Source organism: Vibrio profundum, assembly GCF_050337555.1.
Classification (GTDB): Bacteria; Pseudomonadota; Gammaproteobacteria; order Enterobacterales; family Vibrionaceae; genus Vibrio; species Vibrio profundum.
Window position 1 is genome coordinate 115,160 of the sequence record NZ_JAKJTA010000010.1, and the last position, 57,671, is coordinate 172,830.

Annotated in this window: 51 protein-coding genes, 1 tRNA gene and 1 pseudogene (1 of these 53 cut by a window edge); 36 read left to right on the forward strand and 17 right to left on the reverse strand. The window is 45.3% G+C overall.

Translation table 11 applies throughout. The features are described 5' to 3' along the window. From L4C34_RS11265 to L4C34_RS11275, 3 genes are all read left to right on the forward strand, one after another. A protein-coding gene (locus tag L4C34_RS11265) for an AsmA family protein (RefSeq protein ID WP_428789435.1) crosses the window boundary here: on the forward strand, window positions 1–1,046 show its end. 1,141 nt of this gene lie to the left of the window's left edge; the window shows 1,046 of its 2,187 coding nt (coding positions 1,142–2,187); its start codon lies beyond the left edge, outside the window; the stop codon is at window positions 1,044–1,046. A 253-nt stretch (window positions 1,047–1,299) separates the two neighbouring features. Further along, window positions 1,300–2,904, forward strand: coding sequence for an ABC-F family ATPase (locus L4C34_RS11270; RefSeq protein ID WP_428789513.1), 1,605 nt, complete (start codon window positions 1,300–1,302; stop codon window positions 2,902–2,904). 242 nt (window positions 2,905–3,146) lie between these two features. Beyond that, complete coding sequence (locus L4C34_RS11275; protein ID WP_428789436.1) at window positions 3,147–3,545, forward strand: hypothetical protein; 399 nt, start codon at window positions 3,147–3,149, stop codon at window positions 3,543–3,545. 29 nt (window positions 3,546–3,574) lie between these two features. Here L4C34_RS11275 and cobO read toward each other — a convergent pair whose 3' ends face one another. Beyond that, a complete protein-coding gene (gene cobO / locus L4C34_RS11280) occupies window positions 3,575–4,180 on the reverse strand; it encodes a cob(I)yrinic acid a,c-diamide adenosyltransferase (protein ID WP_428789437.1) in 606 nt (201 codons plus the stop codon). Between the two features lie 111 nt (window positions 4,181–4,291). Between cobO and L4C34_RS11285 the strand changes: the two genes are divergently transcribed. Next, the gene (locus tag L4C34_RS11285) at window positions 4,292–4,759 is read left to right on the forward strand and encodes a low molecular weight protein-tyrosine-phosphatase (RefSeq protein ID WP_428789438.1); all 468 of its coding nucleotides are present in this window, start codon (window positions 4,292–4,294) and stop codon (window positions 4,757–4,759) included. Window positions 4,760–4,764: 5 nt separating this feature from the next. Here the strand turns inward: L4C34_RS11285 and L4C34_RS11290 are convergent, their stop codons facing one another. From L4C34_RS11290 to sodB, 5 genes are all read right to left on the reverse strand, one after another. After that, window positions 4,765–6,315: a methyl-accepting chemotaxis protein gene (locus L4C34_RS11290; protein ID WP_428789439.1), complete on the reverse strand. Its 1,551-nt coding sequence runs from the start codon at window positions 6,313–6,315 to the stop codon at window positions 4,765–4,767. Between the two features lie 24 nt (window positions 6,316–6,339). Further along, complete coding sequence (locus L4C34_RS11295; RefSeq protein ID WP_428789440.1) at window positions 6,340–6,906, reverse strand: hypothetical protein; 567 nt, start codon at window positions 6,904–6,906, stop codon at window positions 6,340–6,342. 284 nt (window positions 6,907–7,190) lie between these two features. Beyond that, window positions 7,191–7,871 carry an SDR family oxidoreductase gene (locus L4C34_RS11300; protein WP_428789441.1) on the reverse strand — a complete coding sequence of 227 codons (681 nt, stop codon included), beginning with the start codon at window positions 7,869–7,871 and terminating at the stop codon, window positions 7,191–7,193. Between the two features lie 188 nt (window positions 7,872–8,059). Further along, window positions 8,060–8,563, reverse strand: a complete 504-nt coding sequence (locus L4C34_RS11305; protein WP_428789442.1) for a VC2046/SO_2500 family protein — start codon at window positions 8,561–8,563, stop codon at window positions 8,060–8,062. 106 nt (window positions 8,564–8,669) lie between these two features. After that, window positions 8,670–9,254: a superoxide dismutase [Fe] gene (gene sodB / locus L4C34_RS11310; RefSeq protein ID WP_428789443.1), complete on the reverse strand. Its 585-nt coding sequence runs from the start codon at window positions 9,252–9,254 to the stop codon at window positions 8,670–8,672. Between the two features lie 271 nt (window positions 9,255–9,525). On the opposite strand from sodB, the gene L4C34_RS11315 reads away from it, so the two are divergent. From L4C34_RS11315 to L4C34_RS11370, 12 genes and pseudogenes are all read left to right on the forward strand, one after another. Continuing rightward, entirely contained in the window at window positions 9,526–9,861 is a 336-nt protein-coding gene (locus L4C34_RS11315; protein ID WP_428789444.1) for a Grx4 family monothiol glutaredoxin, read from the forward strand. An 84-nt stretch (window positions 9,862–9,945) separates the two neighbouring features. Then, window positions 9,946–11,889: a DNA topoisomerase III gene (locus L4C34_RS11320; protein ID WP_428789445.1), complete on the forward strand. Its 1,944-nt coding sequence runs from the start codon at window positions 9,946–9,948 to the stop codon at window positions 11,887–11,889. 57 nt (window positions 11,890–11,946) lie between these two features. Beyond that, window positions 11,947–12,861: a histone deacetylase family protein gene (locus tag L4C34_RS11325; RefSeq protein WP_428789446.1), complete on the forward strand. Its 915-nt coding sequence runs from the start codon at window positions 11,947–11,949 to the stop codon at window positions 12,859–12,861. A 95-nt stretch (window positions 12,862–12,956) separates the two neighbouring features. Continuing rightward, the gene (locus L4C34_RS11330; protein ID WP_428789447.1) at window positions 12,957–13,535 is read left to right on the forward strand and encodes an outer membrane beta-barrel protein; all 579 of its coding nucleotides are present in this window, start codon (window positions 12,957–12,959) and stop codon (window positions 13,533–13,535) included. Window positions 13,536–13,777: 242 nt separating this feature from the next. After that, window positions 13,778–14,392 carry a thermostable hemolysin gene (locus L4C34_RS11335; RefSeq protein WP_428789448.1) on the forward strand — a complete coding sequence of 205 codons (615 nt, stop codon included), beginning with the start codon at window positions 13,778–13,780 and terminating at the stop codon, window positions 14,390–14,392. A gap of 1 nt (window position 14,393) precedes the next feature. Beyond that, window positions 14,394–15,419 (forward strand): annotated as a pseudogene (locus L4C34_RS11340) (AMP-binding protein); the annotation flags it as partial. A gap of 492 nt (window positions 15,420–15,911) precedes the next feature. Next, window positions 15,912–16,610 (forward strand): iron-containing redox enzyme family protein, encoded by a 699-nt coding sequence (locus L4C34_RS11345; protein WP_428789514.1) that lies wholly within the window; start codon window positions 15,912–15,914, stop codon window positions 16,608–16,610. Window positions 16,611–16,614: 4 nt separating this feature from the next. Continuing rightward, window positions 16,615–17,421 carry an SDR family oxidoreductase gene (locus L4C34_RS11350; protein WP_428789449.1) on the forward strand — a complete coding sequence of 269 codons (807 nt, stop codon included), beginning with the start codon at window positions 16,615–16,617 and terminating at the stop codon, window positions 17,419–17,421. A 27-nt stretch (window positions 17,422–17,448) separates the two neighbouring features. Next, window positions 17,449–18,084 (forward strand): tetratricopeptide repeat protein, encoded by a 636-nt coding sequence (locus tag L4C34_RS11355; protein WP_428789450.1) that lies wholly within the window; start codon window positions 17,449–17,451, stop codon window positions 18,082–18,084. A gap of 3 nt (window positions 18,085–18,087) precedes the next feature. After that, window positions 18,088–18,744 (forward strand): response regulator, encoded by a 657-nt coding sequence (locus L4C34_RS11360; protein ID WP_428789451.1) that lies wholly within the window; start codon window positions 18,088–18,090, stop codon window positions 18,742–18,744. After that, entirely contained in the window at window positions 18,734–20,143 is a 1,410-nt protein-coding gene (locus tag L4C34_RS11365; protein WP_428789452.1) for an ATP-binding protein, read from the forward strand. The genes L4C34_RS11360 and L4C34_RS11365 overlap by 11 nt, the downstream gene beginning before the upstream one ends. 206 nt (window positions 20,144–20,349) lie before the next feature. Beyond that, a complete protein-coding gene (locus L4C34_RS11370) occupies window positions 20,350–21,486 on the forward strand; it encodes a hypothetical protein (protein WP_428789453.1) in 1,137 nt (378 codons plus the stop codon). A gap of 88 nt (window positions 21,487–21,574) precedes the next feature. Here the strand turns inward: L4C34_RS11370 and L4C34_RS11375 are convergent, their stop codons facing one another. The 4 genes from L4C34_RS11375 to L4C34_RS11390 form a co-directional block, all read right to left on the reverse strand. After that, complete coding sequence (locus L4C34_RS11375) at window positions 21,575–22,483, reverse strand: LysR family transcriptional regulator (protein WP_428789454.1); 909 nt, start codon at window positions 22,481–22,483, stop codon at window positions 21,575–21,577. Between the two features lie 164 nt (window positions 22,484–22,647). Then, a tRNA-Ser gene (locus tag L4C34_RS11380) sits at window positions 22,648–22,738 on the reverse strand. Window positions 22,739–23,044: 306 nt separating this feature from the next. Beyond that, window positions 23,045–24,838, reverse strand: a complete 1,794-nt coding sequence (locus L4C34_RS11385; protein ID WP_428789455.1) for a DUF3413 domain-containing protein — start codon at window positions 24,836–24,838, stop codon at window positions 23,045–23,047. Between the two features lie 24 nt (window positions 24,839–24,862). Beyond that, complete coding sequence (locus L4C34_RS11390) at window positions 24,863–25,087, reverse strand: YejL family protein (protein WP_428789456.1); 225 nt, start codon at window positions 25,085–25,087, stop codon at window positions 24,863–24,865. Between the two features lie 85 nt (window positions 25,088–25,172). Between L4C34_RS11390 and yejK the strand changes: the two genes are divergently transcribed. From yejK to L4C34_RS11405, 3 genes are all read left to right on the forward strand, one after another. Next, window positions 25,173–26,174, forward strand: coding sequence for a nucleoid-associated protein YejK (gene yejK, locus L4C34_RS11395; protein WP_428789457.1), 1,002 nt, complete (start codon window positions 25,173–25,175; stop codon window positions 26,172–26,174). A gap of 121 nt (window positions 26,175–26,295) precedes the next feature. Then, window positions 26,296–27,654: an Hpt domain-containing protein gene (locus tag L4C34_RS11400; RefSeq protein WP_428789458.1), complete on the forward strand. Its 1,359-nt coding sequence runs from the start codon at window positions 26,296–26,298 to the stop codon at window positions 27,652–27,654. Between the two features lie 100 nt (window positions 27,655–27,754). Then, a complete protein-coding gene (locus L4C34_RS11405; RefSeq protein ID WP_428789459.1) occupies window positions 27,755–28,294 on the forward strand; it encodes a hypothetical protein in 540 nt (179 codons plus the stop codon). A 79-nt stretch (window positions 28,295–28,373) separates the two neighbouring features. On the opposite strand, the gene nhaC is transcribed toward L4C34_RS11405, so the two are convergent. Continuing rightward, window positions 28,374–29,813, reverse strand: a complete 1,440-nt coding sequence (gene nhaC / locus L4C34_RS11410) for a Na+/H+ antiporter NhaC (RefSeq protein ID WP_428789460.1) — start codon at window positions 29,811–29,813, stop codon at window positions 28,374–28,376. Between the two features lie 414 nt (window positions 29,814–30,227). On the opposite strand from nhaC, the gene asd reads away from it, so the two are divergent. Next, complete coding sequence (asd, locus tag L4C34_RS11415) at window positions 30,228–31,340, forward strand: aspartate-semialdehyde dehydrogenase (protein ID WP_428789461.1); 1,113 nt, start codon at window positions 30,228–30,230, stop codon at window positions 31,338–31,340. Between the two features lie 159 nt (window positions 31,341–31,499). Here the strand turns inward: asd and L4C34_RS11420 are convergent, their stop codons facing one another. From L4C34_RS11420 to L4C34_RS11430, 3 genes are all read right to left on the reverse strand, one after another. Further along, a complete protein-coding gene (locus L4C34_RS11420) occupies window positions 31,500–32,138 on the reverse strand; it encodes a YchE family NAAT transporter (RefSeq protein WP_428789462.1) in 639 nt (212 codons plus the stop codon). A gap of 92 nt (window positions 32,139–32,230) precedes the next feature. Beyond that, on the reverse strand, window positions 32,231–32,953 hold the full coding sequence (locus tag L4C34_RS11425; RefSeq protein ID WP_428789463.1) for a response regulator: 723 nt from the start codon (window positions 32,951–32,953) through the stop codon (window positions 32,231–32,233). A 14-nt stretch (window positions 32,954–32,967) separates the two neighbouring features. Beyond that, window positions 32,968–36,276, reverse strand: a complete 3,309-nt coding sequence (locus L4C34_RS11430) for an ATP-binding protein (protein ID WP_428789464.1) — start codon at window positions 36,274–36,276, stop codon at window positions 32,968–32,970. Window positions 36,277–36,537: 261 nt separating this feature from the next. Between L4C34_RS11430 and adhE the strand changes: the two genes are divergently transcribed. Beyond that, entirely contained in the window at window positions 36,538–39,255 is a 2,718-nt protein-coding gene (gene adhE, locus L4C34_RS11435) for a bifunctional acetaldehyde-CoA/alcohol dehydrogenase (RefSeq protein WP_428789465.1), read from the forward strand. Between the two features lie 190 nt (window positions 39,256–39,445). Here adhE and L4C34_RS11440 read toward each other — a convergent pair whose 3' ends face one another. Together L4C34_RS11440 and rne are read right to left on the reverse strand one after the other, a co-directional pair. Next, window positions 39,446–41,005 (reverse strand): SulP family inorganic anion transporter, encoded by a 1,560-nt coding sequence (locus tag L4C34_RS11440; RefSeq protein ID WP_428789466.1) that lies wholly within the window; start codon window positions 41,003–41,005, stop codon window positions 39,446–39,448. Between the two features lie 195 nt (window positions 41,006–41,200). After that, complete coding sequence (rne, locus tag L4C34_RS11445) at window positions 41,201–44,221, reverse strand: ribonuclease E (protein ID WP_428789467.1); 3,021 nt, start codon at window positions 44,219–44,221, stop codon at window positions 41,201–41,203. A gap of 77 nt (window positions 44,222–44,298) precedes the next feature. On the opposite strand from rne, the gene L4C34_RS11450 reads away from it, so the two are divergent. Then, window positions 44,299–44,427, forward strand: a complete 129-nt coding sequence (locus L4C34_RS11450; RefSeq protein WP_428789468.1) for a hypothetical protein — start codon at window positions 44,299–44,301, stop codon at window positions 44,425–44,427. Between the two features lie 510 nt (window positions 44,428–44,937). Then, a complete protein-coding gene (gene rluC / locus L4C34_RS11455) occupies window positions 44,938–45,891 on the forward strand; it encodes a 23S rRNA pseudouridine(955/2504/2580) synthase RluC (protein ID WP_428789469.1) in 954 nt (317 codons plus the stop codon). A 75-nt stretch (window positions 45,892–45,966) separates the two neighbouring features. Here rluC and L4C34_RS11460 read toward each other — a convergent pair whose 3' ends face one another. Beyond that, window positions 45,967–46,548 (reverse strand): Maf family protein, encoded by a 582-nt coding sequence (locus L4C34_RS11460; RefSeq protein ID WP_428789470.1) that lies wholly within the window; start codon window positions 46,546–46,548, stop codon window positions 45,967–45,969. 145 nt (window positions 46,549–46,693) lie between these two features. Between L4C34_RS11460 and yceD the strand changes: the two genes are divergently transcribed. From yceD to L4C34_RS11525, 13 genes are all read left to right on the forward strand, one after another. Next, the gene (gene yceD, locus L4C34_RS11465) at window positions 46,694–47,218 is read left to right on the forward strand and encodes a 23S rRNA accumulation protein YceD (RefSeq protein WP_428789471.1); all 525 of its coding nucleotides are present in this window, start codon (window positions 46,694–46,696) and stop codon (window positions 47,216–47,218) included. A 32-nt stretch (window positions 47,219–47,250) separates the two neighbouring features. After that, a complete protein-coding gene (rpmF, locus tag L4C34_RS11470; RefSeq protein WP_021707869.1) occupies window positions 47,251–47,421 on the forward strand; it encodes a 50S ribosomal protein L32 in 171 nt (56 codons plus the stop codon). 12 nt (window positions 47,422–47,433) lie between these two features. Then, window positions 47,434–48,480, forward strand: a complete 1,047-nt coding sequence (plsX, locus tag L4C34_RS11475) for a phosphate acyltransferase PlsX (protein ID WP_428789472.1) — start codon at window positions 47,434–47,436, stop codon at window positions 48,478–48,480. 9 nt (window positions 48,481–48,489) lie between these two features. Then, complete coding sequence (locus L4C34_RS11480) at window positions 48,490–49,440, forward strand: beta-ketoacyl-ACP synthase III (RefSeq protein ID WP_428789473.1); 951 nt, start codon at window positions 48,490–48,492, stop codon at window positions 49,438–49,440. Window positions 49,441–49,507: 67 nt separating this feature from the next. Further along, window positions 49,508–50,434 carry an ACP S-malonyltransferase gene (gene fabD, locus L4C34_RS11485; RefSeq protein ID WP_428789474.1) on the forward strand — a complete coding sequence of 309 codons (927 nt, stop codon included), beginning with the start codon at window positions 49,508–49,510 and terminating at the stop codon, window positions 50,432–50,434. A gap of 29 nt (window positions 50,435–50,463) precedes the next feature. Next, complete coding sequence (fabG, locus tag L4C34_RS11490) at window positions 50,464–51,198, forward strand: 3-oxoacyl-ACP reductase FabG (RefSeq protein WP_428789515.1); 735 nt, start codon at window positions 50,464–50,466, stop codon at window positions 51,196–51,198. Window positions 51,199–51,431: 233 nt separating this feature from the next. Next, window positions 51,432–51,665 carry an acyl carrier protein gene (gene acpP / locus L4C34_RS11495; protein WP_428789475.1) on the forward strand — a complete coding sequence of 78 codons (234 nt, stop codon included), beginning with the start codon at window positions 51,432–51,434 and terminating at the stop codon, window positions 51,663–51,665. A 97-nt stretch (window positions 51,666–51,762) separates the two neighbouring features. After that, window positions 51,763–53,004, forward strand: a complete 1,242-nt coding sequence (fabF, locus tag L4C34_RS11500) for a beta-ketoacyl-ACP synthase II (protein WP_428789476.1) — start codon at window positions 51,763–51,765, stop codon at window positions 53,002–53,004. Window positions 53,005–53,086: 82 nt separating this feature from the next. Continuing rightward, window positions 53,087–53,890, forward strand: a complete 804-nt coding sequence (gene pabC / locus L4C34_RS11505; protein WP_428789477.1) for an aminodeoxychorismate lyase — start codon at window positions 53,087–53,089, stop codon at window positions 53,888–53,890. Next, window positions 53,887–54,900, forward strand: coding sequence for an endolytic transglycosylase MltG (gene mltG, locus L4C34_RS11510; protein ID WP_428789478.1), 1,014 nt, complete (start codon window positions 53,887–53,889; stop codon window positions 54,898–54,900). The genes pabC and mltG overlap by 4 nt, the downstream gene beginning before the upstream one ends. Continuing rightward, the gene (tmk, locus tag L4C34_RS11515) at window positions 54,900–55,538 is read left to right on the forward strand and encodes a dTMP kinase (RefSeq protein WP_428789479.1); all 639 of its coding nucleotides are present in this window, start codon (window positions 54,900–54,902) and stop codon (window positions 55,536–55,538) included. Before mltG ends, tmk begins: the two co-directional genes overlap by 1 nt. Next, window positions 55,535–56,494 carry a DNA polymerase III subunit delta' C-terminal domain-containing protein gene (locus tag L4C34_RS11520; protein WP_428789480.1) on the forward strand — a complete coding sequence of 320 codons (960 nt, stop codon included), beginning with the start codon at window positions 55,535–55,537 and terminating at the stop codon, window positions 56,492–56,494. Before tmk ends, L4C34_RS11520 begins: the two co-directional genes overlap by 4 nt. Next, the gene (locus tag L4C34_RS11525; protein WP_428789481.1) at window positions 56,485–57,264 is read left to right on the forward strand and encodes a TatD family hydrolase; all 780 of its coding nucleotides are present in this window, start codon (window positions 56,485–56,487) and stop codon (window positions 57,262–57,264) included. Before L4C34_RS11520 ends, L4C34_RS11525 begins: the two co-directional genes overlap by 10 nt. The last annotated feature ends 407 nt before the right edge of the window (window positions 57,265–57,671 follow it).

A 57,671-nucleotide genomic window follows, 5' to 3' on the forward strand; every position in this document is an offset into this window, starting at 1 on the left:
TTAAGTTGCATAGCCCAGAAGTCAATCTTGATAAGTTCTTGGCATCTAAAGTAGCACAAGCTAATACAAGCGCTGGTGGAAAGTCTGCTGGTACGGAAGCTGAAACGTCTAAGCCGTTAGTATCGGCTGACAATTCAGTGCCTGCTGCTGTGACTAAAGAGCCTGATCTGAGTGCGTTGAAGACAGTGGATGTAAAAGGCAGCGTCGGCATCGATAAATTCCAAGCTAATAATGCAAAAATGCAAAATGTACTAGCTAAGATTTCCGTGAATCATGGTGTGGCTAAGCTGGATGCATTTTCTGCCAACTTGTATTCTGGTTCGATTGCTGCAAACGCGACGCTGGATGGCCGTCAGACGCCAGCGCATTACTCTTCTAAAGGAAAGATTACTGGGGTGCAAGTACAGCCTCTTCTAAAAGACGTCGCCAATAACAATATGCTTGAAGGGACAGGAAATATTGATTTCGATATTCACGGTAAAGGCCTAACCCCGACAGCAATCAAACGGAACGTAGCTGGCCCTGTGGTAATCAAATTCAGTGATGGTGCGTTTAATGGCATTAATGTCGCGCAACTTATTCGCGTGAATTACGCGAAGCTGAAAGGCCAGCCAGTTGACCAGGCTGATACAGCGCAAAAAACGGACTTTAGTGCGTTAACAGCGACCATAAAGCTTGCAAAAGGCGTTGCGACAACGGATGACTTCACCATGCAGTCGCCGCTGCTGCGTATTCACGGTCAAGGTTGGGCAAATTATATTAATGAAACCACGGACTTTACGGTACGAACCTCAATTGTCGGTAGCTTAAAAGGACAAGGTGGTAAAACGATCAATGATCTAAAAGACGTAACCATCCCGGTTAAAATTACGGGCAGTTGGTATGCACCTAAATATAAGGTCGTATTAGATGATGTGATGAAGCAGAAGGCGAAAAAAGAGCTTAATCGTGGGCTTGATAAATTAAACAAAAAACTGGGTGACAAAATCAGTGATGAAAAGACCCAGAAAGCCGTCGACAAGTTGCTCAATCGCTTCTTAAATTAGTCTTTGTAGCCAAGTTTCAGTTAAGTTTCAGCTAATAAGTTGTAGCCCGGTTTTAGCCGGGCTTTTTTCCTCGATAGATTCCCGGCCATATTCTCCCAGCATGAGTTTTTTTGAAGAAGTTAGTGTGATTTGTATCACCTTTGGAGCGAATCCGTTAGAATAGCGCCTTCGTAATATTTGCGCTTTTTTGACAGTACCTCTATTCGACATAAGGTGTTGTTGTTAAAGGAATCCCACTTCCGAGGACACCACTATCTTAAGTACAGCTAACATCACCATGCAATTCGGCGCCGAGCCTTTATTTGAAAACATCTCTGCTAAGTTTGGTAACGGTAATCGTTACGGCTTGATCGGAGCCAATGGCTGTGGAAAATCGACATTCATGAAAATTCTCAGCGGCGCATTGACTCCGAGTGCGGGTAATATCTCGATTACTCCCGGGTTAAAGCTTGGCGTACTAAGTCAAGATCAGTTTGCTTTTGAGCAATACAATGTGATCGATGCCGTCATTATGGGTGACCGTAAACTGTGGGAAATCAAACAAGAGCGTGAGCGCATTTACTCGTTGCCAGAAATGAGTGAAGAAGATGGCATGGCAGTGGCCGAGCTGGAAAGCACATTCGCTGAAATGGATGGCTATACTGCAGAAAGTCGGGCGGGTGACATCTTGATTCAAGCGGGTATTGAAGAGGAGCTTCACTTCGGTTCAATGCAAAATGTCGCGCCGGGTTGGAAGCTGCGCGTTTTGCTTGCGCAGGCCCTATTTTCTAACCCTGATATTTTATTGTTAGATGAACCTACCAACAACTTGGATATTCACACGATTAACTGGCTAGCGGATGAGCTGAATCAACGTAAATGTACGATGATCATCATTTCTCACGATCGCCACTTCTTGAATTCAGTGTGTACTCACATGGCGGATATTGATTACGGCGAGCTACGTATTTATCCGGGCAATTATGAGTACTTTCTAGAAGCGTCAGGCTTAATTCGCGATCAGCTTCTTGCGAATAATGCCAAAAAAGCCGCTGAAATTAGTGAACTGCAAGATTTTGTGAATCGATTTGGTGCCAACGCTTCGAAAGCCAAGCAGGCGAGTTCTCGCGCTAAGAAAATGGACAAAATTAAGCTTGATGAAGTCAAATCATCGAGTCGATTAAGCCCATCAATTGACTTTGGTGAAGGAAAGAAACTGCACCGTCAGGCACTTGAGTTACAAGAGTTAGGGCATGAGTTTGATGGGGAGTTGCTATTCGAAAAAGGCAACTTACTACTGGAAGCCGGCACTCGTTTGGCAGTTATTGGTGAGAATGGTGTAGGCAAAACCACATTGTTACGCTGCCTAGTCGATGATTTAGAGCAAAGCCAAGGTGTCGTGAAGTGGTCTGAGAATGCCTCAATTGGCTATTGCCCACAAGATAGTACAGCGGACTTCGATAATGATCTGACTATCTTTGATTGGATTTCTCAATGGCGCACCACCAAACATGATGATTTGATGGTGCGTGGCATTTTAGGACGTTTGCTCTTCACCGCCGATGATGCCAACAAGAAAGCGAAAAATTGTTCAGGTGGCGAAAAGAACCGCTTATTGTTTGGTAAGCTGATGATGCAAGACGTCAACGTGTTGATTATGGATGAGCCTACCAACCACATGGATATGGAAGCGATTGAAGCGCTGAATGCTGCGCTTAAAAATTATCAAGGTACGCTTATTTTTGTAAGCCATGACCGCGAGTTTGTCTCATCGCTTGCAACGTCAATTATTGATGTTACAGACAAAAAGCTCGTCAACTTTCAAGGCACATACGATGAATACCTAGATCATCAGAAAAAAGTGCTGGCTGCGGCGTAACCGTTCTGCTCCAAGTATTGAACTGAGAAAAGCCCTCGCTGTGACTCCGTATATGGAGCTGTAGTGAGGGCTTTTTAGTTTGGCTGACTGTTGAGGTTAAGACTATTTTTCAGCTTCAATACGTTAACTTCAATACTCTCTGAGCCCATCATAGCACTTTGGCTAGTTTTCTTTTTGTCCCTCTTTTTGTGGTCGTTGCTTCTATAATTACCCATAGATTTGATTATTGTGAATGTCGCGGAATGAAAGATAAAAATAGACATGGTAGGTATGAGCTGTCTCATCAGGGGCAAATTATTGTTTGGTACGGATTTGGTTCGTGGAATGAAGAAACTCTCACTGACTTACATAGAGCGGTGTTGTCTATTGTCGCCAATTTTGATGCTAGGCCGTGGGCATTTGTGGCCAACGCCACTCAATGGGAGTTGATGTCTCCAGAATCAATTATTTTTTGGCAACATATACAAAAAAGCTTAGTTGAGCATGGGTGTATTTGTGGCGCAACGGTTGTTGGCGAAAACACGCTAAAACAAAGTGTTGCAAAAAAGGCCACTCGCGATCAAGGAATTGAAATTAATACTTTTCTTGACCACGATGAGGCGGTTCGATGGTGTGAGCGATTTCTGGCTGATCAGCCGTGAATCTTTTTTACCTGCCTTTCTAAATATGATTACCAATCAATGCCTTTCAGCGCTTTTACTCCTGAATCGAAGGCATGTTTTACGTTGCGAACTTCTGATACGGTATCAGCCAGTTCGAGGAGAGATCGATGGGCTGCGCGACCAGTGATGATCACTGATTGCATTTTTGGGCGATTGCTTAATGCCTCCAATACTTCTTCGAGATCAATATAGCCGTAGGTCACCATATAAGTCAGCTCATCGAATAGGACGGCATCGAGTGATTCATCTTTGAGCATGCGCTTACATTCTTGCCAGACTTCTTGCGCAGCAAGGGTGTCGGTTTGCTTATTTTGTGTTTCCCACGTGAACCCGGTTGCCATTACTTGAAATTCTACACCGAGCTTTTCTAGAAGGTTCCGCTCACCATTATCCCAAGTGCCCTTAATGAATTGAGCAACGGCGCAGTTTAATCCGTGCCCTAGCGCGCGCGCGATGGTGCCAAAGCCGGAGGTCGACTTACCTTTACCATTCCCGGTGATGACTAGCAACAAGCCTTTCTCTTCTTGAGCGGCGGCAATTTTGGCGTCGACTTCTTGCTTTACTTTCTGTTGGCGGGCCTTGTGGCGAGATTCTGGTTGATTTTGTTCAGACATGAGGTGTCCATTAATGCAGTCAGTGAAGCGTGCATGATAACCTAATCTTAATGCGTCAAACATACGTGTCTCAGCCTCTTGAGGCATGTGAAGTTAAGATAGGAGTGATTAATGAAAAAGCTATTGGTTGTATGTATGGGAAATATCTGTCGTTCGCCTACCGGTGAAGCGGTTTTGAGGAAAAAGGCTCAGCAGCAGGGAATACGGATAGAAGTAGACTCAGCAGGTACCATTGCATATCACCAAGGAAATCCTCCGGATTCAAGAGCACAACAGGCGGCCCAGCGAAGGGGATATTCGTTTCAAGGCATGAGTGCGCGTCCAGTATGCCTTCAAGATTTTGCTGATTTTGATCTGATTCTTGCCGCAGATGAACATAATATGTCTGATTTACTCAAGATATGCCCAGTTGAATACCAAGATAAGTTGTCGCTATTTTTAGCCTATGGTGATTTGGGCTACGATGAAATCCCAGATCCATATTACAGTGGAGACGCTGGATTCGAATTGGTATTAGATTTGATTGAGGATGCCTCTGACGCTTTGCTGACTGAACTTAAATCCAGCCAGCAAGGTTAGAGGAATTATTGGATATTATAGGCAGATAAGTTTTCATTGGTTTCCACTGATCGTGCCCGTAGTTCGGTGCTGCTTTTGGATATTTTTTTGGACTCGTGAGCTAAGCTGTCGATTTGCTCGTCGATTCTTGAGAGCTGGTCAATCAATGTTGTCATGGAGTCACTTTGAGAAACCGAAGAGGTGACAATGCCCTGATTGACTTGTTCGGCTTGTGATACGTCGTCTAATGATGTTTTGATGTCGTCTACAGTTTGTTCGATTGATTCTAAGCAGTCTTGGCTGGCGCTCAATCCCTCGTCGGTAAAACTAATTAGCTGACTTGATACACTGCTGAGCTCGGAGAGAATGCTTTCCACTTGGTCGGTAGACGTCGATGTTTTTTCTGCCAAGTTCCGCACTTCATCGGCAACGACCGCAAAGCCACGGCCATTTTCACCTGCGCGAGCTGCCTCTATCGCGGCATTTAACGCTAATAGATTAGTTTGTTCCGCAATTGTGCGGATAATCCCTAGTATTTCGCTTACTCGTTGCACTTGATTGCTTAGCTCAGTCGCGGACTCTGAGGTAGATGTACTTTTTTCTGCCAAGCGGCGAATATCTTTCAAAGCCTTCATCAAACGTTGCTGTCCTTGCTGGGCACTGCTGACGGCTTGAGTTAAGGAGCCTGAGGATTCGTGAGTATCGTCTTTGACGGATTCTACTGAAACTTTAGTCTCTTCGCCGATGGCGACTGCTTGCTTAATATCCGAGCGTTGCTGGGAGACTTTTTTCCTCAGGGCTTCTAAGTGACTCTCTACGTCCTGAGCGACGTCAGTAACCGCTAAGGAACTTTGGTGAATCGGAGTGAGAGTGTGCTCAATTTTTTCAATAAAGGAGTTAACGTGGCTGGCTAAATCTCCCAATTCATCTCTGCGCTTAAAAGTAATCCGTTTCTTTAAATCACAGTCGCCAGACCCCAGCTCTTCGCACAAATCTGAAAGGTATTTCAACGGCTGAACGAAAACTTTACGTAGGACTATTAGCAACACTGCAATGGTAATTAAGATGCAGATAGCACCATAAAATAGGGATTGCATACCTAGTGAACGGCTCAGTTTGTTGATCTCATTAAAATGCCAATGCGCTAGCATATACCCGACCAATTTCTTTTTCTTACCAGATACGAGGGGAACGACCAACTCGAAATGCTGAGTGTTATTACGGACTGTTTGTTCCCCGTCCCAGTTAAAGTTACTCATTGATTGAGCCGTTTCACCGCCTTTACTGGAATAAAGTAAGGACTTGTCGAGTAGATATATGTCTATTCGGTCGAGACTGCCTTGGTTTGCTTTGAGGGCAAGATCAATGCGTTCCGCAATGTTGTTTTTTTTCTTAAACCGAACAGGTGTGCCTAGTTGCTCGGACAGAGAACGAGTGATTTGTGTATAGGAACTCTTACTAAGCCCATAGATAGCATCGGTACTACTGACCCAGGAGGTATAGGAAATCACTACGATCGCAATTAAAGTCAGAATCGCAGAGCTGAGAATAACAAGTTTATTAATCGTTAATCGCATACGGCACGCCTTGTTTAGGTATAGTTATAGCTCTTCTACATTTACACCTACTGTAATGGCGCCGATCACTTTGCCAGAAGCTGGGTCGGTTATGGCATAGCTTACCTGTGACTGGAACATCTGAGTGGACTCGTCTTCTTCTACGTCACCGATGTGATAAGCATTTGGCCCAGCTTGAAACGTTTTTTGCCATTTTGCTTCATCGCCTTGCCAATAATCTGAGGTCACCGAGCTTTGGGCAACATTTAATCCTTTGTCATCCATAACAAAAATTTCAGTAATGGCTCCGCTGCTGCCTTGCTGCATATCTTGCAATTTCTTTGATGTAGGGCTGGCTAATGTCTGCTCAATCATAGGGGCACTACTTTGGCCAACTTCCGCGCGCCATTTTTTGTCTAGCGAGATAATTTGATCTTGGGTTAGATCTTTATTCTCAACATTTTGCTTTTTGACCGCCGCGATAATTTCTGGGTCAGCGGCAATTGCTTTCACTTGGTTAGTTGCATAGCTGGTCAGCACTTCTTGATATTCATTTGCCGATAGGCTGAACGCGGTTACTAACATGCTAATCAATAACATCACATTTTTCATAGAAATTTCCCTTTCTAGGATGATTAAAAATGTATAAGTTTAGCGTAGGCAACAATGATATATATGTGAAATGAATGAGTGTTTTTTCTTTATCAAAATTGAGAATCAATTAAGGAATGCATTATATCGAATCAACTCTTCGCTCTGTAGACCTGTTTTAGCTAATTTGCTATGTACCAGATTTCGATGAACAAGATTTCGATGTGCCAGATTTTGACGTGCGATTGCTACAACCGTGGAATCAGAAGGGGAACGATTTTTCGCAGATATGTGGCTCAGGCGAGTTAAATTTTCGCAGACATAATACGGCCGCTAAAGTAGTCGTTACTGACGATGTATTCGGTGTTACGAATCAGTTCATCTTGGATATAAGCCCAATGCAATGGGTCGCTGCCTGAGGTTGGGCTAACGGATGGCACGACCCCCCCAACACGGATATTAAATGGTGTCAGCTCTTTGGCCCAACTTTGGGTGAAGCCAGACACTAAGGAAACCACATTATCGAGTCCTGAGAGATCTTGGCAAGCTTCTAATGAGATCACATTGACGATGACGCCTTTCTTATTGTCCTGCCTCATACGTTCCGCGGTCGCGTGGCCAAAATTAAACAGTGTTGAAGCCATAAGGGTCATCGTTTGAGTCAAAATATCTGGCGAATAGTCGTCTAATAAGCTTGGCATAGAGTAGACGGGCCAATTATTGACAAGCACATTGGGAGAGGTGTGATGTTTGTTGTGCATAAAGTCGAATAGCTGCTCAATGGCGGCTTGATTGTAATTCGGAAGATGAAAAGAACTGACGTGCTCCGAGATATTACAGCAGCGTTGGTAGGCATAGGCTAGCTTACTTTTATTTTGGTCACACAAGACCACTGTAGCACCGAGTGAGCAGAAATGTGCGGCAAGGGTTTCCCCTAAATTTGAACCCGCGGAGGTAACTAAAACCACTGCGCTTTGTATATCCATTGAAGCTCCTGACTCCAGCTACTTTTAGCGCGGCTAGAGGTGAAAATGTCCACAAAGGATGGCTTAAACGAGCGTTAGCTGATGTGAATCGGCTCAAAGTTATGGTCGATATTCAAGAGGAAGAGTTGATTTGTTGATGTCAGTTCACAATAAATGTTTGTTTGTATCTGTGCGACCGAACGGAAAGATTAGGCCTGGAAGCTTATTTGGTCCTGGCGTCTCGCGCTAGTGAGTTGATCGTAAAGTTCATGGCTCAACTGAGTTTTTTCTTGCCTATTCCCCAACTCTCTGCGCTGGTGAGCGGATAAATTATGATAGGTTTCTTCTGGAAGATTGCCTGTGTCTTCTGGTCGGTAACTCAAGACTTCAGGTATTAGGTAGTGACTTAATTTGGCGCTTGGCAAGCCACCTGATTGAAACAATTCAGCGTGTTTGGCTGATACTGCGTAGCTTGATTGATCGTTAGTTAAGGGTTGCGGGGTGGGCAAGCCAAATCGCGTTCTTAACGTCGCTTCAGTTACGCTAAGCTCTTTAAGTGCGGTGGTTGGGATGCTATCACGAACATCATCCGAGAACAGGGCAAGAAGTAGAGAAAAATCAGCGCGACGACCACTTTGCACAGCGTGGCTTATACCTACACCGACGTTTAGCTCATTGATGATATTTGCTTTGTCTAAAGTGTTAATCTGCATGATGTTCTCCGTTGACTAATTCGTTAACGGCGGGGCATCAAACAACTTTAGGGAAAATAAAAAAGCCTGCGTGAGCAGGCTTAAAATCGATAAACAGAAAGAGCGATTATTTCGCTAGGTTTTCTGCTACGAATGTCCAGTTAACGAGTGCCCAGAAGCCATTCATGTAATCTGGACGAACATTACGGTAATCGATGTAGTAAGCATGTTCCCATAGATCAACAGTTAGAAGGGGAGTTGTGCCTTCTTCTGTTAGAGGAGTCGCAGCGTTAGATGTGTTAACGATGTCTAGAGAACCGTCTGCTTTCTTCACTAACCAAGTCCAAGAAGAACCAAAGTTGTTGATAGCAGAGTCAGTGAACTTAGCTTTAAATGCTTCGAAAGAACCGAATGCAGCGTTGATTGCATCAGCAACCGCGCCAGTTGGTTCGCCGCCAGCTTTAGGAGCAAGACAGTGCCAGTAGAAAGTGTGGTTCCAGATTTGTGCTGCGTTGTTGAACACTCCGCCAGTAGAAGTTTTGATGATCTCTTCTAGCGTTTTGCCTTCAAACTCAGTACCAGGGATAAGGCCGTTTAGTTTTACAACGTAAGTGTTGTGGTGCTTACCGTGGTGGAAATCTAGAGTTTCTGCTGAGATGTGTGGTTCTAGCGCGTTTTTCGCGAAAGGAAGAGCGGGTAGTTCAAATGCCATTGCTCGATTCTCCATTTAAGATGAGAGTATTCTCGATTGCTTCCAAAAATTATTTTTATTTCGTCGATGTGCCTGACTGCGGTACAGTTTAGCAAGTTTCAACTTTATTAAAAGAGTCTGTTAGGCAAATTATTATTGTCTTTTAGACGCATAAAATGTAGGGAGATTACGCCTTGGAAGTTAATCCCTCACAGAATCTATGCTTTTTATTCTTGGCTAATGGTTTAGAATAACCTCATTATGTGCCATCCATTCAGAAGTTGAGGAAGCAATGGAAACTATTGACAAGATTAAACAGCAAATTTCGGAAAACCCAATTCTACTTTTCATGAAGGGCTCTCCTAAATTGCCTAGCTGCGGTTTTTCATCGCAAGCATCTCAAGCCCTGATGTCTTGTGGCGAAAAATTTGCTTACGTAGACATTCTGCAAAACCCAGACATTCGTGCTGAGTTGCCAGTTTACGCACAATGGCCAACTTTCCCTCAGCTTTGGATTGAAGGTGAGTTGATTGGTGGCTGTGACATCATTTTGGAAATGTTCCAAAAAGGTGAATTGCAACCGCTAGTGAAAGAAGCTGCTGCACGAATGGAAGAAGATTCGCAGTAATACTGTACAAAATAACAGTCTTTCTTGCTTTAGGGCCACAATTTCAATATTGTGGCCCTATTTAGTTCCGCTGACCGAAATCCGATGACTCGATTATTTATTGCTGAAAAACCCAGTTTGGGCCGAGCTATTGCCGCGGCATTACCTTCACCACAGAAGAAAGACCAAGGGTTTATCCGATGTGGCAATGGGGACATAGTGACTTGGTGTATTGGTCACCTATTAGAGCAAGTTGAGCCGGATGCCTATGATGAGCGGTATAAGAAGTGGAATATTAACGACCTGCCTATTATTCCTCAGCAATGGCAACTAAAACCCAGAAAAACAGCCAGTAAGCAGCTCACGGTTGTCCGGAAGCTGCTCAAAGAGGCAAGCCAAATTGTTCACGCAGGTGATCCAGATCGCGAAGGGCAGCTGTTGGTGGATGAAGTGATTGATTACTGCAAAGTCAGCAAGACTAAAAAAGCCAGTATGCAGCGCTTGTTGGTCAACGATCTCAACTTGCCCGCAGTGAAACGCGCACTGACTCAAATGCGCAGCAACGGTGAATTTATTCCGTTGTCTATATCAGCGCTGGCTCGCTCTCGCGCCGACTGGCTTTATGGTATGAACATGTCGCGCGCCTTTACCTTACTGGGTCAGCGTGCGGGTTATCAGGGTGTACTGTCGGTTGGCAGAGTGCAGACCCCCGTGCTCGGTTTAGTGGCGCGCAGAGATGAAACCATCGAAAATTTTTTGCCTAAAGACTATTTCACGTTGCATGCCTTGATTCCTTATCAAGACAATCAAGGTGAGTTTGATATCCGCGCAAAATGGCAGCCAAGTGAAGCGTGTCGTTCTTGGCAAGACGAAGAAGGGCGAGTTTTAAGCCGAAAACTGGTGGAGAATGTGGCCAGTCGCATTGCCAACCAGCCCGCAACAGTGACGGAATCGGAGCATAAACAAACCAAGCAAAATGCACCGTTACCATACTCTTTATCTGCACTACAGATTGATGCCGCGAAACGTTTTGGTATGAGCGCGCAAATGGTGTTGGATACTTGCCAGTCGTTATACGAAAAGTATCAGTTGATTACCTATCCCCGTTCAGATTGTCGTTATCTACCGGTTGAACATTTCTCTCAAGCGAATGCGGTGACCTCGGCGATATTTAACAACTCGCAAGCTTTGGCGAATACAGGGCGAGAGGCCGACATCAGCAGAAAGTCGAAAGCTTGGAATGACAAAAAAGTCGATGCTCACCATGCCATTATTCCCACACCTAAAAAGCAAGCGACAGGCTCATTAAATAGTAACGAAAGCAAAGTGTATGAATTGATTGCGCGTCAGTATTTAATGCAGTTCTTCCCACCGGCGACATATTCAGAGAGCAAACTAGTGTTTGATATTGCTGGAGGGGTGTTTATCTCTCGCGGCAAACAGCTTCTTAAACCAGGCTGGAAAGCATTGCTAGGCAAACAGGTCGAAGAAAAAGAGGACGCGGCTGACAAGGTGCCAGCATTAGAGAAAGGCGAAGTATTGCAATGCCGAGAAGGGCAAATTAAAGATTGTAAAACTGAGCCACCTAAGCACTTTACTGAAGCCACCTTGTTACAAGCGATGACGGGGATCGGTCGTTACGTCGAAGATAAAGAGCTGAAAAAAATCTTAAAGGAAACGGATGGGCTTGGCACTGAAGCCACCCGTGCGGGGATTTTGGATACTTTATTTAAAAGGCAGCTTCTTACTCGGCAAGGCAAATCGATTCATGCCTCAGAAGCAGGACGAGGATTAATTAATGCCTTACCGAAAGAGTCGACCTTACCTGACTTAACAGCTCATTGGGAGCACCAGCTGCAAGCGATGACTGAGCGAACCCAGCCGTACCAGCCCTTTATGGATAAATTGACAGAGCGGGTGACTGAATTAATGACTCAGGCTAAATCCGGCCCAGTCCCTGAGTCTTTACGCTCATTACCTGCGGTGAAACGGCCAGCGTTTAAGAAAAAGCGAGCAGCTAGCCGGACGCGCCGCGCCAAGGCCAAGTAATGATGAGTTGTTAATTCGTTTCCACGTTTTTTTGATTTAGATACTAAAGATTGATTTATGATTCCACTGGTTTATCACCCTATTTACTCCGACCTACCTTTGCCGGAAGGGCATCGTTACCCGATCAATAAATATCGCCTATTGCATCAAGCGCTAGAGAAGCAGGCTTTGCTAGGTGATGCTGAACAATTATGGCAAGTGCATCAACCATGGCCATTGACCGTTGATCAGGTTTGTCATGTCCATGACTCAGAGTATGTCGGCCAGCTCTCGCAAGGCACTCTTGCGGCGGCTAAAATGCGCCGTATCGGATTTCCATGGAGTGAGCAACTAATTGAGCGTACGTTAACCTCAGCGGGGGGAACTTGTCTGACCGCTGAGCTGGCGATTGAATCTGGACTGGCTATTCATCTCAGTGGGGGTTATCACCATGCTCACTATGACTTTGGTAGTGGCTTCTGTTTGTTTAACGATTTGGTGTTGGCAGCGAATCAAGTTTTGCAGCATGAGTCGGTTGATAAAGTATTGATTATCGATAGTGACGTTCATCATGGTGATGGCACGGCGACCTTGTGCGCCGCACGCGATGATATCGTGACTGTCTCATTTCATTGCGAGAAAAACTTTCCCGCTCGCAAGCCAGACTCTGATTTGGATATCGCTCTACCTAAAAACATTCAAGATGCTGAGTTTCTCGACCACTTCACGTGCGTAGTGGAAATGGCCATTCGTTTGCATCAACCGGATCTGATTATTTATGACGCCGGCGTTGATATCCATTGTGATGATGAACTTGGCTATTTTGATGTTTCAACGCAGGCGATATATCAACGTGACTGCTTTATGCTGCGTACGGCAAAGGAACACCAGTTACCGATCGCTTGTGTCGTGGGTGGAGGTTATCGTTCTCAGCATTCAGATTTAGTCCCTATCCATATGCAGTTGATTCAGGCGGCGCTGGATGTGAAATGATGGCAGATTTTCACTCCATTAAGAGAAAAAAGCTGGAATAAAAAACACCGTTCAATATAATGCAGCACCTTCCTATTGATATCGATTGCAACACTATGAACACAAATAGACTGATCAAAACCGTAACTCTGCTAGCTTTACTAAGCTCAGCCCCTTCTGCTTACGCGAACGTAGACCTTACTTCAGATAATCAAAATGCGATTGGTGTTGCGGCGGGTTATGGCAGCATGACAGCCAAAACTGAGGCGCAATCCACGGAAGATGACGATGCTTTGGTTAGTGATATCTACTATAGGCGCATGCTTTCTTCATCCTTTGGTGTTGAATTAGGTTATAAAAGTGCATCGGAAGGCTTTACCTCGGTCTTTAGCTCTATTTCTGAAGTCAGGGATATTGAGTTTAGCGGACCAAGAATGAGTGGTTATGCTCGTTACCCGTTAGGTGGTGGTTTTGAGATTTATGGTAAAGCGGGTGTCACTTACTACACCACGGACTACACCTTGGTCGAAAATAATACTTCGCGAGACATCAGTGATTCTAGCATTGGTGGTGAGGTAGCTGGCGGGCTAGGTTGGCGCTACGAGCACCTTGGCTTAAACCTTGAGTACAACTATGCAAAAGACCGTAATATAGAGTCACCAGTGGTGATGTTGGGTGCCAGCATTCTCTTCTAAATTGGCTTTTTATTGAATGCACAATATCTCTATGGTTCTTCCGTGCCAAACCGACCTCTCTTTATTTTCCCCTTGTTTGAGATAGGTTTGGCTCTAACACTCGTTCTTTTTTGGTTCGCGGTTCCTATCTAACATACTGAAAATAAAAGTCATAATCTTTCTGTTGTGATTGTTTTTTTTCCTTAAGTTTCTCTTAAGTTTGCTCCCGTATCTTGTATATAAACCAAATACGAGGGTTTTCTATGACCAACAACATGATTAAGCGCAAACCAGTTTTGCAAGTAGTGGATATCAACCACCCACTATGGGATGAAGTGACTCAGCAAGTTTCACGTCGTTATCAGCATGCTTTTGGCGCCGTCCTGCAGACCTACATGCCAACATTCTTAGTGATGATGTCGGGTGAGAGAATCATTTCTATTTGCGGCTATCGCTCAGCCAAACGAGATGGTTTGTTCCTAGAGCAATATCTTACAGGCAAAGTGGAAGTGGTGTTGTCCAACGTGTTTGAGCACCCGATCAGCCGTAGCAAATTGGTGGAGTTTGGCCAACTGTCTGTGTTTACTCGCGGTACTTCTCCTGCTCATTTCTTGATGATCGCTGAGTTTTTGGTGAGCCAAGGCTTCGAATGGGGCGTGTGTACGGCCACTGATCCGCTTTATGCCCTGATGTCTCGTTTGGGGTTACAGCCAACGTTAATCACTGATGCTGACAAAGACCGTGTTCCCGGTGCGAACCAGACTTGGGGGACCTACTATCAAACTCAGCCGAGGGTTCTGGCGGGAAACTTGAAAATGGGTCTAGAACACCTTCGCTCACTCTATTTTGACACTCAGACGTTATCGACAGGAAGCTAATATGAATAAGATATTGCAGGCGCTAGAAATTCACGCTCAAACCAGAGCAAATGATGTAGCTTTCGTCGGACAGACCGATGACGGTGACGAACGATCTTTAACCTACTTGCAGCTCAGTCAGCGAGTTGAACAGGCCGCACAATCGCTAAAAGAGTTAAATGTTTCGTGTATTGCACTACGCGCAGAAAATAGTCTTGATTGGTTAGTCGTCGATTTGGCCGCTATGAAAGCCAATGTCGTTCTAGTACCAGTACCAACATTTTTCTCCGATCAGCAAGTAGCACACACGTTAGCGAAAGCCAACGTCGAACTGCTGGTCGGTGACTGGCAGCGCGATCACAATGGCGCTCAATTGGAGTCTGTTGCCCGAGTTAGTGCTCTGCCAATATATCGCCATTCAGTGGCAATGAGCGAGAGTAGCGTTCTGCCAACAACCGTAAAAATTACCTTTACCTCGGGGTCGACAGGGTCACCAAAAGGTGTGTGTTTAAGTCAGGAAAACCTTGATCTCGTTGCTCACGCACTGGCAGAGAGCATGACATCTGAAGGGCAACCTCACCTAGTATTGCTTCCACTATCAACCTTGCTTGAGAACATTACCGGTATTTACGTACCACTGATATTAGGGGTGACGTCTTCAATCTATCACGGTTCAACGCTTGGCCTGATGGGCTCAAGCCAATTTGAACCACAAGTGTTTGCTCAGGCATTGGCTAAGTACCAGCCAAGCAGTCTAGTGTTAACCCCAGCTATTTTAATGGCACTTTTACATCTTGCTCAAATTAGCCCAGCGCTGGTGCGCTCATTGAAATTTGTCGCCGTTGGCGGCGCGAAAGTCGCGCCTGAGTTAATTGCAAAGGCGCACCAATTGGGTATCCCCGCCTTTGAAGGTTACGGTTTGTCTGAGTGCGGGTCCGTGGTGAGTTTGAATACAGATAAACACGCGAAACCGGGTACGTGCGGCCAATTGTTATCACACGTGGAAGGCAAGATTTCAGATGATGGTGAGTTGCTGGTCAAAGGCAATATTGCTTTGGGCTATTTGGGTGAACCGTTTGAGCAGCAATGGCTGGCGACAGGCGATTTAGCCTCGATGGACGAAGACGGTTTTGTCACCATTGTCGGGCGTAAGAAAAACCAAATTATCACCGGTTTTGGCCGCAATGTCTCACCAGAGTGGATTGAATCCCAAGCGCAGTTGTTTGCGCCTGCTTGTCCTATCGTTGTCACGGGGGAAGCTCAAATGGCATTGAGTGCAGTGGTGGCTAAACGTGATGATATCGCCAGTAGTATCGATAAATTGAACCGCACATTGCCCGATTACGCCCGTATTAAAAACGTACTTGTGGTGGAAGATTTCAGCTCTCGAACCACTTGGTTTACCGACAATGGTCGTCCAAGACGAGCAGTAATGGAAGCTTGGGCCCGTGCACAACTTAAAGAAAAAGGTTCGGATCGTTACGTGACTATCTTGACGTTAGATACTCAATTTGAACATCAAAAAATGCAGGGAAAAACGATGACTAATACAACTGATTTCTTCCAAACACTTACTGAGAAAACCGCTCAAGCTCGCCATGAAATGTTGCAGGCACCTGTGTTCGAATCCTGCTTGCGTGGTGAGATTGATAAAGACTTGTATATCGACTTTTTGACACAGGCTTATCACCACGTCAAACATACCGTACCGCTTTTGATGGCCTGTGGCGGACGTCTACCAGAGAAGCATGAGTGGCTAAGAGAAGCGATTGCTGAATATATTGAAGAAGAAACCGGTCACCAAAAGTGGATTCTCAACGATATTGAAGCGTGCGGCGGAAACCGTGAACAAGTTCGATTAAATCAAGGGCGCGGCCAAGCCAGTCAAGCTATCGAGCTCATGCTTGCTTATCTTTATCACAACATCGATCGCCACAACCCGCTAGCTCTATTTGGCATGGTGTGGGTACTTGAAGGGACGAGCGTTGGCATTGGTGGTCAAATTGCACAAATGGTGAAAACGACATTAAACCTGCCTGAGAAGGCGATGACGTATCTCACTTCTCATAGTGTGCTCGATCAAGACCATATCCAATTCTTTGAGTCACTCATGAACCAAATTACGGATGAAAACGATCAGCAAGTCATCATCGATTCCGCCAATATGGTGTTTTCACTGTATGGCCAAATGTTGCGCGGTTTAGAGCTAAGTTCTGCGAGCGCGTTGGTGACGGAGTAATAGTATGAACCTAAGCAACAAACGTATTTTACTTACGGGGGCTTCGGGTGGCATTGGGCAAGAAATTGCGTTGAGCCTTGAAGCGCAAGGTGCCAAAGTCACTTTGGTGGCCCGCGATGAAACAAAGCTACTGGCAATTCGAGATTCACTGAATCGCCCAAATGAACACGAAATTCTGTCGGCGGATTTAGTCACCAATATAGGTCAAGAAAAGGTGAAAGCCTACGCCAAGCAGCAGGCAGAAAATGGTCAGGCGTTTAGCGTGGTAATCAATAACGCAGGCGTCAATCAATTTCAGTTCTTGTCTCAGCGTTCACCAGATTCGATTGAGCGAGAAGTGCAGATTAATCTTATCACTCCAATTACTCTGAGTCAGTCGGCACTGACTTGGTTAGAGAGGCCGGGGATTATTTTAAATATTGGTTCGACCTTTGGATCTATTGGTTATCCGGGATACGCCACTTACTGTGCGTCGAAAGGCGGCCTGCATCGCTTTAGTGAAGCTCTAGATAGGGAGTTGGATGGTTCTGGTATTCGAGTGCTGTATCTCGCCCCGCGTGCAACTAAAACGGAGCTGAACAACGATCAAGTGGTCGCGTTGAATCAGAAGTTGGGTAACAAAAGTGACTGCCCAGCAGTGGTCGCAGAGTATGTCAGTAAAATACTGCAAAGCGAAAAAAGCATGCAATGGATTGGTTGGCCTGAAAAAGTCTTTGCCCGCTTAAACCAAGTGTTTCCAAAATTAGTCAGTGGTTCGATTCGCAAACAGCAAGAAACTATCCACTACTTTATTAACCAAATTAGCAAATAGCCAAATCAGAAAATAGAGAGAAGGTTTATGAAACTTATTACTTACCCACGTGTATTAGCCTGCGCGATCGCGTTATTGAGTACGACGGCCTACGCCCAGCAACATTCATTACTCAAAGTACAAAAGGATTGGGCAGTGTGCCAGTATCAAACAAAGGGTAGCGACAAGCAAACCAAGTGCTTTGAACAAGTTATCACCCTTAATAAGCAAGATTTAAGCGCTAGAAAAGACAGTCCAGAGTTAATGGTTTGGCTAGCCATCAACAAAGCCTCCCTAGCTGGAGCAGAAGGCGGGCTTAGCGGTTTATCGCAGGCTAAGCAAGCGAAAAAAATCTTAGAGCAAGTTATTGAAAAATCACCGGAAACGTTACAAGGCTCTGCGTATACCAGTTTGGGTTCGCTATACTATAAAGTACCAGGTTGGCCAATTGGTTTCGGTGATGATAAAAAAGCGGAGCAACTGCTTAAAAAAGCGTTAAAAATCAATCCAAATGGCATCGATTCGAACTACTTCTACGGTGACTTTCTTGCGGAACAAGGTAAGAAGCAACAAGCCATCAAATATTTGACTCGCGCTAAGAACGCTGCAGCACGGCCAGATCGCCCACTGGCAGACCAAGGACGACAGCAAGATATTTCTAAAGTGTTAGAGAGCTTAAAATAACCTATGAGACTACTGTTGGTTGAAGATGATGCGCTGTTAGGTCAGTCGATGTTGGAATCTCTGACTCGTCGCGGTTATACCGTGGATTGGTTGGAGAAAGGCGGAGGAGTCACTAGTGCGCTAAAGGTAGAGCAATTTACTGCGGTGATCTTAGACTTAACGTTACCCGATATTGACGGCTTAGAAGTGTTAAAACGAATTCGTCAGGCGGGCTATGAGCTGCCAGTGATGATTTTGACTGCTCGTGATGACATCAATGACCGAGTTACTGGACTTGATTTAGGGGCCGATGAGTACATTGGCAAGCCATTTGCGCTAGAAGAGTTATTAGCGCGCTTGCGGGTGTTAATTCGCCGCCAATCTGGTAGCGCAAATGAGACGATTAGTGTGGGTGTCTTGTCTCTTTCTCTGTCTGAACAGAGTGTGTGGGTTGACCAGCAGCCGCTAAAGCTGACCCGGAATGAATTCAAGATCTTGGCGCATTTAATGACCCATGCGGGGCGCGTCATCAGCAAAGATCAACTCCTGCAATCGCTACATGGCTGGGACTTATCCGGCAGTGATAACGCGATTGAAGTGCATATTCATAATTTACGTAAAAAACTGCCGAATAAAGCGATCAAAAATATTCGTGGTGTAGGGTATATCATTGAAAAATAGCAAACCGTTTTCGATTAAACATCGCCTTATCTTTTCAGTGATCTTAATGTCATTCCTATTGATTGCTACCTCACTGTATTTTAATTTCCGCTCAGCACAGCATGAGGTGGAAGAAGTTTATGATGCAAGGTTAGGACAATCGGCGAAGTTACTATTGATTACGATTGCTTTTGAGCCAAATGATAAAACCTTTGCTAAACATCAGAAGTTGTTTGATTCATGGATGAAAGATATCCACCATTTATCGCCCGGTAATGATGATGGCCCCAACTCTTACGGTCATCCTTATGAGCGCAATATGCTGTTTCAGTTTTATCGCGATGGGAAGCTGTTGTGGAGCTCAAATCCAGATATTGGCGCATTTGCCCACGACAAAAACTATTCGGGCTATGGCTATATTAAGGCGGAAGGGGTGAAATGGAGATTCTTCCAATTGCCAATGCCGAATAAGAAACGTTACCCCGAATATGTCGTGGTAGCCGAAAAACAAAGTATTCGTCAAGAGATGGTTGATGACATGGGCTTATCGACAGCCTTGCCGCAGCTGGTGATGATCCCTTGTTTGATATTGCTTGTTATCTTTTTAATCAATAAGAATTTTAAGCCGATCAATGATCTTAAATTAGCCATTGCGCAGCGCAGCGCAAACAAGCTAGACAGGATTTACGTAGCGAATCAGACGGTAGAGCTTTTCCCATTAGTGGACGCGCTCAATGAGCTTCTGAATCAATTAGAGCAAGCGTGGCAGCGGGAAAAACGTTTCACGCGAATGGCGGCTCATGAGTTAAAGACGCCACTTACCATCTTGCGGTTGAATGCCGAAAATGCGCTTGGCAGTGAAAGTGAAGCGCAGCTCCATCAAGACTTAGACAATATTTTGAAAGGTATTGATAGAACCGATAGGTTACTGCATCAACTGCTAACGCTTGCCAAAGTGGAAAGCATGACGGATCTTGTTCGAGAACGAATCTTGGTATCGGATGTGCTCAAACGCTGTATCGCCGATTTGGCGCCGCTCGCTTTGCGTAACCAACAAGAACTTGGTTTTGCTGGGGAGGGAGGGCAAGTCCAGGGCGATGCAATTCTATTGAGCATTTTGTTTAGCAATCTGATTGATAATGCCATTCGCTATTCTGGGCATCGAAGTAGTATTGACGTTGATAGCTGGCAAGAAGATCAGCATTGGGTGGTGACGGTTTCTGATGATGGTGAAGATTTGACTGATGAAGCCCGTAAAAAGCTGTTCGATAGTTTCTATCGCGCCAATACGGAAAAAGGGGATGGTGCAGGATTGGGTATGGCCATCACTCGCGATATTGCGGCTTTACACCAAGCAAGCGTATCACTTCTGCCAAGAAAAGAAGGCAAAAATATCTTTGAGGTGCGTTTTTCTCAATAGAGCTTCAGCAACGTTATAGACCTCTGTATCATTCTCGGTAGTGGGCGATGTGTTGGCGAGCTGTCAATTCTTTTAAGTTTCGTCAGCATTCGGTAAATCTATCTAATCTGCGTGTTTGTCACACGTATTTCATTATATTCTGTATGTCTTGACCCCAGCATCGCCTGCGAGCTGGGGCAGACGTTTGACACTCATAAAGGGTTAGCATGAAAAACTATAAACTTACTACGAGCGCTGTGCTCGTCGCATTAATGCTATCAGGTTGTGCGTCTGAGATGCATAAACAAGACAATCATCCTAGTTCTGAAAAAAGCACTGCGACGGTTAGCACTAAGACGAAGGAAAGTCATAACGTTATCTATGTTGATCTCGATGCCAAGCTAGGAACGCACAATGGTACCAGCTGGCAGAATGCTTATCAGAAATTACCCATCGCGCTCGCGAAGGCCAAAACGGGCGATCAGATTTGGGTCGCTAAAGGTACCTACTATCCGACGACGAGCGATGACCGCTCGCAAAGTTTTCAAGTTGCGCATGGCGTAACACTCTATGGCGGGTTTAAAGGCACAGAAACATCACTCAAACAGCGTCATTGGCGCTCTCACAAAACGATTTTGAGTGGCAATATTGGTGACAAGAAAACGGATAAAGATAATAGCTATCACGTGATTATTGCTGGTAAAGGCTCGGTGATTGATGGTGTGATAGTACAAGATGGTTACGCTGATGGTGGATCTCGTGATGGCTACGGCGGTGGAACCTTGGCGTGGGGAATCAGCGCAGCACCCAAATTAGAAAACATGGAATTTAAGAATAATTATGCCAAGAAAGGCGGTGGGGCGTATTTTTATCAAAATGGTGGTAACACCCTCAATAACGTCACCTTTATGGATAACTCAGCCGAGCTGGGTGGGGCGATTGTTGCGGAGCAAGGATCTACACTGTCGATCGATGGTTCCACATTTAAAGGGAATGAAAGTACCGGTAACGCCGGCGCTGTGTTAGTTGATAAAGGCGCTCAACTGCAACTAAGCAATTCGTTGTTTAGTAGCAATTACTCTCAGGGAGATGGTGGTGCAATATTGATCAGTGAACAGCAGCTTAGTAAAAATAATCAGTTGCCAAGCATCCATGGTACAGCCTTTGTAAATAATCACGCCAATGTGTCTGGCGGCGCTATTTACACTCAAAACAAAGGACCTCTACAGATAGACCAGTCGTTTTTCTCCGGTAACACCAGCAAAAAAGGGGCATCGATTGCCAATGTTGCGGGCGGAAAGCTGACTCTCAAAGACACGCAAGTACAACCCGCTAGTGTTTATCAGCCAAGCGTAGCCCAATAATCAAACTGTTATTAAATTTGCAGAGAATAGCGGCATCAGCTGAGGTTTCTATATTGAATTTGGAAACCTCAGCGTTTCGCTAGACCAACTAGACCAAGAAGCTATCAAGCACGAATTGTTCCTTGATAAAGTCGATAAAGGTTCTTAGCCTTTTCGGTTGGTAGCGATCTCGGTGGTAAATCGCTGAAAACGGTACGGATGGGATTTGCCATTCAGGAAGTAAACTGACCAACCGTTTTTCCTGTACCTCTTGAAAGCAATACATGAGGGGGACGCGAATAATGCCATTGCCCTGTAAAGCTCCAGTGACTAACGCTCGTCCGTTCTTACAAATCAGCTGCGCATTGATGTTCACATCTTGGTGTTGCTGTATATCGCTACGTAGCTGATAGCTCCAACGCCCAACGGAGCCACGTAGGGTACGATGGTCTAACAAATCTTTAGGGCTAGCTGGTGCCCCATAGCGTTTAATATATTCGGGGCTGGCTAAAGTCACCATTTGAATGTCAGTGAGGTGCTTAGCAATAAAGCCAGCGTCTTCCAGCTTACCCATTCGGAACGCCACATCAAATTGATCTTCAATAAGGTCGATACGGTGGCTACTAAAATCGAGCTCAACGGTTACCTTTGGGTAGCGTTGCATAAATAACGCAATGTAGTGGGCGACCACATCCTCTCCCAAATGTCCGCCAACACAATTGACTCGAACTAGTCCTCGCACTTGCTCAGTATCATCGACTGCTGCAATCAATGCTTGCTCGACTTGTTTGAGTGCTTGCTCGCACTGTTTGTAAAACTGCTCTCCGGCGTGCGTCAGCTTTAAAGTACGAGTCGTTCTGGTCAGTAAGGTCACGCCCATTTGTGCCTCAAGGGCACTGATTTGTCTCGATACGTGTGAGCGCGATACCGACAGCGCATCGGCCGCTTTCGTGAAGTTGCCCAGTTGCGCAATCAGAACGAAAGAGCGTATATCCGCAAGGTTAATTTGATTTAGCATGCCTGAAGTTATTTGGTCGTTGTCTACAGCGTGATCCTAGATGGATTCAGTAGGATAGACAAGCAGATGGAGAACAATTGATTGGTATTGGGTGAATGTACGCTGCAGGAGTTATGGTAGGTAGATAGCAAAAAAGCCGCTGATAATCAGCGGCTTTTTCAATGTGGCGGAGAGATAGGGATTTGAACCCTAGAACCGCTATTAACGGTTGCCGGTTTTCAAGACCGGTGCTTTCGACCACTCAGCCATCTCTCCTTAACGGGGCGAGATATTATAGAGGCTGAGGTGGCTTGTAAAGCCTATTTTGTCTAAGTGGTGGTTTTGTGTGCTGAAAATAGGAAAAAAGTTTGTTTTGTTGATTTTATGAACAGAATTATTGGTTTAACGAACAAGCTTACTGGCTGAGTTAGGAATATTCAGTCCGAGGCTATTTCATTGAAAGTCACTTGATTGATCGTTATTTATTGATCGTTATTTTGTAGGAGTGGTCAATATACGGCGTAAAAAAGGAGGCTTAGCCTCCTTTAAGTGTGTTCATATTTTCGCGTCGGCCAATACCAGCTAATTATTCTTGGTGTAGAAGCGTTGCAGCTCCGTTAAGCCTTTCATGAGTACAGGCAGCGGTGGGTTATCATCTATCGGTTTGTAGTGCTCATCATAGAGCTCGTAGTTACCAAATTTATCGATTACCGCAGTCCGGTCATTGGTTATAAGCGCTAATTCTCGTGAATCACCTGCGAGTAGCCATTTGCGTTTGCTTTCATCAAACAGGCTGCGGCCACTACTGTAATAATACGGGTTTGATGATAAGCCCAGCACCTCTTGCAGAATAGACACAGAAAAATCGAGATGACTCGATCTGTGTTTGAATTTAGCTGGCAGCATACCCGGCCAATGGATAATCATTGGCACGTGCAATTGGAAGGCACTGTAGTTGGAATTTGAGCCCCACTTGTTTGTCTGGGTGTCGTTCATCTCCATACCGTGGTTGGAGGTGATAACAATGATAGTATTTTGGTTCAAGCCCAGCTCATGAATCTTTGCGAGTAGCTGTCCGATTTCCTGATCCGCAGTATCAACTGATTTATGGTAATCAGCGCTCAGCTGTTGTTCGGTAATGGGTTTATTGCCGTTGTAGTTAGAGAAATCTTTAACCGCTGTTAGCTCGATAAAGCTAAACCAAGGCTTTTTCACTGCTTGAGCCCAATCTGACCACTCTTGAATGGTTTGGCTATCTTTGGTTTGATCTGGGTTGAATTTGATATTGTCCAGCTTCATACCAGTGAAAATGGTGCCAGAAAACAGGTCATCGTTGAAGTTATCGCTGCTGAACAGGCCAAAGTGGTAGCCTTGTTTTTTCATTGCACTTAGCATAACTGGCGGGCTGCCTTGCGCTTGGATACTACTTGCATAGCTGCTTGGTAGTCCATAAAACAGACCGAACATGCCGTACATGTCATTACTGGAGCTGTAATGGTTACTAAAATCTAAGTTTTTTTGTGCATATTGATAGGCATTCGGCATTTGCTCCGCTGTTAAAGCGTTAGCTCTCAAATTGTCGATAGAAACGACCAAAACATTGAGGTGGTTTGCTCGGCGGTCGAACTTCAAAGGCTCTAACGGGTAGTCAACGAGGTGAACCTTGCCTTCATTTTCTGCTTGGCGCTTCAGGTAATCAGCGCGGTCGAGCAGGCCATGTTTCTCCATAAATGATTTCGCGGTCATCGGATAGGAGAGAGGGAAATTAGATTTCTGTGATGTTACAGGGTTGTAGAAATAGGCATCAGACCAAACGTAGGTTAGGTGACTGATAACAAAACAAACGAAAAAGACCGCCGCTAATGGGCGACCGACTCGCTTATGAGTTAATCTTCTTTGTTTGCGCCACACCCATTCAGATAGCCCTAATTCCAGCATAAAAATCAAAGGCATGACGACAAACAGGTGCTGTAGATCGGTACTGATCGCGCTATTACCATCACTAAACAACACTTCCCAAACCACTCGGTTTAAGTGCAGATTAATGATCTGGTAGGCTTGGGTATCAATGAGAAGGAGAGTGAGGCCAATAGTGGAAAAGCACACTGCCACTAAACGGAACAGCTTGCGAGAGGGTATCAAAAACGTAAGTGGGAACAGGATCAGCAGGTATAGTGCGAAGACTAGAAAGCTAAAATGCCCTACCCAAGACGCAGCGAGATAAAATTGCCCGAGTAGGGTTTCTGGCCACGGCGAGTGAATGATGTAACGGGTGCCAATCAGCATCGCAGCGATAATGTTGAAGAAGGCAAACCAGTGCCCCCATCCAACTAAACGCGAAACTCGCTCTCCGTAAGTGTTTCCGTTATCTACCATGTGTCGTTTTGATACCCAGTCAAATTAATGAGTAGTGATTTCTAGAGATGACATCAAGGCTTGAGCAAACTTATCAGCAATTTCTTTACGCTGAGCGGCTGCAATGTTTTGATTGATGATGTTGGTTGCAATGTTACCAGCAATCATCAAGCTAAGTTCAGGAGATGCTTCATGTTTTTTTAGCACGGAAGCAACTTCAGCCAGAATTTGTTCGACTTGATTGTCGGTGTACTTGGATGTAATAGGCATAATATCTCTAAAGATGATAGTCAAAGCGGCTTATGATAACCTACTATGCCATACAACTTAAACCAAGTAAGACGATAATTTTACAATGAGTCTCTCTCTTTCTAATGTTATTCTACACCAGATTAAAAAAAATGATCATGAAGATCTTATAGTTAACTATCGATCAGAATCGCTGGAGCATAATTCTTCTAGTGAAAATTTGGTGGCGGAGCTACACCGAGTGTTTAACGCCAAGGCAGGTAAAGGGTTTGGTGTTTTCCGTGAAGACAGCGAATTCCAAAGTCAGTTGAATGAGTTGCGCGGAGGCGACACTGAATTTTATTCGTTTTCACAGTTTTGTGCGACTCACCTCAAACAAGAAATTGCTAAGTACCCGTTTGCTGACGAGGGCATTTTAGTGCTTGCTCATTATCAGTCTCTAGCAACCGATTACCTGTTTATCGGTTTGTTGCCTTCGAACAGTAGTTTAAAGGTGACTGAAGGGCTGGAAATCAGTGCAACCGATTACCTTGATATCTCTAAAATGGATATTGCGGCCCGCATTGATTTGTCTAGTTATGAGACAGCTCCTGAATCAAAGCGCTATCTTGCTTATATTAAAGGTCGAGTCGGACGTAAAGTATCGGACTTTTTCATGGATTTCCTGCAAGCGGAAACTGGGCTAGATACTAAGCAGCAAAGTTTAGTGATGATGCAGGCGGTGCAAGATTTTTGCAGCGATTCAAAACTGGAAAAAACGGAAGTTGATACGGTTAAAAAACAGGTTGTTGAATATTGCAATGAGCAAATCAAGGCAGGGGAAGATGTGCAAATTCAAGAGCTCTCTGCCGAACTGCCCACCAGCACCGATGGTGCGAGCTTCTTAAATTACACTCAGGATCAAGGTTACTCATTGGAAGAGAGTTTTCCTGCTGATCGCGCCATAGTACGCAAGCTAACTAAGTATGTTGGAGCTGGAGGCGGTCTTAATATCACCTTTGATAGTTTATTGTTGGGCGAAAGAGTTTTTTACGATCCGGAAACAGATACCTTGACCATTAAGGGAATTCCACCGAACCTTAAAGATCAGCTAACGCGGAATCAGTAAAAAATCATAGAAAAGAGTGCGGTAGCACTCTTTTTTGTTATTTCAGCATAGCAATTATCCCAGCAACTGATTATATGATTGTATAGGTGAAAATTTGTTTGCTGAAAGGATTTAGAAACGAATGGGAACAAAGCTAAAGAAGTTACCTTGGGTGTACTGGTTAGGAGTTGGGTGGCTGTTGGCGGTTGTTGTCACTGCGATTAGCTACCGATCTACTCAAGAAAGTATCCATTCTTTGGAAACATTTAGCCAAAGCATTAGTGAGCTGCAAGGTGTCATTGCCTTCGATAGCCCTTTTCGTATCAAGCATTTAAATAAACTGACTTCCGCCGTGCAAAATGCGTATATTCAGCGCATCAAGCTAGAATCTGAGCGTGATAATGGTTTTTTTCTCCCCGACATAGGCCAACTGCTTTACACCACGGACAGATATATCGAACATGTTCAATCTTTTGTTAAAACCGAAGTCGATGTGTCGAGCCTAGTGAACACCATCACCAATGCGCGGATCAAATATCGAGGACAGGGAAATCTTGAATCGATATATTTTCAGCTGGGTAGCAGCGTGTTAGAAGCACTGTATAGTGGTAATACTGGCAGCCCCGCCGTTTATCGTTTGCTCGACAAAGTGTTTTTGCAATCACAAACCCTTCCTAGTGAGCAAGCCAAAGAGTTACAGCAAATACTTGGCCAGATCTCGAATGTATTGGGTAATTACGCCCAAGGCAATTACTTGGTTGAAAAGCTGCTTAACCATGATATTTATCCGCGTATTACCTCTTTAGAGGCCCAGTATCATGTTCATCAAGAGATCTATCTAAGTCTTATTACTGTTTTAAGCGGTTTATGTTTGTTGGTGATGATGTTTAGTCAAACACAGCAAGCTCGCCACATCACAGTGAGCGAAGTAAGCACTTCGGTGGTTGATGAAGGTAAGGAAGATGACTTAGGTGAAGAAACTCAAACGCCAGCGACAAGAACGGAAGCCCCTAGCAAGGTGCCAAGTATCAACGAAGCCCCTATTTCTGCGCCCAACAATAGTAAACAAAATGCTTTTATGCCGGATTTTGGTCAAGAAAGTGCTACTGAGCCCTCGCCTCCTGAGAAAGTAGAGAACTCAGCCGCTTTACAAAATAATCAGCCCCCGATCAATTTCCAAAAAATGATGGATGCGCTGAACGATGATACTGAGTCCGTAATTCTGCTTCTGAACGTGTTTATTCAAGATCATCACAACGATGCACAGCAATTGGCAGAGCTCATGGGTAAGGATGCAGAGAAAGTGTTGAGGAAAGCACACAGTTTGAAAGGTGTTGCCGCCAGCCTAGGAGCTGAAGCATTACAAGAGTCAGCAGGAGAGGTGGAAAAAGCGTTGAAACACAATGAGACGGTCAGCAACGATATGCTAGAGCGATTGAGCACCGATCTCGATACGGCGATTGATGAAGCCAATCGGTATATTTTAGAGAAGCAAAGCTGATTTTATTGAACGCTGTTTTTTTGCGATCTACTTAACTTGACGTAGCAAATGGCTTTGTGTCTAATATCTTCCTTATTAATTATTACATTTTGATACAATTATGAATAAATTAGCATTAACAGCTCTTTGTGCGGGTTCGTTGCTTTCAGGCTGTGCAACCGTGGTCAATGGCTCTACTGAAGATATGCACGTTGTAGCGACGCCTTCCGATGCGAAAATAACCTTGAGTACCAATAATCATACGTTTGTAGATGTACAAGATGGTGCGATGGATCAGGTGCTTAAACGTGGGAATGGGGTCTTCAAAGGCCGTGATTATGTCCTGAAGGTGAGCAAAAAAGGTTACCAGACTCAGACGGTTAAGCTTAATTCACAGGTTAGTGCTTGGTATGCTGCTGGTAATGTATTAATTTGGCCTGGCTATTTTATCGACCCATTTACAGGTGCTATGTGGACGTTTGACGCAAGCAATGGCCAAGATGTTGATAACCTGAATATCTATCTGCAGGAAAAGGATTCATCGGAGACGGCTCAAGCAAAGGCACCGACTACCCCAGTTCCAGCCCCTCAAGCTAAAGTTCCTTCAGCCCCAGCCCCTCAAGCTAAAGCCCCAACGACTGAAGCTAAAACTAAAAACTAGTTTGTGTTGAAATGACATAAAAAAACGCCTAATTGATGTTAGGCGTTTTTTTATTTCGGTGATTGTTTGCAGAGCAAACCTAAGAGGTAGTCACTGTCTCATTATCCGATACGACAGTTTGTGGTTCTTGCGATTGAGTCTTATCTACAGGGTCGACAAACCAGCCAAAGTAGGACGTAATAATGGTGATAATAATGCAAACAAAGCTGAGCCACATAAATGGTGCGTAAGAGAGCGTAGCAACACCTAGAATACTGGCCATGTAAATGCCGTTATCGCTCCATGGCACCATACCTGAGGTGAGTGTGCCACCAAACTCCGCATTTCGAGATAAGTTCTTGCGTTGATAGCCAAGGCGGTCATAGTTCTTTGCGCAAATCTTTGGCGTTAAAATTAGCGATACATACATCGCTGAGCCAAACACGTTCCCTAGAAAGGCTGTAGCGATTGTGCTGCTTGCCAGTGAGCCAGTTGATTGGATGCGGTGTTCAAATAGGTTGGCAATCGTATCTAACACGCCCACTTTTTCTAACAGGCCACCAAAGCCCAAACCAAATACGATAACGGCAACTGAGCCTAGCATAGAGTACATGCCGCCGCGGTTTAAGATGGCATCGATGAACTTCACGCCGGTATCAATAACTTGTGGTGCCCATGCTGCATGAAAAGCGTTGATAAACGCCATGTGCTGGAAACCTGCCGCCCAGATCATACCGAGCAGCGCACCGAAGCTAATGACTGGGAACGCTGGCATACGCATGGCTAATAGGCCGAGCACGGCCACAACAGGTAAAAAAGAGAGCGGCGTTATCACGAACTGCTGCTGCATCGCTGTCATGACCGAATCCACTTGGGTCATATCCAATTGGCCAGCGTAGTGGAAGCCAAAGGCGGTAAACATGATCCCGGTAATTACATAGCTAATTGATGCGATAGGCAGCATGCCTTTGATGTGTTCCACAACTTCTACGTTGGACATAGAAGAAGCCAAAATAACCGAGTCAGACAACGGAGACATTTTATCACCGAAGTAACAGCCCGATAGTACGGCGCCCGCAGTGATAGGCGCAGGAACACCTAGCCCTTGGCCAATTCCCATCATAGCGATCCCCGCAGTCCCCGCAGAACCCCAAGAGGTGCCAGTCGCGAGCGAGGTAAGTGAACAGATGATCATCGTAGCCAAAAGGAAAATAGAAGGGTGGATAGCTTTCAGACCGTAATAGATGATTGTAGGGACGATGCCCCCGGCAATCCAAGTGCCAACTAAAGCACCAACAGCAAGCAGAATGAGCACTGCGCCCAAACCGTTTGAGATGCCGTGGAGGGCGGATTGCTCTAACTCTTTGTAACTGTGACCCAGTCTAACGCCGAGAAACATGATGATGAACCAGCCAACATACAAAGCAAGTTGAATGGGAAGATCTAACTTGGCTGTGAATGAAAACGCCATGAGTAAGAACAAACCCAAAGAAATGATAACCTGAATCAAACTCGGTAATCGCGGGGTAGTTTGCTTCATTAAAGAACCTCTTATCGAATTATCAGTGAAGAAAATGCTTTCCTCATTAAATGCGGCGAGCACTCTACAACACTCAGGTTAAAATATCGATAAAAAGATTAATTACGTGTATCTATCGCGGTAGGTTCTGTTAAATCGTGGAGTCTATTATTCAGCGAACATCAGTCTAGCGTATGTATCATTTTTAGTTTGAAGGGGTATTCGGTGTGAGTTTATGAGTTTTATAGCGGTATTTTGCCTTGAAAGATGAGCAGACTAGCAATCTCATCACGCTTTGGTATTGTCTTAAATCACGATTGGTTAAGGTGACTGACGATAGACTAGGGCTGTCGATACTCGAGGTGTAACTGAGTTCATATCGGCAGGCTACCCAGCTTGGGTAGGTCTAAAAATTCGAATTGATGGAGTATAGAAATGAAAGTAGGTTTTATTGGTTGGCGTGGCATGGTGGGTTCCGTTTTGATGCAGCGCATGAAAGAAGAGCGGGATTTCGATTTGATAGAGCCTATCTTTTATTCTACCTCTCAATGTGGTCAAGCTGCGCCTGATGTTGGGCAAGGACCCGCTTTCCTACAAGATGCATACGATTATGACAGCCTACAATCTTTGGATGCCGTAGTTACTTGCCAAGGCGGAAGTTACACGCAAGAGGTTTACTCGTCACTGAGGCAGGCGGGCTGGCAGGGATATTGGGTCGATGCAGCGTCCACTTTACGTATGAAAGACGACGCTATTATTGCCCTAGACCCAGTTAACTTGAGTCAGATACAACAAGGGATAGAGAAAGGAATCAAAACGTTTGTTGGCGGTAACTGTACCGTGAGTTTGATGTTGATGGCACTCGGGGGGCTTTACCAACATGGATTGGTGGAGTGGACGAGCGCAATGACTTATCAAGCGGCTTCTGGTGCTGGTGCGAAGAACATGCGTGAGCTGATTCGACAAATGGGAGTGATCAATGATTGCGTCAGTTCAGACTTAGCCAACCCAGCGAGTTCAATACTGAATATTGATCGCAAAGTTGCCGAGACAATACGTTCTTCATCATTTCCAACAGATCAGTTTGGTGTCCCGTTGGCGGGCTCTCTTATCCCTTGGATTGATGTCAAACGCGAGAACGGTCAAAGCAAAGAAGAATGGAAGGCGCAGGTCGAGGCGAATAAAATTTTGGGCCAACAAAATACTCCAGTGCCAATCGATGGTACTTGTGTACGTATCGGCGCGATGCGGTGTCATGCTCAAGCACTGACGATTAAGCTGAAGAAAAATGTGCCGATGGATGAGATTGAGCAGATCATTGCCAGTCATAATGATTGGGTGCAAGTGGTGCCGAACGACAAAGAAGCGACGGCACAGCAGCTATCTCCTGCGAATGTGACGGGAACGTTAGCCATCCCAGTAGGTCGTTTGCGAAAAATGTCGATGGGAGACGATTTCCTTAATGCGTTTACCGTGGGTGACCAGCTTTTATGGGGTGCTGCTGAGCCTTTGAGAAGAACGTTGCGTATTTTACTAGCGTCTAATTAATTTGCAGTAATATCGAAAGTGAGGGAACGAACGCTTGGTGGGTAGTCGCTGAGCGTTCGTTAACTATCTGTCTATCTATTTACGTATGTACTTATCTGGGAGGRGGGGGGGGGAGCTGCTTCCAGTGCTTAACTTAGTGCTTAGTACAGCGGCCCAGTATTAGGCTAACCCCGGTAGAAGGTGTTTCAATCCGACAACTACAAATTGAATGCCTAACGAGCATAAGATCAAACCCATGATCCGTGTGATGACGTTAATCCCCGTTTGCCCCATGAATTTGACAATCAGTGGTGCGGCGCGAAATAGCGCCCAAGTCACGAGGCAGAAAAGTATAATGGTAAGTGTGATGCCCATAGCATCTAAAGTGCTTGGGTAGCGACCGCCATAGACAATAGTTGAACTGATGGCACCGGGACCAGCCATTAAGGGCATGGCGAGAGGGACCACGCCAATTTGTTCTTTATTCGAATATTCAGACTTTTCTTGTTTATTCTGCTTATCTTCACCGAGTTTCCCGCTCATCATTGAAAATGCAATGCTGATCAGTAATAGCCCTCCAGCCACTCGAAAAGAGTCTAAGGAAATGCTGAACATATCTAGCAATACTTGGCCTGCAAATAAGGAAACGACCAGAATGGCAGTGACGGCAAGGTTAGCGGTAAGTGCGGTTTTGTTACGCTCTTCAACGGACATGTGGTTTGTCAACGAGACGAAAACAGGCATTACCCCAATAGGGTTAACGGCGGCGACTAGGCCAAGAAAAAACTGAAGAAATACAGCAAACTCAATAGAAGACATAAGCGGGAATCTAACACCAACGACAATTTCGAAGCGTATTGTATGTCACTTTTGCTTATTCTTCGAGCAGTATCTGGGTGGTGTTTGGTCTTTTATCTTTGATTTACTGCCTCTTGCGCATCGACACGCATGCGCACATCATCCATTTCGATGCAGCTCCTTAATTCATGCAATCGACTGAGCAACTTCATGTTTATTTGTGTCCCCGCTTTGAGGAGGCATCCGCCATTGACAGTGAGGAGATCGTTGACGAGTGTCATGCCTTCCTTGATATCTTCAACGCGCCTTGCGATAAAAAACTTACTGCTCACGTTGCAGACTGGTGTTTTAGACGGGCTTTTTTTCTTCGTTGCCGTTGGCTCAGTCATACATACGTCGGTATTCACTGCTGAGTACAAGTGCTGTTGGTAGAGTTGCCTAGGTTGTGATATCGCGAGCTTTATTTTGTCTTGGGCATTTTTTACCGTGATCGGTTTAACGAGGAAGGAGTCGATCTCCAACGTCATGCAGGTCGACACAGTGGCCGTATCGGAAAGCGATGTTACTGCAATGATATGAGTGTGCGCGGAGCTTTTAGTGCTGCCCATACGGATGGTTTGGATAAGTTCCAGTCCGTTTACTTTGGGCATATTGATATCAGTGATCACTAGGTCAACGCTGTGTTGATTGAGCTTGTCGATTGCGTCGGCCCCGTTTTCAGCTGAGAGAACGTTCTCATAGCCGGAGCGCATCAGCATACCAATGAACGCTTTTCGAGAAAACGGGTGGTCTTCGACAATTAAGATAGTGAATTTCGCTGGATTGAATGCATTCATAAGACCATAACCCTTTATTTGATAATTGAATTTTGTTGCAAATACACCTTGAGCCTATCTAGCTCCTGCTTACCATCCTGAACCCTCTTTTCCAAATATGGCCAGTCTTTTTCAAGTGCAGTATTTTGTAGCTCTTCAAAGGTGAGAGCGATTATGTTGGCCCCAGCAGATCTGGCTGCGCCTTTGGCAGCGTGGGCAAGCTGCTGAAGTCTTTGTTCGTTTAGCTCGTCTAGAGCTTGGGTGATTTCATCTACGTCACTTTGAACAGATTCCCAATAACCTTCTAGTAAGGGGACCACAATTTCGTCATCTGTTGTTCCTATCATGTCGGAAAGAGTCTGCATACAGATAGGGCTGCCTTGTACTTCTTTTACTTCTTCAACATTGTTGGAGTTCTCCGAGGGAGCGTTAGGGCTCTCCTTATCCGACAAGTCTGCTTGGTTTGGGCGAGGTGCTATAGTGAGCCATTTGTTGACGCATGAACCAAGTTTTTTAAGTTCGACGGGTTTAGCTAAGTAATCGTCCATGCCGGATGATAAACACTGATCGGCTGCATCCGCGAGAGCATTAGCCGTGACCGCAATTATTGGGATATGGCCTAGTTGTGGTTCTTGGTGTTCTTGGCTGCGGATGTTATGAGCAAGCTCATAGCCATCCATGACTGGCATGTGACAATCGGTCAAAATTAAATCGAATTGCTTACTTTGCCATAGTTTTAATGCGTCTTGGCCGTGAATGGCCATCTCACAGTCATAGCCCCAATAATTGAGCTGTCGTTTCATGACATCTCTGTTGGTTGGCTGATCATCCACGACGAGAATGAGCCCAGATTTAATCCCAGTTTGGTTGTTAGTATCTAGAGGTTGGTTTTCATGATATTCAAGTTGCTCTAAGCTGCGTCGACCCGTGACAACCGCAATGGCTTGGATAAGCAAGCTAGGCTTATATGGGTTACACGGCAATCTATGTATTCGCTTGTCTCCACTAGGAGACTCGGCGGTTAACCCGCGTACCATGTTGACTTTGTGGTATTCACTACTCAATTCATCGAGCTTTTTGAACTCGCTCTGGCACTGTGCTAGCGAGAAATCAGGCCCTAATAAGATAACGTTGTAGGGTTGGTAATTCATTTCTGCGTATTCCAAAACGGATTGAGCTCGAAGGAATGACGAGACAAACGTCGCTTCACACTCGTATCCTTTTAATGTGGCTTTACAAGCAGAAATAAGCGATTTGTCAGAAGTGATGAATAAAAGTTTGTTCTCTTGCAAATCTTCTGGGTCGCTGTCATGAGGTTGATTTTCGACTTCTATTAACGGGATATTAATGGTGAACGCACTGCCTACGCCATATTCACTCTGCACGCCAATGTCTCCCCCCATAAGCTCAAGTAGGGTTTTGGTGATAGAGAGGCCAAGACCTGTTCCGCCAAATAAGCGAGTGGTACTGGTATCTGCTTGAGTAAAGGCGTTAAAAAGCTTCAGCATTTGCTCGTCGGTCATGCCAATGCCGTTGTCTTCGACGACTATTTCAATTTGATTACCTTCATTGCCAGCTTTTAAGTTGGCATGAATAGATACCCTCCCTCGATCGCCATTCTGGTTATCGGTAAACTTCACGGCGTTACCGACAAGATTGAGAAGAATTTGGCTAAGACGTACGCTGTCACTCGTGATTACTTTCGGTAGATCCGCGCCGTAAGCCGAGTATAGCTCGATGCCTTTTTTCTCAGCTTGTAATCCGAGAACGTCAAGTGTTCGCTCTATCACCATAGGCAATTCCACTGGTACATTTTCTAACGACATTTGCCCCGCTTCAATTTTAGAGAAATCTAAAATGTCATTGATAATGTGTAGTAGCGTTAACGCTGAATCTTTAATGGTTTTGACCATACTGTGTTGATCAAGGGATAACTCACTCTCATCTAGCAAGCTCAACATCCCGACTACGCCATTCATCGGCGTACGGATCTCATGACTCATGTTAGCTAGAAACATTGATTTGGCTTCGCTGGCTGCCTGTGCAATTTCGCTTTCGTGTCGCAGAAACTCTTGGGCGTTTTTTTCCTTGGTAATGTCAATGTTGACACCACCCATGCCGATGGGAGTATCGGAATCCGCGTCGAAGACAATATCGGCTGCGGCTCTTATCCAGCGTACTTCTCCAAACGGGAGCTGAATTCGAAACTCGGCATTGAATTGAGTGAGGTTTTCCCTTGCGTCTTGCAACGACTGTTCGACTTGATCTACGTCTTCGGGGACGACGCAGTTTTTCCACATGTCATAGTTTTCTTCTACTAGACCAGGTGCAACATCATATATTTCATACATACGTTCATCCCAGTCCACCTGATCGGTGAGAAAGTCCCAATTCCAGATCCCGATCCCCCCTGAGTTTGTTGCAAGGTTTAAGCGTGTTACGGTTTCCTGAAGCTCAATTTGACTACGTTGGAGCTCTTTTTCCGTCATTTTATAGGTACTGAGATCTCGTAGAATAAGTACGATAAAAGGCTGCGCATTAATTTGAACCTTTCTCACATAGCCGACTAATGGGATGTTTTCTCGGTTGCTTTTAATACCGACTAGGCCAGTCAATTCTACTTCTTTGTTAGAAGAGCCTGCATCCGTCTTGAGCAGGTTGATATCGAGATTATTCACTAAGTCATTTAAGTTTGTACTGCATAGAGTGTCGATATCGTAGCCAAATAATTCGGTACTTGGACTGTTGGCATTGATGATTGTTTGATTGCAGTCTATTAGCAACATGGTATCGAGTGCGTCTTCGAACATAGCTTGGATATGTGACTCGTACTCAGCAATTTGGCTGGCTTGAAGAGAGAGAGACTGTTGTAGTTGGTCGTGAGTTTGATTGAGTTCGGAGAAGGTCTGCTTGACGTGGGTGAGATCTTTATGAGTGAGCATCAAATGTGTGGTGTGGCCTTCTAGATTCAGAATCGGCTCAATTTGTATACCTAGCCAGCGGAGAGGCTTGGGATCGTGCGTTAAAGGCATATCAACACAAGCAGATCGATTGAGCTCTGTTACTTGCTTGATACTCTCGAAATTCTTCTCGGAAAAGTATTTTTGGTAAAATGGGTAAAGCTCTTTACCTTGGATATGATCCTCATCACTTTGTAGGTGAAGCAGGTCGTACATAGCTTGGTTGCAATATTGGATTGTTGCTACGTCTTTCTTTACCACACAGAGCACAATGCCATCTTGACTGGAATCGATGAGGCATTGCCGTAGCACCGATTCGGAAAAAGCGGACTCACCTTTAGGTGAAAATAATTTTTTTACCCCAGTGGTTATTGATGTCCACATGTTAGCCAGCCTTCTTTTTACCTAAAGTAGTTCACTCAATTGAATAGGTATATGCAACAAATACACTAAGTGTAGGATGTATTTGGTTGGGGTAAAGAAATTAGTAGCATGACAAGGTTGACTTAGATCAAAGAACTCTCGTGAGCTTAGGCGTACTGTTTTCACAACGTTAAGGCCGTTTACTAAGTTGCTGGTTATTTGAGTTCGAATAGCGTGTTTAGTAAAGGTTTTAAGTATTTTTCATAATTTAGGAGATTGACTATGCCTGTAACCAATTTGGCGGAACTAGATACTCTCGTCGCTCGTGTTAAAGCGGCTCAAGTTGAGTTTGCTAGCTTCTCGCAAGAGCAAGTCGATAAAATTTTCCGGGCAGCATCACTGGCTGCAAACCAAGCACGTATTCCTTTAGCGCAGCAAGCCGTTGCTGAAACAGGTATGGGTGTGGTTGAAGACAAAGTAATCAAGAACCACTTTGCTTCGGAGTATATTTACAATAAGTACAAAGATGACCAGACCTGCGGCATATTAGAAGAAAATGAGAGTCTGGGTACAATGACGATTGCTGAGCCTGTCGGCGTCATCTGCGGCATAGTGCCAACCACGAACCCAACATCAACCGCTGTTTTCAAATCACTTATCTCTTTAAAAACACGTAACGGTATTATTTTCTCTCCGCACCCAAGAGCAAAACATTCAACCAACGATGCAGCGAAATTGGTTTTGGAAGCCGCTATCGCAGCTGGTGCGCCAAAAGATATTATTGGCTGGATTGATGAGCCTTCTGTCGAACTGTCTAACGCCTTGATGAAACATGATGGTATTGCTTTAATTTTGGCAACTGGCGGCCCGAGTATGGTGAAGGCGGCTTATTCTTCAGGCAAGCCTGCGATTGGGGTAGGTGCGGGTAACGTTCCAGTTGTCATCGACGAAACTGCTGATATCAAGCGTGCGGTGGCATCCGTGTTAATGTCAAAAACGTTTGATAATGGTGTGGTTTGCGCGTCTGAGCAAGGCGTTATCGTTATGAACGAAGTCTATGACGAGGTCAAAGCGCGCTTTGCTTCGCATAAAGCGTATGTATTGAGTGAGAAAGATGCTGAAAAAGTTCGCGCGATTCTTTTAATTAACGGTGCATTGAATTCAAAAATTGTTGGTCAGCCTGCGACAGCGATTGCTGAAATGGCGGGTGTATCTGTGCCAAGTGATACCAAAGTGTTGATTGGTGAAGGTTTAGAGAAAGTCAGCTACGACGATGCTTTTGCGCATGAAAAGCTCTCTCCAACTCTCGGTATGTTCCGTGCAGACAGTTTTGAAGATGCCGTCGAACAAGCAGAAAAAATGGTAGAGTTTGGTGGTATTGGTCATACGTCCGGCCTGTACACTAACCAAGACGTGAATAAAGATCGCATTCGCTATTTTGGCGAGAAAATGAAAACAGCGCGTATTTTGATCAACATTCCCACCACTCATGGCGGTATTGGTGATTTGTATAACTTCAACGTCGCACCATCGCTAACGCTAGGTTGTGGCTCTTGGGGAGGCAACTCTATTTCAGAGAACGTTGGCCCAAAACACCTTATTAATAAGAAGACAGTGGCAAAGCGCGCCGAAAATATGCTTTGGCATAAGCTACCTCAGTCTATTTATTTTCGCCGCGGCAGTTTGCCAATCGCGCTGAGTGATTTGGAAGGCAAAAAGCGCGCGTTTCTCGTGACCGACCGATTTTTATTTAATAACGGTTATGCCGATGAAGTCGTCAGTATTTTGAAATCGCAAGGCATGGAAGTACAAACTTTCTTTGATGTGGAGGCAGATCCAACGCTTTCAGTGGTAGAGAAAGGTGCGGAAGCGATGAAGAGTTTTCAACCTGACGTTATCTTAGCGCTTGGTGGCGGCTCACCGATGGATGCGGCGAAAATTATGTGGGTGATGTACGAGCACCCAGAAACGCACTTTGCTGAGTTAGCAATGCGCTTTATGGATATCCGTAAACGTATTTACAAGTTTCCTAAAATGGGAGAGAAAGCGGATTTGGTGTGTATCACCACTACGTCTGGTACTGGTTCTGAGGTGACGCCGTTTGCGGTTGTAACCGATGACGAGACAGGGGCGAAGTATCCGTTAGCGGATTATGCTCTCACTCCCAATATGGCCATTGTCGATGCTGATTTAGTGATGAATATGCCAAAATCACTCACCGCTTTTGGTGGATATGATGCGGTGACTCACGCGCTCGAAGCTTACGTCTCTGTGCTCGCTACGGAATATTCAGATGGCCAAGCGCTGCAAGCGTTAAAAATGCTTAAAGAGTATCTACCTTCTAGCTACGCCAACGGTGCCAATGACCCAATTGCACGTGAGAAGGTCCATAACGCGGCGACAATAGCGGGTATTGCATTCGCCAATGCGTTCTTAGGCGTGTGTCACTCTATGGCGCATAAAATCGGGGCTGAGTTCCATATCGCTCATGGCCTTGCCAATGCGCTTCTGATCTCTAACGTGGTACGTTACAACGCTAACGACAATCCAACGAAACAGACCGCTTTCTCACAATATGACCGCCCACAGGCACGTCGCCGTTACGCTGAAGTGGCTGAGCATCTAGGGCTATGTAAGCCACAAGATCGTACGGCGAAGAAAATTGAAAACTTGCTTGCTTGGCTCGATGAGCTAAAACAAGACTTGAATATCCCAATGTCTATTCAGGCAGCAGGGGTAACAGAAGCAGACTTTTTAGCCAAAATTGATGAGTTAGCTGTTGAAGCGTTTGATGACCAATGTACAGGCGCAAACCCTCGCTATCCATTGATTAGCGAATTGAAAGAGCTACTTCTGACTTCATACTATGGCCGACCTTATGTCGAAGGTGAAACGGTCGCTGGAACGAGTGTTATTTTGAAAAAAAATGATCAAAAACCAGTGGAGATCGTCGGGAAGAAACCAGCAGTCACAGCGAAGAAGGAAAAAGCGGAAGCTTAACCAGTCGAGTACCAAATATATCGAGTAATAAATATATCGAGTAATAAAGATTAATAAGGGCCTCCATGTGAGGCCCTTATTGTTTACTGGAGTCTAGCGATATCTGAGGCTAGATTGGTATCTCTAGAGTCATCGTTTAGTGGCGAACAGTGGCCAATGCCATCATTCGCGGTATTAAGGTTCTACCGCTTTAGCCAGCTAACTCATCGGTAGCTACTTTGTAGATAGGGTCTTCTTTCACGTTTATCTCAACTAAGCTACCGGCCTTGTGCAGTAGCGCTCGGCAGTCTTGACTTAAGTGACGTAAATGCAGAGTTTTACCAAGGGCATTATAGCGTTCAGCCAAAGTTTCAATGGCTTCGATAGCTGAGTGGTCGGAAACGCGTGAGTTGGCAAAGTCGATAATGACATCACTAGGGTCGTTGCTTGAGTCGAAAAGTTCAAGGAAGTTAGCCGATGAACTAAAGAAAATAGGACCGTTGATCAGATATTCTTTCGAACCTTCTTCATTAATTTTCGTTGTCGCGTTGATGTGCTTCGCGTGATCCCATGCAAACATCAGGGCAGAAACGACCACTCCGACGCCAACTGCAATCGCTAAGTCAGTCATGACAGTAACAGCGGTAACTAAGACAATTAAGAAAAAATCTTTTTTCGGAACTCTGCGAGCAAGTTTGAAGGTTGCCCATTCAAACGTGCCAATGACAACCATAAACATCACACCAATGAGTGCGGCGACTGGGATCATTTCAATCAGATTCGAGGTGAATAGAATGAAGCACAGTAGTGCCCCTGCCGCGACGATACCAGAAAGACGACCTCGGCCTCCTGATTTCACGTTGATCATGGATTGACCAATCATTGCACAGCCACCCATAGCGCCAAAGACAGAGCAGGTAACGTTGGCAAGGCCTTGACCCACACACTCTCGGTTTGATTTGCCACGAGTGCCGGTAATTTCGTCGACAACGGTAAGCGTTAGTAAGGATTCAATCAGGCCGACAGCAGCAAGAATGACGGCGTACGGGAGGATGATGGTTAAGGTGTGCAGGTCGAACGGTACAGAAGGTATAGAAAAAGTCGGTAGATCTCCCGCTAGCGTGGCTGCTGGATTTCCCGACATAGAGCGAACAAAATCAACCACAGTACGTGTATCTAGACCAAAGACTTGCGCGAGGAGGGTAACCGTGATGATCGCCGCTAATGAGGACGGGATCGCGGTAGTGATTTTGGGCAGGATAACGATGATGGCCATGGTTAATGCAACGAGGCCAAGCATGATTATGACTTGACCCTGAGGTAGCCAAGTGGCAATGCCTTCGAGGTTTGGTGTTTTAAATAGGTTCAGCTGTGACAAGAAAATCACGATGGCTAAGCCATTAACGAATCCAATCATAACCGGATGGGGAACCATACGGATAAACTTACCGAGTTTAAATACCCCAGCGGCCATCTGTAAGATACCAGTCAGCAGTATGGTGGCAAAGAGGTATTGAACGCCATGAGTCGCCACTAGGCTCACCATGACAACAGCCATAGAGCCCGTCGCCCCTGAAATCATGCCTGGGCGGCCACCAAAAGTTGAGGTGATAAAGCCTACGATAAAGGCAGCGTATAGGCCCACCATAGGGTCTACACCGGCGACAAAAGCAAATGCTACCGCTTCTGGAACTAACGCCAGCGCTACCGTGAGGCCGGACAGAACATCATTTTTTATTGATTGCCGTGAAAATTGTGAAAATTCGAACATGTGATGGAGTCTTACCTAAAATTTAAATGATTAAGGCAGCAACTAGCTATTTCCCCAAGTGCTAATGCAAGCAACGGGCTCATCGTGCAGCCTAGATACAAAAATAAGTGTTACAACTAAAATTAGTTTTATAACTATAGAACAAAAGGGTCACTGCTGAGAGTGACCCTTTTAAATGGTAGCTAAATGGTGGGGTTACAACGAAGGTGGCGATGCCATATCAGAGCCTGCCTGACTGCGTGCCACTTGGCTGCCAGCGCCTTTCGCGCTATAACGTTGAGCTTTAAACGGCGCCGCAACGACTTGGATTTCTTTTATCTCTTGAGGTCCAGGTGCTTTTGCCATTGGTGAAGACGCGTGAGCTTGTACTGCAATCACGATTTCAGATACTTCAACTTCATCCGGTGTTTTAGTTTCCGGTTCAGGTTGTGGTGTTTCTGATTTATCTTCCTGCTGCTGAGTATTGGCCTGCGCTACAGGAGCGGGTTGTGCTTTTTGTTGAGGCTGCTCAACGGTTACAGGCTGCACGGCTTCAACTTTCTTCTCAGCAGCCACTTCAGCTGGCTGAGTCGAAGGAGCGATGACCTTGTCTGTTGCCATTTCAGGGATTGTAACACTAGTGGCAGGTAATGCGATCTCAGCAGTTGTATCAGCTTGAGGTGCCGGCTTATCTACTGGTTTGTCGGTTGGTTTGGTAATGCCGTAGCTTGGCATTACTTTACCCATTGCCATCTCAGGAGAGGCAACACCGCCTTTACGTAGACGGAACGGGTTAGGGCGACGATCGCGTCCGCGACGACGGCGTTGACCATTTGCACGCAAATGACGAGGTGAGCGACGGTTACGACGTTGCTTATTGTCGTCTGACTTAGACTCAACAGCTGTGTTTTCTGTATCAGCTTGAGGAGCAGCTTCCACTTGCTCGGTCATAGCTTCGACATGCTGTGGTTTAGCTTCAGTCGGCTTATTTTCGATGGAGGCATCTTGAACTCGAATTTGCTTCGTCAATTGACGACGCTGGCGACGTTCTTTGACTTTTGCAGTTTTCACTTCTGGCGCTTGATTGCGGTTATCGACATTACCTTGGTCGACGTTACCTTGATCAACTTGTGCGTCAGCCGCGAGTTGCAGACCTTCTTCCGCCAATTTGGTGGTTTTTACGTCATCTCGCTTGTTACGACGGTCGTTTTTCGGCTTACGATTTTGCGGCTTGTTAATCTTGTCCGCAGTGTTGTTTTGGTTTTGTGTGCCGCGATCATCGCGATCATCGCGATTAGCGTGTTTGCGTTCTTGGTTCTTGTCTTTGTTGTTACCGTCTTGTCCAGCATTGCGACGACGTTGGTCGTTGCGGTCGTTGCGGTCACGGTCATTACGATCGTTACGGTTATTGCGGCGTGGACGGTTGTTTGAAGAGCGAGCCTGCTTAGGTTTTTCTGTAGGTTTGATTTCTTCAGGTTTTACTTCAACTTCTGCTTGGCTTTCACCGAAAAACAATGTGCCTAGAGCTTTAAATAAGCGGCTGAATAGACCTGGTTTTGCAGTGGGTACATTTACAGCGGCCACTTCAGGGGCTTTGACTACTGGCGCAGGCTTTGGTGCTGACTGAGCAGGTGAGGCAAAACCTTGGAGTGCAGGCTCTTCGATTTTCTTCGCTTTTATTTCAGGCTCGACAATTTCTTTACCTTCCGCTTCTTTTAGCGACTCCAGCTTACGTGGAACTAGGTATGAAAGAAGGTCGAACTCTTCACCTTCTCGAACACGGATAACTTCGAAATGCGGAGTTTCCATATCAGAGTTTGGAACAATCGTGATTTTAACGTCTTGACTGCGTTCGATATGGTTAACTGAACGGCGTTTTTCGTTGAGAAGGTAAGAAGCGATAGGCACAGGAACGACAGCCAACACTTGCGCAGTATTGTCTTTCAGGGCCTCTTCTTCTATTAGGCGAAGAACAGATAGGGCAAGAGACTCATTGTCACGAACAACACCAGTACCCGTACAGCGTGGGCAAATATGGTGGCTTGCTTCGGCTAATGATGGGCTGAGTCGCTGGCGAGACATTTCTAAAAGGCCAAAGCGTGAAATTCGACCGATTTGTACGCGAGCTCGATCTAAACGAACTGAATCTTTCAGTTTGTTTTCTACTTCTCTTTGGTGGCGAATTGGAGTCATATCGATAAAGTCGATAACGACTAGACCACCTAAGTCGCGAAGACGTAGCTGACGAGCGATTTCTTCGGCGGCTTCAAGGTTAGTATTTAACGCCGTTTCTTCAATGTCACTGCCTTTTGTCGCTCTAGCAGAGTTGATATCAATAGACGTTAAGGCTTCGGTTGGGTCAATAACAATTGAACCACCAGATGGTAAGCGCACTTCGCGTTGGAAAGCGGACTCGATTTGGCTTTCGATTTGGTAGTGGCTAAACAGTGGCACTTCACCCGTGTATTTCTTCACCCGACTAACAAAATCAGGGCGAACCAAACGGATGTGTTCTAATGCACGTTCGTAAATGGTATTGCTGTCAATCAGGATTTCACCGATATCACGGCGCAAGTAATCACGAATTGCGCGAACAATAACATTACTTTCTTGGTGAATTAGGAAAGGTGCATTGTTGGAATCAGACGCTTGTTTGATCGCTCCCCAATGGTTCAATAGAACGTTTAAATCCCACTCTAGCTCTTCAGCACTTTTACCAACACCCGCGGTGCGGACGATAAGTCCCATACCTTGTGGCAGCTCAAGTGTGCTTAGTGCAGCTTTAAGTTGAGTACGTTCTTCACCTTCGATACGGCGCGAAATGCCGCCAGCACGAGGGTTGTTTGGCATCAGTACCAAATAACTTCCCGCTAACGAGATAAACGTTGTTAAAGCAGCGCCTTTGCTGCCGCGTTCTTCTTTTTCAACTTGTACAATTACTTCTTGACCTTCTGATAGCACTTCTTTGATGCTTGGACGGCCTTGATAAGTGTAACCTTGAGGGAAGTATTCGCGGGCAATTTCTTTTAGAGGAAGGAAACCATGTCTGTCAGCACCGTAATCAACAAAAGCGGCTTCTAGGCTTGGTTCTATGCGGGTAATGCGCCCTTTATAAATATTGGCTTTCTTGGATTCGTGTCCAGGGCTTTCGATATCAAGGTCAAATAGTTTTTGGCCATCAACCAAAGCCACACGCAACTCTTCTTTTTGAGTTGCGTTAATTAACATTCTCTTCATTAGAATTCTCGTAATATTTTCATTGTCTAATTTATATGTCTTGTTACCTAGTCTCGTCTTTTATGGTGCCAGATCCCATGGCTATAGCGATGCAGCCTCGCGGCTGGATAAGGGATGCTCTGTGGGCACATCAGTCTCACAAGCAGAAACAAACGCCTGTGAGCCGCTATGTGGCGGAAATTACTCAACATAAAGACGACGAGTAGAGGTAAACAAGTAAGCTCAGTTTGGATGTGTCTTACGCCGTTTGCAGCACAGCAATACTGAGGGTCTACTCGATGAGTTACGCAAAAATGTAAGGTAATGTTTAAAAGGTAACCAAAAACACTCTTTGCAGCAGTGAACTATAGCAGCGCAGCGTTTTGACGGCAATCAGCTTTGTCGTAAAGCACAAGAAAAGATGAGAGATAAAAAAAGATAAAAACGGACAAAAAGTCCCAGTAAGGTTATCAATGAGCCCCTTTTTCGTTCCTTTTAACGAAGAAATGTATGTAACAGAAATTGTTTAAAAGGTGACACCAGTCAAAGCCATTTAGTGTGGTGTTATTTTAATATCAGAGATCAAGTCGGTTTGACGGATAAGATTTTTGGCCCCAATTTACAGGAGTCACTACTTTGCAGGAGTCAGCACCAAGTCAAAAGTGTTCACGATGAGTAAATCCGAGTTGATGGCAAATAATTGCAAACTCATTTTGTTTTAGTGATAAAATGTCGCAATGAGCGAAATTAGAACTAAAGTTCAGTTTATCGAGATTGATGACGATATGGCTGGGCAGCGCATTGATAATTTTCTGCGTAATCAACTGAAAAGCCTACCTAAAAGTGCAGTTTATAGGATTGTACGCAAAGGTGAGGTTCGTGTTAACAAGAAACGTATTAAAGCCGAGTATAAGCTACAAGCTGGCGATACGATTCGTATTCCACCTGTTACTTTAGAAGAATCGGCACAACAGCCAGAAATTAGTACCAAACTCAATAAAGTGGCCAACCTTGAACATCATATTTTATTCGAGGACGATCACCTCTTAGTGCTGAATAAACCTTCGGGTATAGCGGTACATGGTGGAAGTGGACTGAAATTTGGTGCCATTGAAGCTTTGAGAGCTCTTCGGCCAGAAGCTCGCTTCTTGGAGCTAGTGCACCGCATAGACAGAGATACGTCGGGAATTCTGTTGATCGCTAAAAAGCGCTCCGCTTTGCGTTTTTTGCAGGCGCAATTTCGCAATAAAACGGTGAAGAAGTTTTACTTTGCTTTAGTGATGGGAAAGTGGAAGCGCAGTTGCAAAGCTGTCAACGCCCCCCTCAAGAAAAACGAAGTAAACAGTATCGTGCGTGTGAATGCAGATGGGAAGCCATCGGAAACCCGTTTTAAAATTATGGAAGCGTTTAACGATGCGACTTTGGTGCAAGCAAGCCCGATAACAGGCCGAACCCACCAAATCCGCGTTCACTGCCAATACACAGGCCATCCTATTGCATGGGATGACCGTTATGGCGATGCGCGCTTTGATGCCTTTACTGGTAAGTTAGGACTAAAAAGGTTGTTCCTGCACGCAGCAAATATTCGATTTGTCCATCCAGCTAACGAGGAATGGCAGGAAATTAATGCGCCAATGGATCCGCAACTTGAGCGAGCACTGCAATTGCTGAGGTCCGAACAAAAAACCTAGTTTGCAAAAGCCTAGTTTGCAAAAAGTCTAGTTTGCAACGTAAGCTTACCATCAAACTCTACCTTCAACACGACCCTAGAGCACCTCAACACCGTGCTTATGCAGTAAATCAACCAGCCTTATTAATGGCAAACCGATTAAGCTGTTAGGGTCGCTGCTTTCTATCCTATCAAATAGCGCAATTCCTAAACCTTCACACTTGAAGCTGCCTGCGCAGTAAAGTGGTTGTTCTTTGTCGATGTAATTTTCTATCGCAGAGCGAGACAAGGTTCTAAAGTGCACCACGACGGTGTCGATGATCACATCGCTTTGCTTTGAATCCGAGTTGTATACCGCGAGGCCAGTATAAAAGGTGATCGCCTTGCCGCTTTGTTGTTGTAACTGGCGAATGGCATTCTCGCGCGTGAGTGGCTTACCGACAATGTTACCGTCAATCACACATACTTGGTCACTGCCAATGACTAGGCTAGGCCGTGATAGGGGACAGGATGCCGCTTTCTCTAATGCCAGCCTCTCGACTAGCTGATCTGGTGTCTCATTCTCCATTGGGGTTTCATCGCAGTTAGGTGAGGCGACGGTAAAGGGAATCTCCAGCTTGGCGAGCAATTGTTGGCGGAAAGGAGAAGTAGAAGCTAATACAATGGAGTAAGGATTCATAACGTTCAATATTTTATAAGCGAATATACTATGATAATGGACAGGATTTAATCAAGGCAACGCTTTCTGTCTAAACGAAAAAAACTTCAAGTTTTTTACCTTTTCCTTTGACTAAATGTACTGAGGCGGATAACATTCGCGCCCTATGCAAAAGTTAAAAATACCGCGAACGGTTGATCCCGCTAAAGCTGCTCAAAAAAGATTGGATTATGAAGGTATAATTCAGGCTAGTCTTTTTAAGCGCTTACAGGTTTCAGTCGAAGGCGTAAAACGCGACGCTAAAGTGTCAATATCATTTGGGTTGGATGAGCAACGGCTCGCTGTTATCTCTGGTAAAGCTAACATCGAAGTCGAATTGGAATGCCAACGCTGTAATAAGGTTTTCGCACATCAGTGTGAAGTCTCATTCACTTACACCCCCAACTATGGGGAGAAAAGTGAACTAGAAGCACCGGAAGAGTACGATTTGGTAGATCCGAACGAGTACGGTGAAATCGACCTTATTGAGTTGGTTGAAGATGAGTTCATCTTGAATTTACCCCAAGTGGCAATGCATGATGTAGCGGATTGTAGCGTTGATTCAGACAATATGGTGTTTGGCGAACTTCCTGAAGAAATTGAGGAAAAGAAACCGAATCCATTCGATGTTTTAAAAAACTTGAAGAAGTAATTCTTTAAGTAATCAACTCAGGAGTAGGGTCCATGGCCGTACAAAAAAACCGTAAGACTCGTTCTAAGCGTGGCATGCGTCGTTCACACGATGCTCTAACTACAGCAGCTTTGTCTGTAGACGCGACTTCAGGTGAAACTCACCTACGCCACAACGTAACTGCAGAAGGTTACTACCGTGGCAACAAGGTTATCAACAAGTAAGGCTGATAATCTTTGCAAGATATAACCGTTGCACTTGATGCAATGGGCGGGGATTTCGGTCCTCGCGTTACAGTGCCTGCCGTTGTGCAGGCATTGTTGCATTTCCCAGAGCTAACAGTGATACTCGTTGGCGATCAATCGCAGATCGCATCCCAGCTGTCCAATATTGGTTACGGCTCGCCTGCGTATTTGCAATCCCAATTTGGTTCCCGCCTCGTTATCAAACACAGCGACAGCTGTATCTCGAATTCTTTGAAACCTTCATTAGCGCTAAGACAAAGTGCCGGAAGTTCCATGGGAATAGCAATTGATTGTGTTGCGAACGGTGAGGCTGGCGCAGTCGTGAGCGGTGGTAATACCGGCGCTTTGATGGCTTTGTCTCGTTATCACTTGAAGTCTTTGCCTGGGATAGTACGTCCAGCACTGGTTTCTGCTATTCCAACTAGCGAGGGAAACCATACTTGGATGCTGGATCTTGGTGCCAATGTCCAATGTGACGAGCAAGCGCTATTTCAGTTTGCAGTCATGGGCAGCGCACTGGCTGAGCAACACTTACAACGCCCAGCACGAGTCGCGTTACTTAATATCGGCGAAGAAGATATTAAGGGCAATGATGCGATTAAAGGGTGTGCTCAGTTGTTGTCGAACAGCCAATATGTGAACTATGTTGGCTATATAGAGGGCAACAAAATATTCGCAGGCACAGCAGATGTGATAGTGTGTGATGGGTTCACAGGCAATACCTGTTTGAAAGTTTGCGAGGGAACAGCCCAGTTTTTTATAGATAAGCTGACAAAGTTTATGATGTCCTCATCTATAAAGGGTTGGATCATAAGAAAACTATTCCCAAGTTTACTTATGGGATTAAAATCACTGAACCCCGACCAGTATAATGGTGCAAGTTTGTTAGGATTGCGCGGAATTGTCATAAAAAGTCATGGAAGCGCAGACGTATCTGCCGTCGTTAATGCGATAGAAGAAGCAGTACACGAGGTCAAACGACAAGTACCCAGCCGCATCAGCGATCGTTTGGAAGCAGTTTTACTCGAGAGGCATTAATTAGTCTTCATGTTTAGCAAAATATTAGGTACTGGCAGCTACTTGCCATCTCAGGTGCGTTCTAACGCAGACTTAGAGAAAATGGTAGAGACAAGTGATGAGTGGATTGTGGCTCGCACAGGTATTAAAGAACGTCGAATCTCTGCAGACAACGAAACGGTCGCCGATATGGCGTACCATGCCGCGCGTAATGCAATTGAAATGGCGGGCATTGATAAACAAGATATTGACTTGATTATCGTTGCGACGACCAGCGGCAGTCATGCCTTTCCGTCGTCAGCCTGTCAGGTTCAAGGCAAGTTGGGCATTAAAGGTTGCCCAGCCTTTGATATCGCCGCAGCATGTACTGGTTTCGTTTACGGCTTATCTGTAGCCGATCAGCACATTAAATCCGGCATGTGTAAAAACGTGCTAGTGATTGGCGCAGATGCTTTGTCTAAAACTTGTGATCCAAACGATCGCTCGACAATCATCTTGTTTGGCGATGCAGCTGGTGCCGTCGTTGTCGGCGCCAGTGAAGAGCCGGGCATTCTATCAAGCCATATATACTCTGACGGTCGCTACGGTGAACTATTAAGTTTGCCGATGGCAGAAAGAGGTGGTAACCCAGACAAATGGTTACATATGGTGGGTAAAGAGGTGTTTAAAGTTGCCGTCACTCAATTGTCTAAGTTGGTGAAAGATACGCTTGCTGCAAATAATATGGAAAAATCTGAGCTAGATTGGCTGGTACCACACCAAGCTAACCTACGGATTATTGCCGCAACCGCGAAAAAGCTTGCCATGCCAATGGATCAGGTGGTGATTACCCTTGATCGTCATGGCAATACTTCGGCGGCAACCGTACCAACGGCGCTTGATGAAGCCGTACGTGACGGGCGAATTAAACGAGGCCAAACGTTGCTATTAGAAGCGTTTGGTGGTGGTTTCACGTGGGGCTCCGTACTCGTTAAATTTTAATTATTACAGTTGAGAGCGATAGGCTGCCGATTAGGCCGCCTTTTTCTCTTTTCTTAAGGAACTGATAATGAGCAAGTTTTCTATTGTATTTCCAGGTCAAGGCTCTCAAGCCGTAGGCATGTTGAAAGAGCTTGGCGAGCAATATGATGTTGTTAAACAAACATTTGCTGAAGCGTCTGAAGCATTAGGCTATGATCTTTGGGCATTAGTTCAAGAAGGGCCAGCAGAAAAGCTAAACGAAACTTTCCGCACTCAACCAGCGCTATTGACCTCTTCAGTAGCAATCTGGCGTGTATGGCAAGAGCAAGGCCTAGAGCAGCCTGCAAACCTAGCGGGCCACAGCTTGGGTGAATATTCAGCCTTGGTTTGCTCTGGCGTGATTGACTTCAAAGCAGCAATTAAGTTGGTTGAGCTACGTGGTCAGCTAATGCAAGAAGCCGTTCCTGTGGGTACTGGTGCGATGTACGCAATTATTGGTCTTGCGGATGACGCAATTGCCAAAGCATGCGAAGAAGCCGCTCAAGGTGAAGTTGTCTCTCCGGTGAACTTTAACTCTCCGGGGCAAGTTGTTATCGCAGGCTCAAAAGCGGCGGTTGAACGCGCGGGCGCTTTATGTAAAGAAGCGGGCGCTAAACGTGCTTTACCATTACCAGTTTCAGTGCCTTCACACTGTGCTTTGATGCAGCCAGCTGCTGATAAGTTGGCATTGGCATTAGAAAACATTAAGTTTAACGCACCGAACATTGCCGTGATTAACAATGTCGATGTGGTAGCGGAAACCGATCCAGCTAAAATCAAAAGTGCTTTAGTGCGTCAGTTGCATAGCCCCGTGCGTTGGACGGAAAGTGTTCAACTAATGCACGAGCAAGGCGTAGAAAAACTACTAGAGTTTGGCCCAGGTAAAGTATTGACTGGACTAACGAAACGTATTGTTAAAACCCTTAGCGCTGCTGTTGTCAACGATGTTGCATCGCTTGACGCTGCAAAGTCTTAAGTCGCTGAGAATATAGGAACGAATAGATGATGAATCTTGAAGGCAAAATTGCCCTAGTAACAGGTGCGAGCCGTGGTATCGGCCGTGCAATCGCTGAACTTCTCGTAGAACGTGGCGCAACCGTTATTGGTACGGCGACTAGCGAAAATGGCGCAGCCGCAATCAGTGAATACCTTGGTGATAAAGGCCGTGGTCTTGCATTGAATGTAACTGATGTGGAGTCTATTGAGTCTGCATTAAAGACAATCAATAGCGATTTCGGCGCTTTGGATATCCTAGTGAACAACGCTGGTATCACTCGCGACAACCTACTAATGCGTATGAAAGACGATGAGTGGACAGACATCATGGACACTAATCTGACGTCTATCTTCCGCCTATCTAAAGCAGTGCTACGTGGCATGATGAAAAAGCGTAATGGCCGCATTATCAATGTGGGTTCTGTGGTTGGTACCATGGGTAACGCAGGTCAAGCTAACTACGCAGCGGCGAAAGCGGGTGTGATTGGTTTCACCAAATCGATGGCTCGTGAGGTTGCTTCACGTGGTGTGACGGTTAACACCGTAGCACCAGGTTTCATCGAAACCGACATGACTAAAGCACTGACTGACGAGCAAAAAGCGGCGACTTTATCGCAAGTCCCAGCTGGCCGTTTAGGTGATCCACGTGAAATTGCTTCAGCCGTCGCATTTTTGGCGTCCCCTGAAGCAGCTTACATCACAGGTGAAACTTTACATGTTAACGGCGGCATGTATATGGTTTAATAGGTCGGGTTTGACCGGTTGGATGAGAAATTAAAATAAACTTATCCAATAAAATATTAGACTTTTGGCTAATTCACGCAATAATTGTGCATGGTTTCGGTGAAAATATAGCAATTTTCGGTTAAAATCGCGACATTCGTGGTTTGACCAGCAAGGACCCCCTTGCAACTTTCAATAGTTTGAATAAACTACGGGACCATCGCATTAGGCGACATCTGTAAAGGAAAAGAAAAATGAGCAAGATCGAAGAACGCGTAAGAAAAATCATTGTTGAACAACTAGGTGTAGACGAAGCAGAAGTTAAGAACGAAGCTTCTTTCGTTGATGATCTAGGTGCTGATTCTCTAGATACTGTAGAACTAGTTATGGCTCTAGAAGAAGAGTTCGACACTGAGATTCCAGATGAAGAAGCTGAAAAGATCACTACTGTTCAAGCTGCTATCGATTACGTAAACAGCGCTCAGTAATGCCTCTCCCAGGCGGCTTTCTAGCCGCCTGTGTTTTCTAAATCTTTTTAATCACCTTCTTCATAGAACCAACCTATTAATTCCGGAGAATAATATCGTGTCCAAGCGTCGTGTTGTTGTTACTGGCATGGGAATGTTGTCACCGGTCGGCAACACTGTAGAATCCTCTTGGAAAGCCCTGCTTGAAGGTCAAAGTGGTATCGTTAATATCGAACACTTTGATACATCTAATTTCACAACTCGTTTTGCAGGTCTTGTTAAAGACTTTAACTGCGAAGAGTATATGTCAAAGAAAGACGCCCGTAAGATGGACTTGTTCATCCAGTACGGCGTTGCAGCAGGCATCCAAGCAATTAAGCATTCAGGCATTGAAATCACTGAAGAGAACGCTCCACGAATGGGTGTGGCTATTGGCTCTGGTATCGGTGGTATTGACCTAATTGAAAAAGGCCATCAAGCTTTAGTTGAAAAGGGACCACGTAAGGTTAGTCCTTTCTTTGTTCCATCAACGATTGTCAACATGGTTGCAGGTCACTTGTCTATCATGTGTGGATTACGCGGTCCGAATATCGCAATTTCAACGGCGTGTACGACGGGTCTGCATAACATTGGTCACGCTGCGCGTATGATCGCTTATGGCGACGCCGACGCAATGCTCGCCGGTGGTTCTGAGAAAGCATCCACTCCGCTTGGTATTGCTGGTTTTGGTGCTGCTAAAGCCCTGTCTACTCGTAACGATGAACCGCAGAAAGCCTCTCGTCCATGGGATAAAGGCCGTGATGGTTTTGTTCTTGGTGATGGTGCTGGTATGGTCGTTCTTGAAGAATATGAACATGCAAAAGCTCGTGGCGCGAAGATCTATTGTGAGCTTGTTGGTTTCGGCATGTCTGGTGATGCTCACCACATGACGTCACCAAGCGAAGATGGCTCTGGTGGTGCTCTAGCGATGGAAGCGGCGATGCGTGATGCAGGCATAACGGGTGAGAAAATCGGTTATGTGAATGCCCACGGTACTTCAACTCCAGCAGGAGACGTTGCTGAGGTTAAGGGCATCAAGCGTGCACTCGGTGAAGAAGGCTCAAAGCAAGTCTTAGTTTCTTCAACTAAATCTATGATTGGTCACCTATTGGGTGCGGCTGGTTCGGTAGAAGCTATTATCACGATTATGTCGCTGATGGATCAAGTAGTGCCGCCAACGATTAACCTAGACGATCCAGAAGAAGATTTAGGGGTTGACCTAGTTCCTCACGTTAAGCGTGAAGTGAACATGGAGTACGCAGCCTGTAACTCATTTGGTTTCGGTGGTACGAACGGCTGTTTGATCTTTAAAAAGATTTAAAAAGCATAGCGCTATCTCATGAGCGTATATTGAACGGCTTGGTGCTTTTTGCATTGAGCCGTTTTTTTATTAGGAGGATAATATGTATTGGGTCGATGGTAAGTTAACCGATACCATTGCAGTGGCGGATCGATCTTTTCAATATGGCGATGGCTGCTTTACCACAATGCTTACTCGATACGGTCATATACAACACTGGGCGTTGCATCGAGAGCGCATGGAACAGGCGTTAGTCACATTAGGTCTGCCTAAGCCAGATTGGAGCCAAGTACAGTCTTGGTTAACATCGGCGTGCGATACTAGCCCACAAGCTGGGTTGAAGCTGCACGTTAGCGCAGGTGTCGGAGGAAGAGGTTATGGCCGCCCAGAATGCGTTACACCTAAGGTGACGATCAGTCGTTTCGCTTACCCTAAACATTATACGCAATGGATGGATACCGGGGTGTGCCTTGGACTTTGTGAGCAAAAGCTTGGCTTAAATCCTATGCTCGCAGGTCACAAACATAATAACCGCTTGGAGCAGGTGTTGCTTAAAGCAGAAATGGAAAAGACCGATTATTCCGATGGATTGGTACTGGATCTCAACCATAACGTGGTAGAAACGACAGCCGCCAATTTATTTTGGGTTAAGGGCACGACACTTTATACCCCAGATCTTAACTTGTCCGGTGTTGCTGGCGTGATGAGACGTGTTGTGCTCGAGCAGGCCAGTCAGCAAGGGTTACGTATGGAAATCGGCGCATTTCCGCTATCGGCTGTAGAAAGCGCCGATGAGATTTTCATGACCAATTCATTATTGCAACTGGCCCCTGTCATACAAATTCAAGATCATCATTTTTCTATCGGGCCGATCACCCGACTTCTTCAGGAGAATATCACGTCGTGATAAAGAAAATTGCTATTACCTTATTGGCTTTGGTTGTGATTTCGAGTGGTTCGTTTTGGTATGCGGACTATCAAGTTGACCAATATCTGCACCAGTCGTTGCAAATTCAATCGCCACAAATTGTCACGGTAGACAATGGCACCACGCTGCGAGGGATCTTACAGGATTTAACCAGCCGCACATGGCTAGATAAGAGCAGTTTTGCTCGATTGGTTGGGCGCTTTCACCCTGAACTCACTCGCATTAAAGCGGGCACGTATGATTTTATGCCCAATACGCCTTTAGTTACGATTCTGCAGCAAATAGTGTCGGGTAAGGAACACCAGTTCTCTATCACTTTTGTTGAAGGTAGTCGCTTTAGCGAATGGCGGCACGAGTTAGCTCAAGCACCTTTTATTACCCATACTCTAAGTGGTTTGTCACAAGCTGAAATTGCTAGCAAGTTAGGAATTGAACGCCATCAGCTGGAAGGGTTATTTTTGCCCGAAACCTACCATTACACGGCTGGAACGACGGATTTAGAAATTCTTCGCCGAGCACATCGGAAGTTATTTGGCCAACTTGACAGCTTGTGGGACAAAAGGCAGACGAAACTGCCACTGAGGACGCCATATAGCGCGCTTATCTTGGCGTCTATTATTGAAAAAGAGACTTCGATTGAATCTGAACGTATCACCATCGCCTCTGTGTTCGTTAATCGTTTGAACAAACACATGCGGTTACAAACCGATCCAACGGTCATTTATGGGATGGGTAAACGCTATCATGGTCAGATCACCAAAAAAGATCTTCGTACTCCCACGCCATATAATACCTATGTGATCTACGGCTTGCCACCAACGCCGATTGCGATGCCAGGAATGGCCTCGATTAAGGCTGCACTGCACCCAGGGCATAGCCCATATTACTATTTTGTAGCCAGTGGTACTGGCGGACACGTATTCTCTAAAACGTTAAAAAATCACAATATTGCCGTTAGGGCCTACTTAAGAAGATTGAGAAGTAATTGATGAGTGAAGCCAAATTTATTGTTATCGAGGGGCTAGAAGGCGCAGGTAAGAGCACTGCGTTAAGCACCTTAGTTCAAGTGTTGACTGAGCGAGGTGTTGGCGAAATCGAAACAACTCGTGAGCCTGGTGGAACGCCATTGGCCGAAAAAATGCGCAGTCTCGTCAAGGAAGAGCATGCTGGAGAAGAGTTGCAGGATATGACAGAGTTACTTCTCATGTATGCTGCACGCGTTCAGTTAGTGGAGACGGTTATTAAGCCATCGCTTGAGCGTGGCGTGTGGGTTGTGGGAGATCGTCATGACATGTCATCACAGGCATATCAGGGGGGAGGTCGACAGATCTCAACGGAGATCATGACCTCACTACGTGATACGACCTTGGCAGGTTTTACCCCAGACCTTACCTTGTATTTAGATATCGACCCTAAAATTGGCCTAGAGCGTGCGCGTGGGCGAGGGGAGTTGGATAGAATTGAGAAAATGGATTTGTCTTTCTTTCAACGCACCCGAGCACGCTATTTGCAGTTGGCGCATGCCGATGACAATGTGGTTATCATCAATGCGAGCCAACCCATTGACCAAGTGGCTCAGGATATTCGGCAACAATTACAACATTGGTTAGATGAGCAAGGCCGATGAGCAACTTGTACCCTTGGCTGGTAGACACATGGCAACACTGGCAAGCGAGTCTTCGCAACGATCGGTTTGCGAATGTGACGCTGCTATCTGCTCAAGAGGGCTTAGGCGCTGAAGAGTTGGTTAAGGAGCTTTCAAGCGCTTTAATGTGTATCAACTATGATGATCAGGCTTGTGGCTTCTGCCATAGCTGTGACTTGATGGCTTCAGGTAATCACCCCGACTTCCATGTTATTGCGCCTGAAAAGCAAGGGAAGTCGATTACTGTCGATAAGATCCGTCGTTGTAACCAACTCGCTCAAGAGTCTTCTCAGTTGTCGCGCCGCCGACTTATTGTGATTGAGTCCGCGCAACAAATGAATGAATCTGCATCCAATGCCTTGTTAAAAACGCTCGAGAGTGCCTCACCCGATTGTTTCTTTCTTTTGGCCGCTAATGAAGTAAACAAAATACTGCCGACAATTTTAAGCCGGTCTCAGCAGTGGCGAATCAGTACGCCTTTGCCGAGTGAGTCGGCCGCTTGGTTACTTGAGCAAGCAGAAAAAAGCTGTCCTTTATATGCGATGCATATCAATGGTGGTGCGCCTTTGAAGGCTTTACAGTTTGTTCAGCAAGGAGGAGTGGCAGAGTATCAGCAGGTTGAACACGGATTTTTAGCATATATTAATAGCCAAGGGATGTGGCAAGCTTTGGCGAAGCAACTCGCAGCTCAAGAGATGTCTTTAACTTGGTTATGGTACTTACTCAGTGATGCACAGAAGGTGCATTTTGGTCTGAATGAAACACACTTCACACCGAGTTGTCAGGCCTTATCTGGCAGTGTTAGTTATGACGCTCTCTATGCCATGACCAAATCGCTGGGGGCTCTTATGCAGGAGCTTAGCAGCCATGCTGGCTTAAATAGCGAATTATTAATTGCCGATTGGCTCATTAAGTGTAAAGAGGAAACATGTTCGTAGATTCACATTGCCACCTAGATAAACTTGATTACGATGACGTACATACTGGTCTAGAAGACGCGGTTAATAAAGCGAAACAAGCGAATGTCACTGAATTTTTGTCAGTAGGGGTAACGCTTGATTCGTTTCCCAATATGATTGAAATGATTACGCCTTTTGATGAAATCCACGCTTCTTGTGGTGTGCACCCTTTAGATGTGGAAAGTGACTTTGCGTTAGATACGTTGCACGAATATGCTCGTCACCCCAAAGTGGTGGCGATTGGCGAAACGGGGCTAGATTATCACTATCAACCAGAAACTGCTGACCTGCAAAAGCTACGCTTCCAGCAGCAAGTTGAGCTGGCCGTAGAATTAAATAAGCCCCTGATTATTCACACTCGAAATGCTCGCCAAGACACCCTAAAGATCTTGAGTGACCATGGAGCGGAGCAGTGTGGCGGTGTGATTCACTGTTTTACGGAAGACCTCCCCTTTGCCCAAGCGGCGATGGATCTCGGGTTCTATATTTCCATTTCAGGTATTGTGACTTTCCGACAAGCACAAGAGCTCAAAGATGTGGTCAAAGCGCTACCTCTAGAGCGTTTGCTGATAGAAACGGATTCACCATATCTTGCCCCTGTCCCACATCGTGGCAAGCAGAACCAACCTGCCTATGTTGTCGAAGTTGCCGCATATATTGCACAGCTTAAAGGCTTGTCGCTGAAAGAAGTGGCAGAAACCACCACAGAAAACTTCAAGAATCTTTTTTTACGACGAGAAATATCGTAACGGTAAAGGTGACTGTTTTAGTGTTTTAGTCTGTGATGTAGATCGCAGTTTTGTCTCCTTTAATCTATTCTTAGTTAAAATGTTGCTGTTTGTAGCCTTAATTTACCGAAATGTAATTTCGTTACATAAAATAACTACACTGTTTATTTTATTTGGAGGGTGAAATTAATGATGATGCTTATTTATCCGTTAATAAACAGGGTATTAACAAAATTCTGTTCTATTTTTGATCAGTTGTCGATTGTGATCTTCCTTTAGTTTTGGAACTAATTTTCGTAACTCGCTAGAAAGTTAGATTAACGTCAAGATATATTTAGCGCCGCGAAATATAATGCAACAGCGATTTGCATCGCATCGGATACTAGTTATAAGGCTGCGGGGGTGTGCCTATAGTGTCCATAAAATTC

Bases quoted from the DNA above. Each gene is read 5' to 3' on its own strand.
- L4C34_RS11285 (WP_428789438.1), top strand. From the start codon at position 4,292: ATGAAAAAGCTATTGGTTGTATGTATGGGAAATATCTGTCGTTCGCCT.
- rluC (WP_428789469.1), top strand. From the start codon at position 44,938: ATGAGCGAAATTAGAACTAAAGTTCAGTTTATCGAGATTGATGACGAT.
- L4C34_RS11290 (WP_428789439.1), bottom strand. From the start codon at position 6,315: ATGCGATTAACGATTAATAAACTTGTTATTCTCAGCTCTGCGATTCTG.
- cobO (WP_428789437.1), bottom strand. From the start codon at position 4,180: ATGTCTGAACAAAATCAACCAGAATCTCGCCACAAGGCCCGCCAACAG.
- L4C34_RS11390 (WP_428789456.1), bottom strand. From the start codon at position 25,087: ATGCCTATTACATCCAAGTACACCGACAATCAAGTCGAACAAATTCTG.
- fabD (WP_428789474.1), top strand. From the start codon at position 49,508: ATGAGCAAGTTTTCTATTGTATTTCCAGGTCAAGGCTCTCAAGCCGTA.
- fabG (WP_428789515.1), top strand. From the start codon at position 50,464: ATGAATCTTGAAGGCAAAATTGCCCTAGTAACAGGTGCGAGCCGTGGT.
- L4C34_RS11275 (WP_428789436.1), top strand. From the start codon at position 3,147: ATGAAAGATAAAAATAGACATGGTAGGTATGAGCTGTCTCATCAGGGG.
- L4C34_RS11350 (WP_428789449.1), top strand. From the start codon at position 16,615: ATGAACCTAAGCAACAAACGTATTTTACTTACGGGGGCTTCGGGTGGC.
- L4C34_RS11430 (WP_428789464.1), bottom strand. From the start codon at position 36,276: ATGTGGACATCAATAACCACTGGGGTAAAAAAATTATTTTCACCTAAA.
- nhaC (WP_428789460.1), bottom strand. From the start codon at position 29,813: ATGAAGCAAACTACCCCGCGATTACCGAGTTTGATTCAGGTTATCATT.
- L4C34_RS11305 (WP_428789442.1), bottom strand. From the start codon at position 8,563: ATGCAGATTAACACTTTAGACAAAGCAAATATCATCAATGAGCTAAAC.
- L4C34_RS11480 (WP_428789473.1), top strand. From the start codon at position 48,490: ATGTTTAGCAAAATATTAGGTACTGGCAGCTACTTGCCATCTCAGGTG.
- L4C34_RS11295 (WP_428789440.1), bottom strand. From the start codon at position 6,906: ATGAAAAATGTGATGTTATTGATTAGCATGTTAGTAACCGCGTTCAGC.
- L4C34_RS11520 (WP_428789480.1), top strand. From the start codon at position 55,535: ATGAGCAACTTGTACCCTTGGCTGGTAGACACATGGCAACACTGGCAA.
- L4C34_RS11440 (WP_428789466.1), bottom strand. From the start codon at position 41,005: ATGTTCGAATTTTCACAATTTTCACGGCAATCAATAAAAAATGATGTT.
- L4C34_RS11385 (WP_428789455.1), bottom strand. From the start codon at position 24,838: ATGGTAGATAACGGAAACACTTACGGAGAGCGAGTTTCGCGTTTAGTT.
- L4C34_RS11370 (WP_428789453.1), top strand. From the start codon at position 20,350: ATGAAAAACTATAAACTTACTACGAGCGCTGTGCTCGTCGCATTAATG.
- L4C34_RS11320 (WP_428789445.1), top strand. From the start codon at position 9,946: ATGACTCGATTATTTATTGCTGAAAAACCCAGTTTGGGCCGAGCTATT.
- yejK (WP_428789457.1), top strand. From the start codon at position 25,173: ATGAGTCTCTCTCTTTCTAATGTTATTCTACACCAGATTAAAAAAAAT.
- L4C34_RS11300 (WP_428789441.1), bottom strand. From the start codon at position 7,871: ATGGATATACAAAGCGCAGTGGTTTTAGTTACCTCCGCGGGTTCAAAT.
- rne (WP_428789467.1), bottom strand. From the start codon at position 44,221: ATGAAGAGAATGTTAATTAACGCAACTCAAAAAGAAGAGTTGCGTGTG.
- asd (WP_428789461.1), top strand. From the start codon at position 30,228: ATGAAAGTAGGTTTTATTGGTTGGCGTGGCATGGTGGGTTCCGTTTTG.
- pabC (WP_428789477.1), top strand. From the start codon at position 53,087: ATGTATTGGGTCGATGGTAAGTTAACCGATACCATTGCAGTGGCGGAT.
- L4C34_RS11405 (WP_428789459.1), top strand. From the start codon at position 27,755: ATGAATAAATTAGCATTAACAGCTCTTTGTGCGGGTTCGTTGCTTTCA.
- L4C34_RS11330 (WP_428789447.1), top strand. From the start codon at position 12,957: ATGAACACAAATAGACTGATCAAAACCGTAACTCTGCTAGCTTTACTA.
- rpmF (WP_021707869.1), top strand. From the start codon at position 47,251: ATGGCCGTACAAAAAAACCGTAAGACTCGTTCTAAGCGTGGCATGCGT.
- sodB (WP_428789443.1), bottom strand. From the start codon at position 9,254: ATGGCATTTGAACTACCCGCTCTTCCTTTCGCGAAAAACGCGCTAGAA.
- L4C34_RS11325 (WP_428789446.1), top strand. From the start codon at position 11,947: ATGATTCCACTGGTTTATCACCCTATTTACTCCGACCTACCTTTGCCG.
- L4C34_RS11345 (WP_428789514.1), top strand. From the start codon at position 15,912: ATGACTAATACAACTGATTTCTTCCAAACACTTACTGAGAAAACCGCT.
- L4C34_RS11335 (WP_428789448.1), top strand. From the start codon at position 13,778: ATGACCAACAACATGATTAAGCGCAAACCAGTTTTGCAAGTAGTGGAT.
- yceD (WP_428789471.1), top strand. From the start codon at position 46,694: ATGCAAAAGTTAAAAATACCGCGAACGGTTGATCCCGCTAAAGCTGCT.
- L4C34_RS11315 (WP_428789444.1), top strand. From the start codon at position 9,526: ATGGAAACTATTGACAAGATTAAACAGCAAATTTCGGAAAACCCAATT.
- L4C34_RS11460 (WP_428789470.1), bottom strand. From the start codon at position 46,548: ATGAATCCTTACTCCATTGTATTAGCTTCTACTTCTCCTTTCCGCCAA.
- L4C34_RS11355 (WP_428789450.1), top strand. From the start codon at position 17,449: ATGAAACTTATTACTTACCCACGTGTATTAGCCTGCGCGATCGCGTTA.
- tmk (WP_428789479.1), top strand. From the start codon at position 54,900: ATGAGTGAAGCCAAATTTATTGTTATCGAGGGGCTAGAAGGCGCAGGT.
- L4C34_RS11525 (WP_428789481.1), top strand. From the start codon at position 56,485: ATGTTCGTAGATTCACATTGCCACCTAGATAAACTTGATTACGATGAC.
- L4C34_RS11360 (WP_428789451.1), top strand. From the start codon at position 18,088: ATGAGACTACTGTTGGTTGAAGATGATGCGCTGTTAGGTCAGTCGATG.
- L4C34_RS11425 (WP_428789463.1), bottom strand. From the start codon at position 32,953: ATGAATGCATTCAATCCAGCGAAATTCACTATCTTAATTGTCGAAGAC.
- adhE (WP_428789465.1), top strand. From the start codon at position 36,538: ATGCCTGTAACCAATTTGGCGGAACTAGATACTCTCGTCGCTCGTGTT.
- L4C34_RS11420 (WP_428789462.1), bottom strand. From the start codon at position 32,138: ATGTCTTCTATTGAGTTTGCTGTATTTCTTCAGTTTTTTCTTGGCCTA.
- L4C34_RS11375 (WP_428789454.1), bottom strand. From the start codon at position 22,483: ATGCTAAATCAAATTAACCTTGCGGATATACGCTCTTTCGTTCTGATT.
- L4C34_RS11450 (WP_428789468.1), top strand. From the start codon at position 44,299: ATGGCTATAGCGATGCAGCCTCGCGGCTGGATAAGGGATGCTCTGTGG.
- L4C34_RS11400 (WP_428789458.1), top strand. From the start codon at position 26,296: ATGGGAACAAAGCTAAAGAAGTTACCTTGGGTGTACTGGTTAGGAGTT.
- acpP (WP_428789475.1), top strand. From the start codon at position 51,432: ATGAGCAAGATCGAAGAACGCGTAAGAAAAATCATTGTTGAACAACTA.